The sequence below is a fragment of the Streptococcus infantis genome (genome assembly GCF_047460685.1).
Classification (GTDB): domain Bacteria; phylum Bacillota; class Bacilli; order Lactobacillales; family Streptococcaceae; genus Streptococcus; species Streptococcus infantis_AD.
On record NZ_JASHFS010000016.1, the window covers coordinates 1 to 57,671 of the forward strand.

The 57,671-nt window shown below is 39.0% G+C and carries 50 protein-coding genes, 9 tRNA genes and 2 pseudogenes (1 of these 61 running past the window's edge); 54 read left to right on the forward strand and 7 right to left on the reverse strand.

What is annotated here, in order from left to right:
• Window positions 1–48 precede the first annotated feature (48 nt).
• The 9 genes from QM917_RS08375 (at window position 49) to QM917_RS08415 (ending at window position 837) form a co-directional block, all read left to right on the forward strand.
• Window positions 49–122, forward strand: a tRNA-Pro gene (locus QM917_RS08375).
• Between the two features lie 5 nt (window positions 123–127).
• Window positions 128–201: transfer RNA gene (locus QM917_RS08380), tRNA-Met, on the forward strand.
• Window positions 202–214: 13 nt separating this feature from the next.
• Window positions 215–288: transfer RNA gene (locus QM917_RS08385), tRNA-Ile, on the forward strand.
• A gap of 11 nt (window positions 289–299) precedes the next feature.
• A tRNA-Ser gene (locus tag QM917_RS08390) sits at window positions 300–389 on the forward strand.
• A 10-nt stretch (window positions 390–399) separates the two neighbouring features.
• Window positions 400–473, forward strand: a tRNA-Met gene (locus tag QM917_RS08395).
• A 3-nt stretch (window positions 474–476) separates the two neighbouring features.
• A tRNA-Phe gene (locus tag QM917_RS08400) sits at window positions 477–549 on the forward strand.
• 13 nt (window positions 550–562) lie between these two features.
• A tRNA-Gly gene (locus QM917_RS08405) sits at window positions 563–633 on the forward strand.
• A 36-nt stretch (window positions 634–669) separates the two neighbouring features.
• Window positions 670–743 (forward strand) — tRNA-Ile (locus QM917_RS08410).
• 6 nt (window positions 744–749) lie between these two features.
• Window positions 750–837 (forward strand) — tRNA-Ser (locus QM917_RS08415).
• 201 nt (window positions 838–1,038) lie between these two features.
• On the opposite strand, the pseudogene QM917_RS08420 reads toward QM917_RS08415, so the two are convergent.
• The 5 genes and pseudogenes from QM917_RS08420 to QM917_RS08440 form a co-directional block, all read right to left on the reverse strand.
• A pseudogene (locus tag QM917_RS08420) lies at window positions 1,039–1,533 on the reverse strand (transposase); the annotation flags it as partial.
• Entirely contained in the window at window positions 1,482–1,616 is a 135-nt protein-coding gene (locus tag QM917_RS08425) for a hypothetical protein (protein WP_371608356.1), read from the reverse strand. The gene QM917_RS08425 and the pseudogene QM917_RS08420, both read right to left, overlap by 52 nt.
• A 490-nt stretch (window positions 1,617–2,106) precedes the next feature.
• Window positions 2,107–2,838: a hypothetical protein gene (locus QM917_RS08430; RefSeq protein WP_248035511.1), complete on the reverse strand. Its 732-nt coding sequence runs from the start codon at window positions 2,836–2,838 to the stop codon at window positions 2,107–2,109.
• Between the two features lie 15 nt (window positions 2,839–2,853).
• Window positions 2,854–3,549, reverse strand: coding sequence for an ABC transporter ATP-binding protein (locus QM917_RS08435; RefSeq protein ID WP_414273782.1), 696 nt, complete (start codon window positions 3,547–3,549; stop codon window positions 2,854–2,856).
• A 3-nt stretch (window positions 3,550–3,552) separates the two neighbouring features.
• On the reverse strand, window positions 3,553–3,918 hold the full coding sequence (locus QM917_RS08440; RefSeq protein WP_414270685.1) for a GntR family transcriptional regulator: 366 nt from the start codon (window positions 3,916–3,918) through the stop codon (window positions 3,553–3,555).
• A gap of 139 nt (window positions 3,919–4,057) precedes the next feature.
• Between QM917_RS08440 and nrdR the strand changes: the two genes are divergently transcribed.
• The 12 genes from nrdR (at window position 4,058) to glmS (ending at window position 19,809) form a co-directional block, all read left to right on the forward strand.
• Window positions 4,058–4,531, forward strand: a complete 474-nt coding sequence (nrdR, locus tag QM917_RS08445) for a transcriptional regulator NrdR (RefSeq protein ID WP_049549025.1) — start codon at window positions 4,058–4,060, stop codon at window positions 4,529–4,531.
• Window positions 4,532–5,698: a DnaD domain protein gene (locus tag QM917_RS08450; RefSeq protein WP_414285456.1), complete on the forward strand. Its 1,167-nt coding sequence runs from the start codon at window positions 4,532–4,534 to the stop codon at window positions 5,696–5,698. It begins immediately after the preceding gene.
• On the forward strand, window positions 5,699–6,595 hold the full coding sequence (gene dnaI / locus QM917_RS08455) for a primosomal protein DnaI (RefSeq protein ID WP_371608359.1): 897 nt from the start codon (window positions 5,699–5,701) through the stop codon (window positions 6,593–6,595).
• Window positions 6,592–7,305, forward strand: a complete 714-nt coding sequence (locus QM917_RS08460; RefSeq protein ID WP_371608360.1) for an NADPH-dependent oxidoreductase — start codon at window positions 6,592–6,594, stop codon at window positions 7,303–7,305. Before dnaI ends, QM917_RS08460 begins: the two co-directional genes overlap by 4 nt.
• Before the next feature lie 13 nt (window positions 7,306–7,318).
• The gene (gene der / locus QM917_RS08465; RefSeq protein WP_049508964.1) at window positions 7,319–8,629 is read left to right on the forward strand and encodes a ribosome biogenesis GTPase Der; all 1,311 of its coding nucleotides are present in this window, start codon (window positions 7,319–7,321) and stop codon (window positions 8,627–8,629) included.
• Window positions 8,630–9,272: 643 nt separating this feature from the next.
• Window positions 9,273–11,786: a preprotein translocase subunit SecA gene (secA, locus tag QM917_RS08470; RefSeq protein ID WP_414285457.1), complete on the forward strand. Its 2,514-nt coding sequence runs from the start codon at window positions 9,273–9,275 to the stop codon at window positions 11,784–11,786.
• Window positions 11,787–11,867: 81 nt separating this feature from the next.
• A complete protein-coding gene (locus QM917_RS08475; RefSeq protein ID WP_045762820.1) occupies window positions 11,868–12,899 on the forward strand; it encodes a 3-deoxy-7-phosphoheptulonate synthase in 1,032 nt (343 codons plus the stop codon).
• A 1-nt stretch (window position 12,900) separates the two neighbouring features.
• Entirely contained in the window at window positions 12,901–13,932 is a 1,032-nt protein-coding gene (locus tag QM917_RS08480) for a 3-deoxy-7-phosphoheptulonate synthase (RefSeq protein WP_075231810.1), read from the forward strand.
• A gap of 45 nt (window positions 13,933–13,977) precedes the next feature.
• A complete protein-coding gene (gene acpS / locus QM917_RS08485) occupies window positions 13,978–14,340 on the forward strand; it encodes a holo-ACP synthase (RefSeq protein ID WP_075231820.1) in 363 nt (120 codons plus the stop codon).
• The gene (gene alr / locus QM917_RS08490) at window positions 14,330–15,433 is read left to right on the forward strand and encodes an alanine racemase (protein ID WP_075231809.1); all 1,104 of its coding nucleotides are present in this window, start codon (window positions 14,330–14,332) and stop codon (window positions 15,431–15,433) included. The genes acpS and alr overlap by 11 nt, the downstream gene beginning before the upstream one ends.
• A gap of 24 nt (window positions 15,434–15,457) precedes the next feature.
• A complete protein-coding gene (gene recG / locus QM917_RS08495; protein ID WP_414285458.1) occupies window positions 15,458–17,473 on the forward strand; it encodes an ATP-dependent DNA helicase RecG in 2,016 nt (671 codons plus the stop codon).
• A gap of 527 nt (window positions 17,474–18,000) precedes the next feature.
• On the forward strand, window positions 18,001–19,809 hold the full coding sequence (gene glmS / locus QM917_RS08500) for a glutamine--fructose-6-phosphate transaminase (isomerizing) (RefSeq protein ID WP_414285459.1): 1,809 nt from the start codon (window positions 18,001–18,003) through the stop codon (window positions 19,807–19,809).
• 222 nt (window positions 19,810–20,031) lie between these two features.
• Here glmS and QM917_RS08505 read toward each other — a convergent pair whose 3' ends face one another.
• Window positions 20,032–20,298 carry a hypothetical protein gene (locus tag QM917_RS08505; protein ID WP_414285460.1) on the reverse strand — a complete coding sequence of 89 codons (267 nt, stop codon included), beginning with the start codon at window positions 20,296–20,298 and terminating at the stop codon, window positions 20,032–20,034.
• Between the two features lie 178 nt (window positions 20,299–20,476).
• The gene (locus QM917_RS08510; protein ID WP_414285461.1) at window positions 20,477–21,961 is read right to left on the reverse strand and encodes a DUF1846 domain-containing protein; all 1,485 of its coding nucleotides are present in this window, start codon (window positions 21,959–21,961) and stop codon (window positions 20,477–20,479) included.
• A 152-nt stretch (window positions 21,962–22,113) separates the two neighbouring features.
• Between QM917_RS08510 and QM917_RS08515 the strand changes: the two genes are divergently transcribed.
• The 33 genes and pseudogenes from QM917_RS08515 to ileS all read left to right on the forward strand — a co-directional run.
• On the forward strand, window positions 22,114–23,724 hold the full coding sequence (locus QM917_RS08515) for a glycoside hydrolase family 13 protein (protein WP_414285462.1): 1,611 nt from the start codon (window positions 22,114–22,116) through the stop codon (window positions 23,722–23,724).
• Between the two features lie 168 nt (window positions 23,725–23,892).
• Window positions 23,893–25,860 (forward strand): peptide ABC transporter substrate-binding protein, encoded by a 1,968-nt coding sequence (locus tag QM917_RS08520; RefSeq protein WP_075227262.1) that lies wholly within the window; start codon window positions 23,893–23,895, stop codon window positions 25,858–25,860.
• Window positions 25,861–26,019: 159 nt separating this feature from the next.
• Window positions 26,020–27,978: a peptide ABC transporter substrate-binding protein gene (locus QM917_RS08525; protein ID WP_281335616.1), complete on the forward strand. Its 1,959-nt coding sequence runs from the start codon at window positions 26,020–26,022 to the stop codon at window positions 27,976–27,978.
• A gap of 660 nt (window positions 27,979–28,638) precedes the next feature.
• Window positions 28,639–30,084, forward strand: coding sequence for an LCP family protein (locus QM917_RS08530; protein ID WP_414285463.1), 1,446 nt, complete (start codon window positions 28,639–28,641; stop codon window positions 30,082–30,084).
• Window position 30,085: 1 nt separating this feature from the next.
• A complete protein-coding gene (gene cps4B, locus QM917_RS08535) occupies window positions 30,086–30,817 on the forward strand; it encodes a capsular polysaccharide biosynthesis protein Cps4B (RefSeq protein ID WP_315640746.1) in 732 nt (243 codons plus the stop codon).
• Between the two features lie 8 nt (window positions 30,818–30,825).
• Window positions 30,826–31,518 (forward strand): CspC family polysaccharide chain length determinant protein, encoded by a 693-nt coding sequence (locus QM917_RS08540; protein WP_315640747.1) that lies wholly within the window; start codon window positions 30,826–30,828, stop codon window positions 31,516–31,518.
• Between the two features lie 10 nt (window positions 31,519–31,528).
• The gene (locus QM917_RS08545) at window positions 31,529–32,203 is read left to right on the forward strand and encodes a tyrosine-protein kinase (RefSeq protein WP_075231280.1); all 675 of its coding nucleotides are present in this window, start codon (window positions 31,529–31,531) and stop codon (window positions 32,201–32,203) included.
• A gap of 21 nt (window positions 32,204–32,224) precedes the next feature.
• Complete coding sequence (locus QM917_RS08550; RefSeq protein WP_075231281.1) at window positions 32,225–33,595, forward strand: sugar transferase; 1,371 nt, start codon at window positions 32,225–32,227, stop codon at window positions 33,593–33,595.
• A gap of 37 nt (window positions 33,596–33,632) precedes the next feature.
• Entirely contained in the window at window positions 33,633–34,805 is a 1,173-nt protein-coding gene (gene cps2T / locus QM917_RS08555; protein ID WP_414285464.1) for a beta 1-4 rhamnosyltransferase Cps2T, read from the forward strand.
• Window positions 34,802–36,073, forward strand: a complete 1,272-nt coding sequence (locus QM917_RS08560) for a glycosyltransferase family 4 protein (protein ID WP_414285465.1) — start codon at window positions 34,802–34,804, stop codon at window positions 36,071–36,073. The genes cps2T and QM917_RS08560 overlap by 4 nt, the downstream gene beginning before the upstream one ends.
• A complete protein-coding gene (locus QM917_RS08565) occupies window positions 36,063–36,749 on the forward strand; it encodes an acyltransferase (RefSeq protein WP_033680704.1) in 687 nt (228 codons plus the stop codon). Before QM917_RS08560 ends, QM917_RS08565 begins: the two co-directional genes overlap by 11 nt.
• A 31-nt stretch (window positions 36,750–36,780) precedes the next feature.
• Window positions 36,781–37,827, forward strand: coding sequence for a glycosyltransferase family 2 protein (locus QM917_RS08570; protein WP_033680703.1), 1,047 nt, complete (start codon window positions 36,781–36,783; stop codon window positions 37,825–37,827).
• 5 nt (window positions 37,828–37,832) lie between these two features.
• Entirely contained in the window at window positions 37,833–38,744 is a 912-nt protein-coding gene (locus tag QM917_RS08575; protein ID WP_101785388.1) for a capsular polysaccharide synthesis protein, read from the forward strand.
• Between the two features lie 11 nt (window positions 38,745–38,755).
• Window positions 38,756–40,213, forward strand: a complete 1,458-nt coding sequence (locus QM917_RS08580) for an oligosaccharide flippase family protein (RefSeq protein ID WP_414269607.1) — start codon at window positions 38,756–38,758, stop codon at window positions 40,211–40,213.
• A gap of 2 nt (window positions 40,214–40,215) precedes the next feature.
• Complete coding sequence (locus tag QM917_RS08585; RefSeq protein ID WP_414285466.1) at window positions 40,216–41,481, forward strand: O-antigen ligase family protein; 1,266 nt, start codon at window positions 40,216–40,218, stop codon at window positions 41,479–41,481.
• Window positions 41,482–41,560: 79 nt separating this feature from the next.
• Window positions 41,561–42,709 (forward strand): CDP-glycerol glycerophosphotransferase family protein, encoded by a 1,149-nt coding sequence (locus QM917_RS08590; protein ID WP_414285467.1) that lies wholly within the window; start codon window positions 41,561–41,563, stop codon window positions 42,707–42,709.
• Between the two features lie 54 nt (window positions 42,710–42,763).
• On the forward strand, window positions 42,764–43,156 hold the full coding sequence (gene tagD / locus QM917_RS08595; protein ID WP_075231289.1) for a glycerol-3-phosphate cytidylyltransferase: 393 nt from the start codon (window positions 42,764–42,766) through the stop codon (window positions 43,154–43,156).
• A gap of 102 nt (window positions 43,157–43,258) precedes the next feature.
• Entirely contained in the window at window positions 43,259–43,432 is a 174-nt protein-coding gene (locus tag QM917_RS08600) for a hypothetical protein (protein ID WP_194251832.1), read from the forward strand.
• Window positions 43,433–43,441: 9 nt separating this feature from the next.
• Entirely contained in the window at window positions 43,442–43,990 is a 549-nt protein-coding gene (locus QM917_RS08605; RefSeq protein WP_153225228.1) for a GNAT family N-acetyltransferase, read from the forward strand.
• A 201-nt stretch (window positions 43,991–44,191) separates the two neighbouring features.
• Window positions 44,192–45,061, forward strand: coding sequence for a glucose-1-phosphate thymidylyltransferase RfbA (gene rfbA / locus QM917_RS08610; protein ID WP_075231290.1), 870 nt, complete (start codon window positions 44,192–44,194; stop codon window positions 45,059–45,061).
• The gene (locus QM917_RS08615) at window positions 45,062–45,655 is read left to right on the forward strand and encodes a dTDP-4-dehydrorhamnose 3,5-epimerase family protein (RefSeq protein WP_075231291.1); all 594 of its coding nucleotides are present in this window, start codon (window positions 45,062–45,064) and stop codon (window positions 45,653–45,655) included. It abuts the gene before it with no gap.
• Between the two features lie 11 nt (window positions 45,656–45,666).
• The gene (rfbB, locus tag QM917_RS08620) at window positions 45,667–46,716 is read left to right on the forward strand and encodes a dTDP-glucose 4,6-dehydratase (protein ID WP_414285468.1); all 1,050 of its coding nucleotides are present in this window, start codon (window positions 45,667–45,669) and stop codon (window positions 46,714–46,716) included.
• A gap of 65 nt (window positions 46,717–46,781) precedes the next feature.
• A complete protein-coding gene (gene rfbD / locus QM917_RS08625) occupies window positions 46,782–47,633 on the forward strand; it encodes a dTDP-4-dehydrorhamnose reductase (protein WP_125451052.1) in 852 nt (283 codons plus the stop codon).
• A gap of 59 nt (window positions 47,634–47,692) precedes the next feature.
• Window positions 47,693–47,852: pseudogene (locus QM917_RS08630) on the forward strand (NAD(P)-binding protein); the annotation flags it as partial.
• Between the two features lie 12 nt (window positions 47,853–47,864).
• Entirely contained in the window at window positions 47,865–48,503 is a 639-nt protein-coding gene (locus QM917_RS08635) for a DUF1919 domain-containing protein (RefSeq protein ID WP_414269628.1), read from the forward strand.
• A 604-nt stretch (window positions 48,504–49,107) separates the two neighbouring features.
• Complete coding sequence (ftsA, locus tag QM917_RS08640; RefSeq protein WP_281335631.1) at window positions 49,108–50,481, forward strand: cell division protein FtsA; 1,374 nt, start codon at window positions 49,108–49,110, stop codon at window positions 50,479–50,481.
• A 17-nt stretch (window positions 50,482–50,498) separates the two neighbouring features.
• Complete coding sequence (gene ftsZ / locus QM917_RS08645; RefSeq protein ID WP_414285469.1) at window positions 50,499–51,755, forward strand: cell division protein FtsZ; 1,257 nt, start codon at window positions 50,499–50,501, stop codon at window positions 51,753–51,755.
• Window positions 51,756–51,760: 5 nt separating this feature from the next.
• Window positions 51,761–52,432 (forward strand): YggS family pyridoxal phosphate-dependent enzyme, encoded by a 672-nt coding sequence (locus tag QM917_RS08650; protein ID WP_414285470.1) that lies wholly within the window; start codon window positions 51,761–51,763, stop codon window positions 52,430–52,432.
• 9 nt (window positions 52,433–52,441) lie between these two features.
• Window positions 52,442–52,993 carry a cell division protein SepF gene (locus QM917_RS08655; RefSeq protein ID WP_075231297.1) on the forward strand — a complete coding sequence of 184 codons (552 nt, stop codon included), beginning with the start codon at window positions 52,442–52,444 and terminating at the stop codon, window positions 52,991–52,993.
• Window positions 52,993–53,256 (forward strand): YggT family protein, encoded by a 264-nt coding sequence (locus tag QM917_RS08660; RefSeq protein ID WP_315640763.1) that lies wholly within the window; start codon window positions 52,993–52,995, stop codon window positions 53,254–53,256. Before QM917_RS08655 ends, QM917_RS08660 begins: the two co-directional genes overlap by 1 nt.
• The gene (locus tag QM917_RS08665) at window positions 53,253–54,038 is read left to right on the forward strand and encodes an RNA-binding protein (protein ID WP_315640765.1); all 786 of its coding nucleotides are present in this window, start codon (window positions 53,253–53,255) and stop codon (window positions 54,036–54,038) included. Before QM917_RS08660 ends, QM917_RS08665 begins: the two co-directional genes overlap by 4 nt.
• A 9-nt stretch (window positions 54,039–54,047) precedes the next feature.
• Window positions 54,048–54,806 (forward strand): DivIVA domain-containing protein, encoded by a 759-nt coding sequence (locus QM917_RS08670; protein WP_075231300.1) that lies wholly within the window; start codon window positions 54,048–54,050, stop codon window positions 54,804–54,806.
• 274 nt (window positions 54,807–55,080) lie between these two features.
• Window positions 55,081–57,671, forward strand: partial view of an isoleucine--tRNA ligase gene (ileS, locus tag QM917_RS08675; RefSeq protein WP_414285471.1) — the 5' portion only. It continues 202 nt past the right edge of the window; 2,591 of the gene's 2,793 nt are visible here — the first part of the coding sequence; the start codon lies at window positions 55,081–55,083; the stop codon falls past the right edge of the window.

The following is a 57,671-nucleotide window of genomic DNA, read 5'->3' on the forward strand; positions in this document are numbered from 1 at the left end:
GGCGGTTAGAGGTTCGACTCCTCTAGGGTGCATTTTTTCTATTTAACTCGGGAAGTAGCTCAGCTTGGTAGAGTACTTGGTTTGGGACCAAGGTGTCGCAGGTTCGAATCCTGTCTTCCCGATTGATGGCGGTGTAGCTCAGCTGGCTAGAGCGTCCGGTTCATACCCGGGAGGTCGGGGGTTCGATCCCCTTCGCCGCTATAATGATCTTGTTGGACCTTTAGCTCAGCTGGTTAGAGCTCTCGGCTCATAACCGAGTGGTCGTAGGTTCAAGTCCTACAAGGTCCATTAAATACGATGGAGGATTACCCAAGTCCGGCTGAAGGGAACGGTCTTGAAAACCGTCAGGCGTGTAAAAGCGTGCGTGGGTTCGAATCCCACATCCTCCTTTATTATTAACGCGGGATGGAGCAGCTCGGTAGCTCGTCGGGCTCATAACCCGAAGGTCGTAGGTTCAAATCCTGCTCCCGCAATAAGGCTCGGTAGCTCAGTTGGTAGAGCAATGGATTGAAGCTCCATGTGTCGGCGGTTCGATTCCGTCTCGCGCCATATTTGTTTTTATGCGGGTGTAGTTTAGTGGTAAAACTACAGCCTTCCAAGCTGTTGTCGCGAGTTCGATTCTCGTCACCCGCTTTGAACATATAGTTCATTTACCAAGTTATTTAACTTGGGCGCGTAGCTCAGGTGGTTAGAGCGCACGCCTGATAAGCGTGAGGTCGGTGGTTCGAGTCCACTCGTGCCCATTAATAGGAGAATTACTCAAGAGGCTGAAGAGGACGGTTTGCTAAATCGTTAGGTCGGGTAACTGGCGCAAGGGTTCGAATCCCTTATTCTCCGTAGTTGAAGAGCTTAAAAGCTCTTTTCTACCATTTGTCAAGTATATCAAGGGCCTTAAGTAAAAAAAGAGATAAGACAGTAGCTATTCTGAGGTTACTGTCTTATTTTTACCACTTATTGATCCATAAAAGGGCAGGCTAAAAAACACCTCATCTGGTATTTTTTGAAACAAGGTGTTATAATAATACGGCATAGATGACCTTATCGATTTTGGGTCAAAGAGTAATCGTAAAGTTTGTTATGCGTAATGAGGTAATACATTGTTCGAATGAGACGATGTATAGAGGCAATCGCATGTGGCTTGGTTGAAGCTATTGTCGATTGTCTTTTTCGTTTCTCATAAAAGTCGGCGATATGGCAGGGATTGGTATGACTAGCTGAAGCGATGTTATGAATGCACTTGAACAAGATTTTTCTGGCATAGGGATTACCTCGCTTAGTAATGTGTTCCTTGGCGAGAAAGTTCCCAGATTCATAGTGTCTCAGGTCAATGCCAATAAAAGCGTTGATTTGATTGGTAGACTGAAAGCGACGAATATCTCCCAATTCGCCAATGATAGATGTCGCTGTGGTTTCTGCGATGCCAGGAATTGATCGTAAGATGTCATACTCTGGTAAAGGCTGAGCTAGACCTACCATGTCGTCTAAGACAACCTGTCTGTGCTCAGAAAGACGAAGCAATTCTTGAGCATAGTGTATCCATGAATCTTTTCACCGTTGACTAAAATTGCCACCTCAGAACTTGCCTTACTCACATCAATCCCAAATACTGTACGCATGATATTACCTCTTTTGTCTTGAATAATTCCGTGTTTTAGTGATTTTATTTTCAATACGCGACGTCTAGCGTCCCACATACTTTGATCAAATTCCACCTAAAACAGGTGTCTTGCCAGTTTGTCAAGCGACGTCTAGCGCCAAAGAGCCCTACGACTTTACAAGACACCTCTACTTTAACATAAAGAAAAAGTAGTGAGTACTCTCTCCCGTCGGAGATTTTCTCACTACTAATCTTAGTATGTTTTCTACACAAAAATAGGCTCCATAATATCTATAGGGGATTTACCCACTACAAATATTATAGAGCCGATAATATGCGTTTGATCATAGACAGATCTATTTCATTTTTTACTATAGTTGATTGAAATAAGATATGAACAAAGAGGTTAGGAAAGTCAAATTAATTTTTAAAAATGTTTTAGAATCCATGACGTGCTACTCTAAGTTCAATCCACTATAAAATTAAGTTTTTAACTAGCCTCTGAATGATTACTGAAGATTAACCTTGTTTTTCAAGATGTAGTAGTTTCCGAGATAGAAGACTGCGATAAGGATTAGGTCTTTGAAGATTTCATAAGTAAGCATCATATTGTAATGGGTACCAAAGTTTAAGAAGAGATCACTGAATCCAAGGACAACATGAATGACAATATAGGCTAAAACTGCAAGAGCTGTACGGTATTCATTAAAGAGTTGTCCGATTGAGATTGCCAAGTAGATGCATAGTATGCCTGCTACAGTGCTGAGGATGAATGAAATCAGAGATAAGCTGATACTGTCTAGGTACTGTTGGAACAAGTCTTTAAAAGCAAGGAAATCAACAGAATTAGGCTCAATTATCACAAGAATGATATAAATGCTCAGAACCAATACTGCTGAACTGATCAGAGACCAAATGAAGGCCCCTAAGAGTTTGGCTAGGATAATCTGGTGTTCGGAAACTGGCAAGGTCAAAGTGAGATAACCTTGTCGGTCATAGACACTACCTTTGAAGCGACGGATGATCAAAATCAAGGTTGAAATCCCAAGCGTAATCATCAAGCCACCAAATACGAGTGCAAGAAAAACAAGTAGAATAGGTTGACTTTCTTTGATGGGTAGATTGTTATAGGTCTTTGCTTGAATTCCGATAAGACCAGAAAGTGCTAACACAGCACCATAGAGGGCTAAATACCATTTGTTAACATTTTTAAATTCATAACGAACTAAATTCCAAAACATAATAATCTCCTTTAACTAGGCTTTGAATTCATGACGGAAGAGTTGATCGATAGACTCTCCAGACTCATAGCGAATATCATCAACATTTCCTTGACGGACGACTTTTCCATCCTTGAGGAAGATAATCTCATCCAAGATTGGTTCGATATCTGAAATCAAGTGAGTTGAAATCAAGACAGTTGAAGTTGGAGAGTAGTTGTTAATGATGGTGTTCAAGATATAGTCACGAGCTGCGGGGTCGACACCACCGATTGGTTCATCAAGCACATATAGACGAGCATCACGACTCATGACAAGGATCAACTGAACCTTTTCTTTGTTCCCTTTTGAGAGTTTTTTGAAACGGCTGTTCTCATCGATGCCAAGGTCACGAAGAAGACCTTGAGCACGTTCCAGATTGAAATCTTGGTAGAAGGTCTTGAAATAAGTGAGAGCTTCCTTGACCTTCATCTGCTCGTTGAGGTAGGTCGTATCAGGGAGATAAGAAACAATCGCTTTAGTTGCTGGGCTTGGTTCCATACCATTGATAAGGATACGTCCTTCCTCTGGCTGTAGCAAGCCGTTGATTAGTTTAATCAAGGTTGTTTTTCCAGAACCGTTTGGTCCAAGGAGACCAACGATTTGTCCAGCTGGAATTTCAAGGGAAACATTTGTAAGAGCAGGACTTGCTCCGTAGGATTTTGACACATTTTCAAATGCTAACAAGGTCATAGTTTAAACTCCTTCAATATAATCTCTCAAAACAGTCGGTAGTTCTTCTTTTTCATAGCCGAATTCTACCATGCCTGTTACAAACTGTTGCAGCTGTTCTTCTGACAGTTGCTTACGGGATTGGAGGATCAAGTCCAAATCCTCTGTGACAAAGCGTCCAGATGTTCGCTTGGTATAGACAAAGCCTTCTCTCTCCAAGTCCGCTAGGGCACGCTGGATGGTGTTGGGATTGACCCCTGCCTCGCTTGCTAATTCTCTAACGGTTGGAAGCTGTTGATTGGGCTCGAGTTTATGGGAAATAATCTGCAATTTGATTTTCTCCATAATCTGCAAATAAATGGGTTTATTGTTATCAAATGTCCAAGACATCACGATCTCCTTTCTATTTACCTTTGTGTTAATTCAATAATACAACAAAACAAAAAACTTGTCAAGCCAAAAGGAGAATTATTTTGGGAATCTCTTAAAAAATGGTATAATGAAAAGAAAACGACAAGGAGGGAAAGGCATGCGTTGTCCAAAATGTGGCGCTACAAAATCAAGTGTAATCGATAGTCGCCAGGCTGAAGAAGGAAATACAATCAGAAGAAGACGTGAGTGTGAAGAGTGTCAGCATCGGTTTACAACCTATGAACGCGTAGAAGAGAGAACACTAGTTGTGGTCAAAAAAGATGGTACACGGGAACAATTTTCAAGAGATAAAATCTTTAACGGGATTATTCGTTCAGCCCAGAAACGTCCAGTGTCCAGTGATGAAATTGGCATGGTGGTCAATCGCATCGAACAAAAACTCCGTAGTCGCAATGAAAACGAAATTCAGAGTGAGGATATTGGTTCCTTGGTTATGGAAGAATTGGCAGAGCTCGATGAGATTACTTATGTACGTTTTGCCAGTGTCTACCGTAGCTTTAAGGATGTGAGTGAGCTTGAGAGCCTACTCCAGCAGATTACACAATCCTCTAAAAAGAAAAAGGAAAAATAAATGAAGCCAAATGACCGTTTTTCTTTTGTAAAGAATAATCGGGTGTCGCAAGATACCTCATCAATGGTGCAGTGCTACCTCCCGATTATCGGTCAGGAGGCGCTGAGCCTCTATCTTTATGCTGTGACTTTTTGGGATGATGGTCAAAAGGAGCATCTCTTTGCAGCTATGCTCAACCATCTGAATTTTGGGATGGATACACTTTTAAAGGCTTTTAAAACTCTAACAGCCATGAAATTGGTGACCCTCTATCAGCAGGGGGAGACCTATAACTTGTTACTCCATTCTCCCTTATCAACTCAAGAATTTTTACAACATACAGTTTATCGAACCTTGTTAGAAAAAATGATTGGGGATAGTGCGGTTGCAGTCATGAGACAGGAAAGTGTTGAAGGGGAACCGATCTCGGTGGCCTTGAGTCAAATTTTTCATCAGTTATCCGAGTCTGCGAGTCAAGAAACCTCTAGCAGTCAGCCTACGGCAGATGATTTTGATTTGGAGCATTTCCGTCAGCTCATGGCCCGTGATGGTCTTCGTTTTCAAGATGAGACTTCGGATGTTTTGGCCTTGTTTGCAATAGCAGATGAGCAGAAGTGGACCTGGTTTGAAACTTATCAAGTAGCCAAAGCGACAGCAGTGTCGCAAGTGATTTCTGTCAAACGCATCCGTGAAAAGATAGCGCAAAAGCCTGTGACTTCTGACTTTAGTCCCAAGGAAGCAACCATTATCCGAGAGGCTAAGAAAAAGACAGCCTTGCAATTCCTTGCTGAGATTAAGCAGACTCGCAAGGGAAGTATTACCCAGACTGAACGGGACCTGCTCCAGCAGATGGCGGCCTTGGGCTTGTTGGATGAAGTGATCAATGTTATCTTGCTCCTGACATTTAATAAGGTTGATTCAGCCAATATCAATGAAAAATACGCCATGAAGGTGGCTAATGACTACGCCTATCAAAATATTCGTAGTGCTGAGGAGGCTGTCCTCCGTATTCGTGAACGTGGCCAAAAAGTAAAAACGCAAAAGCAGAATCAGACTGCCCCAGCAAAAACCAATGTGCCTAAATGGAGCAATCCTGAATATAAGAATGAAACGAGCGAAGAAACTCGCTTAGAACTAGAACGTAAGAAAAAAGAAATGTTAGCTCGATTAGAAAAAGGAGGAGACTAGATGGAAAGTGTCGGAGACGTACTCAAGCGTCAACCAAGCCGATTTCAGTATCAGGATTTGGTCCAGCAAATTGTGAAAGACCCTGATGTTGCGGCCTTTATCCAGAAAGAATCTCTCAGTCAGGAGGAGTTGAACCGTAGTATTTCCAAGTTTAACCAATATATCACTGAGAGAGATAAGTTCCTCCGAGGAGATACAGACTATATCGCGCGTGGCTACAAGCCTATCCTAGTCATGAACCATGGCTATGCGGACGTCTCTTATGAAGAGACTCCAGAGCTAATTGCAGCGGAAAAAGAAGCAGCGATTAAAAACCGTCTCAAACTAATCAACCTTCCAGCTAGTCTTAAAAAAGCTAGCTTAGCTCAAGTAGACCTGGATGATTTGGGGCGCTTGCCAGTTTTTGAAAAGCTCCTAGCCTTTGTGGAGCAATATCCAGCTATTCGAAAAGGTCTCTACCTATATGGAGACTTTGGTGTGGGTAAAAGTTTCATGGTGGCTGCCCTAGCCCATGATTTGTCAGAAAAACGTGGTGTTTCATCAACTCTCCTCCACTATCCTAGTTTTGTCATCGATGTCAAAAATGCCATCGGTGATGGCAATGTTAAGACCTTGGTGGACGAGATTAAGCTGGCTGAAGTCTTGATTTTAGATGATATTGGTGCCGAGCAATCAACAGCTTGGGTGCGTGACGAGATCCTGCAGGTCATTCTCCAATATCGCATGCAGGAAGATTTACCGACCTTTTTCACCTCCAACTTCAATTTTGAAGATTTGGAGCTGCATTTCGCTAAAGGGAAAAATGGAAATGACGAAACCTGGGAAGCTAGACGCGTCATGGAACGCATTCGTTATTTAGCAGAGGAAACCAGACTTGAAGGAGAAAATCGCCGATGACAGAAACAATCAAATTAATGAAGGCTCATACTTCAGTGCGTAGATTTAAAGAGCAAGAGATTCCCCAAGCAGAATTGAATGAGATTTTGACAGCTGCCCAAATGGCTTCTTCTTGGAAAAATTTCCAATCCTACTCGGTCATTCTTGTCAGAAGTCAAGAAAAGAAGGACGCCTTATTTGAGCTAGTACCTCAGGAAGCTATTCGCCAGTCTGCAGCCTTTCTTCTCTTTGTTGGTGATCTAAACCGTGCAGAAAAAGGGGCTCGTCTCCATACGGATGTTTTCCAACCTCAAGGGGTGGAAGGACTCCTCATCACTTCAGTAGATGCGGCTTTGGCTGGACAAAATGCCTTGCTTGCGGCAGAAAGCCTAGGCTATGGTGGAGTGATTATCGGTTTGGTGCGTTACAAGTCTGTTGAGTTAGCAGAATTGTTCAAGCTTCCTGACTATACCTATCCAGTCTTTGGGATTGCACTCGGTGTGCCAAACCAACAGCATGATGTAAAACCAAGACTGCCCCTAGAGAATGTTGTCTTTGAGGAAGAATACCAAGAACAGTCAACTGAGGCTATTGAAGCCTATGACCGTGTACAGACTGAATATGCAGGTGCGCGTGCGACTACAACTTGGAGTCAACGTTTGGCAGAGCAATTTGGCAATCCAGAACCAAGCTCGACTCGAGAAAATCTTGAGCAGAAGAAGTTATTGTAGAAAGTGAGAAAACATGGCCTTACCAACTGTTGCCATTGTGGGACGTCCCAATGTTGGGAAATCAACCCTATTTAACCGTATCGCGGGAGAACGCATCTCAATCGTAGAAGATATTGAAGGTGTAACGCGAGATCGTATCTATGCCACAGGTGAGTGGCTCAATCGTTCTTTTAGTATGATTGATACTGGGGGTATCGATGATGTCGATGCGCCTTTCATGGAACAAATCAAGCACCAGGCAGAAATTGCCATGGAAGAAGCAGATGTTATCGTCTTTGTCGTGTCTGGTAAAGAAGGAATTACAGATGCGGACGAATACGTTGCCCGTAAACTTTATAAAACTCATAAACCAGTCATCTTAGCCGTTAACAAGGTTGACAATCCAGAGATGCGAAATGATATCTATGATTTCTATGCTCTTGGATTGGGCGAACCTCTACCAATCTCATCTGTTCACGGTATTGGGACAGGGGATGTGCTGGATGCTATTGTGGAAAACCTCCCACATGAAGTTGAAGAAGAAAATCCAGATGTTATTAAATTCAGCTTGATTGGTCGTCCAAATGTCGGAAAATCTAGCTTGATCAATGCCATTTTGGGAGAAGATCGCGTCATTGCCAGCCCTGTCGCTGGTACCACTCGTGATGCCATTGACACCCATTTTACAGATGCTGACGGCCAAGAGTTTACCATGATTGATACGGCTGGTATGCGTAAGTCAGGTAAAGTCTATGAAAATACTGAGAAATACTCGGTTATGCGTGCTATGCGTGCTATTGACCGTTCAGATGTAGTTTTGATGGTCCTCAATGCCGAAGAAGGTATTCGTGAGTATGACAAGCGTATCGCTGGATTTGCCCACGAAGCTGGTAAAGGGATGATTATCGTGGTCAATAAGTGGGATACGCTTGAAAAAGACAACCATACCATGAAAAACTGGGAGGAAGATATTCGTGAGCAGTTCCAATACCTGCCTTACGCACCGATTATCTTTGTTTCAGCTTTGACCAAGCAACGTCTCCACAAGTTACCTGAGATGATTAAGCAAATCAGCGAGAGTCAAAATACCCGTATTCCATCAGCTGTCTTGAATGATGTGATTATGGATGCTATTGCTATCAACCCAACACCGACAGATAAAGGGAAACGCCTCAAGATTTTCTATGCGACTCAAGTGGCAACCAAACCACCAACCTTTGTTATCTTTGTCAACGAAGAAGAGCTCATGCACTTCTCTTACTTGCGTTTCTTGGAAAATCAAATCCGCAAGGCCTTTGTTTTTGAAGGAACACCAATCCATCTCATCGCAAGAAAACGCAAATAAAAAAGTAGAATCTGGAAGGACATTTCCAGATTTTTTGCTATAATAAAATAAGGAACGCGTTGGAGAGGTAAGGAGATGGAAAAACTATTAAAATTCTTGATTTTGGCACCCTACTTTTACTTTTTTCGTTGGCAAGGGAAGGTACAGCCAGGAAGTAAGTACTTTTCTGTCTTTTACTATTTTTATTGGTTTTATATGCCTCTAGCAGCCTTGTTTAGTCTAGTTTTCACTCTTTTTTCGCTAGTCTTATTTAACTTTATTTTACAAGAACCAAGGGATCTTGCTAGATGGATGATCTGGCTACTTTTAGTCCTTTTATCCTTAGTCAATGACTGGAAAATCTATGCTTGTCTAAAATTTATGAATAAGCTGCGATTGGAAAAGAAAAAATCCAGTCTTCCTTGAAAGAAATAGGCAAACTTGTATCTGATAGAAAATGATGGTCAATTTTTCATGGAAAAACTAGCTAGAAGCATTAATGAAGAAAACTAGCCTCGGAATAGGAATTTTAAGGGAACTAATCACCTTGGTTAGCCCTTTTTTCGTCCTAAGGGAAAACGGAATATTTCTTGAAAAAATTGGGCAAATATGCTACAATAAAAAGAACATTCTAAAATATTCAGAATTTAAAGTAAGGAAAAAAATGGCAAATTTACTAAAAACAATCATCGAAAATGATAAAGGAGAGATTCGTCGTCTGGAAAAGATGGCGGACAAAGTCCTAAAATATGAAGATGAAATGGCTGCGTTAACAGACGAGCAATTGAAAGCAAAAACAGAAGAATTCAAACAACGCTATCAAAATGGTGAGACTCTTGACCAACTTTTGTATGAGGCGTTTGCTGTTGTACGCGAGGGAGCTAAGCGTGTTCTTGGTCTTTTCCCGTATAAGGTTCAGGTTATGGGGGGGATCGTTCTTCACCATGGTGACGTTCCTGAGATGCGTACTGGTGAGGGGAAAACCTTGACAGCGACTATGCCTGTATACCTCAATGCTCTTTCAGGTAAAGGGGTTCACGTAGTTACGGTCAATGAATACCTTTCTGAACGTGATGCGACTGAGATGGGTGAGTTGTACTCATGGCTTGGCTTGTCAGTAGGGATTAACTTGGCGGCCAAATCTCCAATGGAGAAAAAAGAAGCCTATGAGTGTGATATCACTTATTCAACAAACTCAGAGATTGGTTTCGATTATCTTCGTGATAACATGGTCGTTCGTGCTGAAAATATGGTTCAACGTCCACTCAACTACGCCTTGGTCGATGAGGTTGACTCAATCTTGATCGACGAAGCTCGTACTCCTTTGATTGTTTCAGGGGCCAATGCAGTTGAAACAAGCCAACTCTACCATATGGCTGACCATTTTGTGAAGTCTTTGGATAAGGATGACTATATCATTGATATTCAGTCTAAGACGATTGGTCTATCTGATTCTGGTATTGACAAGGCCGAAAGCTACTTCAATCTAAGCAACCTCTACGACATTGAAAATGTTGCTCTGACTCACTTTATCGACAACGCCCTTCGTGCCAACTACATCATGCTTCTTGATATTGACTATGTGGTCAGCGAAGAGCAGGAAATCTTGATTGTCGACCAATTTACAGGTCGTACTATGGAAGGTCGTCGTTATTCTGATGGCTTGCACCAAGCGATTGAGGCTAAGGAAGGTGTGCCAATCCAGGACGAAACTAAGACTTCAGCTTCCATCACCTACCAAAACCTCTTCCGTATGTACAAGAAGTTGTCTGGTATGACAGGTACTGGTAAGACTGAGGAAGAAGAATTCCGCGAAATCTACAATATTCGTGTTATTCCTATCCCAACAAACCGTCCAGTTCAACGTATTGACCATCCAGACGTACTTTATGCTAGTCTTGAAGCTAAATTTAAGGCTGTTGTCGAAGATGTAAAAGCTCGCTACCAAAAAAGTCAACCTGTCTTGGTAGGTACTGTTGCAGTTGAAACTAGTGATTATATTTCTAAAAAATTGGTAGCTGCAGGTGTTCCTCACGAAGTATTGAATGCCAAGAACCACTACAAAGAAGCTCAAATTATCATGAACGCTGGTCAGCGTGGTGCAGTTACAATCGCGACCAACATGGCCGGTCGTGGTACTGATATTAAGCTCGGTGAAGGTGTTCGTGAACTTGGTGGACTTTGTGTCATCGGTACAGAACGTCATGAAAGCCGTCGTATCGATAACCAGCTTCGTGGACGTTCAGGACGTCAAGGGGATCCAGGGGAATCTCAATTCTACCTTTCTCTTGAAGATGATTTGATGAAACGTTTCGGTTCAGAGCGCTTGAAGGGTGTCTTTGAACGTCTCAATATGTCAGACGAAGCAATCAAATCTCGTATGTTGACACGTCAGGTTGAAGCAGCACAAAAACGTGTTGAAGGAAACAACTACGACACACGTAAACAAGTCCTTCAATACGATGATGTCATGCGTGAGCAACGTGAGATTATCTACTCGCAACGTTACGATGTCATCACTGCTGATCGCGACTTGGCTCCTGAGATTCATGCGATGATTAAACGCACTATTAATCGTGTTGTTGATAATCATGCGCGTGCTAAACAGGATGAAAAACTAGAAGCTATCTTGAATTTTGCAAGATACAACTTGCTTCCAGAAGATTCAATTTCACTTTCAGACCTAGAAGGTTTGTCAGACCAAGCAATCAAAGATGAACTTTACCAACGTGCCTTGCAAGTCTACGATAGCCAAGTTGCTAAGCTTCGAGATGAGGAAGCTGTTAAAGAATTCCAAAAAGTCTTGATCCTACGTGTTGTAGACAACAAGTGGACAGACCATATCGATGCTCTTGATCAGTTGCGTAATGCTGTTGGCCTTCGTGGTTATGCACAAAACAACCCTGTCGTTGAGTATCAAGCAGAAGGTTTCCGTATGTTTAATGATATGATTGGTTCCATTGAGTTTGATGTGACTCGTTTGATGATGAAAGCACAAATTCATGAACAAGAGCGTCCACAAGCAGAGCGTCATATCAGTACTACAGCGGCTCGTAATATTGCTGCACAACAGACTGAGCTTCCTGCAGATTTGGATCTTAGCCAAGTTAAGCGTAATGACTTGTGTCCATGTGGTTCTGGTAAGAAATTTAAAAACTGTCATGGTAAACGACATTAAGAATGACTAATTTTCAGGCGGATGCCTAGTGAAAAGTGAATTTTCGCTTGGCGTCCGTTTGCTTTATAAGGAGGATGAATCATGGTATTTACAGCCAAAAGCCCTAAAATTAATATTGAAGAAGTTCGTAGTTTGTCTAAATTAGAAGGACAAGCACTTGCCAATAAACAACAACGCGATCAAGAACTTGAAGCGATTATTCGTGGTGAAGATCAACGCATTTTGTTAGTGATTGGTCCGTGTTCGTCTGACAATGAAGAAGCAGTTCTTGAGTATGCCAAGCGTTTGGCAAAACTGCAAGAAGAAGTAAAAGACCGCGTCTTTATGGTCATGCGTGTCTACACTGCTAAACCACGTACTAATGGTGATGGCTATAAGGGCTTGATTCACCAACCAAATGCCAAAGAAGCACCTAGTCTCATCAATGGGATCAAGGCGGTTCGTCACCTGCATTACCGTGTTATTTCTGAAACAGGAATGACGACAGCAGATGAAATGTTGTACCCAGAAAACCTTCCTTTGGTAGATGACTTGATTTCTTACATGGCAGTTGGAGCTCGTTCGGTTGAAGACCAACAACACCGTTTTGTAGCTAGTGGAGCAGATTTTGCGACAGGTTTTAAAAATCCAACGTCTGGAAATCTCAATGTCATGTTCAACGGTATTTATGCGGCTCAAAACAAACAAAGTTTCCTTTTCCTAGGGAAAGAAGTTGAAACGACTGGAAATCCTCTATCACATGCCATTCTCCGTGGTGCCCTCAATGAATACGGTAAAAATATCCCTAACTACTACTATGATAATTTGATGGATACCATTGCCCAGTATGAAAAGATGGGTCTTGAAAATCCCTTTATCATCATTGATACCAACCATGATAACTCAGGCAAGCAGTATATGGATCAGATTCGCATCGTTCGTCAGACCTTGATTAACCGCGATTGGAATGAAAAGATTAAAAAATATGTACGTGGTTTCATGATTGAGTCTTATCTAGAAGATGGTCGTCAAAATGAACCAGAGGTCTTTGGGAAATCTATCACCGATCCATGTCTAGGATGGGAAAATACTGAGTCTCTTGTTCGCGAAATTTACCAAAGACTAGGAGAATAATATGGCATTTATTGAAAAAGGTCAAGAAATCGACATTGAAGCGATAAAAGCAGAAACACAATTATCTGCAGAGGCTTTGAGTCGTAAGGAAAGTCGTGATCGTGAATTAGCAGAGATCATCTCTGGTAAGGATGAGCGTATCCTACTAGTCATAGGGCCATGTTCTTCTGACAATGAAGAAGCAGTCCTTGAGTATGCTCGTCGTTTAGCAGACTTGCAGAAGAAAGTTGCAGATAAGATTTTCATGGTCATGCGTGTTTACACAGCCAAGCCACGTACCAATGGAGATGGCTACAAAGGTTTGGTTCATCAGCCAGATACTTCTAAAGCACCAAGTTTGATTAATGGTTTGCAGGCTGTTCGTCAGCTTCATTATCGTGTTATTACAGAAACTGGATTGACTACAGCAGATGAAATGCTTTATCCATCCAATCTAGTCTTGGTTGACGACTTGGTGAGCTACCATGCAGTGGGTGCACGTTCAGTAGAAGACCAGGAACACCGTTTTGTAGCTTCAGGGATTGATGCACCAGTGGGTATGAAAAATCCAACCTCTGGAAATCTGTCTGTTATGTTTAATGCCATCTATGCTGCACAAAACAAGCAAACATTTCTTTACCATGGACAAGAAGTAGAAACTTCAGGAAATCCCTTGGCCCACGTTATCCTTCGTGGTGCCATGAATGAATATGGAAAAAATGAACCCAACTTCTACTATGAAACTCTCTTGAATGCAATCAATCGCTATGAGACTATGGGACTTGAAAATCCCTTTATCATCATCGATACCAATCATGACAATTCTGGTAAGCAGTATATGGAACAAATTCGCATTGTTCGCCAAGCCTTGCTGAATCGTGACTGGAATGAAAAGATTAAAAAGACGGTTCGAGGCTTTATGATCGAATCTTACCTAGCAGATGGTCGCCAAAATCAACCAGAGATCTTTGGTTGCTCTATTACAGACCCATGTCTAGGATGGGAAAATACAGTAGCCCTGGTAGAAGAAATCTATACTACCTTAACAAAATAAGTGAAAAGGATGGAGTTGGGGGTATCTCAACTCCTTTTGAGAAAAATGATAGTTGGACACGGAATTGATATCGAAGCATTAGCTTCTATACAAAATGCAGTTGAAAAAAGAGAAGGATTTGCACGGCGTGTCTTGACAGACAAGGAAATGGAGCGTTTTGCCAGTCTCAAAGGTCGTAGACAAATCGAGTATTTGGCTGGGCGTTGGTCAGCTAAAGAAGCCTTCTCCAAGGCTCTAGGGACAGGGATTGGTAAGTTGGGCTTTCAGGATTTGGAAGTTTTGAACAATGAAAGAGGAGCTCCCTACTTCAGCAAATCCCCATTTTCAGGAAAAGTGTGGCTATCGATCAGCCATACCGATCAGTTTGTGACAGCTAGTGTTATTTTGGAGGAGAATCATGAAAACTAGTCCACATAGACCAACCAAGGCCCTCATCGACCTGGGAGCTATCCGCTACAATATCCAACAAATGGGTGCGCACATTCCCAAAGATACCCTCAAATGGGCAGTTGTAAAAGCCAATGCTTACGGACACGGTGCGGTAGCTGTTGCGACGGCTATCCAGGATGATGTTGACGGCTTTTGCGTTTCTAATATCGATGAAGCCCTCGAGCTTCGTCAGGCAGGAATTTCTAAGAAGATTCTTATTTTGGGAGTATCTGAAGTTGAATCTCTTTCATTGGCCAAGGACTTTGATATTACCTTGACAGTGGCAGGATTGGAATGGATTGAGAATCTCCTTGCTACTGATTCAGATTTATCAGGCTTAACCGTTCACCTTAAAATTGATTCAGGTATGGGGCGAATTGGTTTTAGAAGTGCAAGCGAGGCAGCACAAGCCCAAACTTTACTCAAGGAACATGGAGCAAATGTTGAGGGAATCTTTACGCACTTTGCAACTGCTGATGAAGAGTCGGATAGCTACTTTAAGCAACAGTTAGAGTGTTTCAAGACAATACTTGCTGACTTGCAAGAAGTACCAGAACTAGTCCATGCGAGTAACTCTGCGACTACTCTATGGCATGCGGAAACGATTTTTAATGCAGTTCGTATGGGAGATTCTATGTATGGTCTCAATCCAAGCGGACAAGTTTTGGAATTGCCTTATGAACTAAAACCAGCCTTGACCTTAGAAACTGCTATTGTTCATGTTAAAACAGTCCCAGCTGGGGCTTGTATGGGCTATGGAGCGACCTATCAGGCAGACAGTGAGCAAGTCATTGCTACTTTACCAATCGGTTATGCGGATGGTTGGACACGAGATATGCAGAATTTCTCAGTTCTGGTGGATGGACAATTGTGCCCTATCGTAGGGCGGGTATCCATGGACCAAATCACCATTCGCTTGCCTAAGCTGTATCCATTAGGTACCAAGGTAACTTTGATTGGTGCAGACGGTGACAAGGAGATTACTGCAACAGATGTTGCGGTTTACCGTGGAACGATCAATTATGAGGTAGTTTGTCTCCTCAGTGATCGAATTCCGAGAGAATATCATTAAAAGAGAGAAGGAAAGGAGAGGAGCATGAATTTACATCAACCCTTGCATGTCTTGCCTGGAGTGGGACCAAAGTCAGCAGAGAAATATGCCAAACTAGGAATTGAAAACCTGCAAGATCTCTTGCTCTACTTTCCTTTCCGTTATGAAGATTTTAAGACCAAGCAGGTGCTAGAGCTAGAAGACGGTGAAAAGGCTGTCCTATCTGGTCAGGTAGTAACACCAGCTAGTGTTCAGTATTATGGTTTTAAGCGCAATCGCCTACGCTTTAGCCTCAAGCAGGGAGAGGTTGTGTTTGCAGTTAACTTCTTTAACCAACCCTACCTGGCTGACAAGATTGAGCTAGGAGCGACTCTAGCCGTTTTTGGTAAGTGGGATCGCGCCAAGGCTAGTCTCACAGGGATGAAGGTTTTAGCCCAGGTGGAGGATGATCTCCAACCTGTTTATCGATTGGCTCAAGGAATCAGCCAAGCTAGCTTGGTCAAGGTTATCAAGACCGCCTTTGATCAGGGGCTAGATCTTTTGATAGAGGAAAATCTCCCTCAGTCCTTGCTAGATAAATACAAACTCATGTCTCGTTGTCAGGCTGTTCGTGCTATGCATTTTCCTAAGGATTTGGCAGAATACAAGCAGGCCCTCCGTCGAATCAAGTTTGAGGAGCTCTTTTATTTCCAAATGCAATTACAGACCCTCAAGTCTGAAAATAAGGTTGATGGAAGTGGATTGGTCTTGAATTGGTCGCAAGAAAAACTAACTGCGGTTAAAGAGGAATTGCCTTTTGCCTTGACTCAAGCTCAAAAAAAAAGCCTGCAAGAAATCCTATCAGATATGAAGTCGGACCATCACATGAATCGACTCTTACAAGGGGATGTTGGTAGTGGGAAGACAGTGGTTGCGGGTCTAGCGATGTACGCAGCTGTAACGGCTGGTTATCAGGCCGCTCTCATGGTTCCAACAGAGATTCTTGCAGAGCAGCATTTTGAAAGTCTAGAAAGTCTCTTTCCTGATTTGAAACTAGCTCTCCTAACAGGTTCATTAAAAGCTGCAGAAAAACGCACGGTTTTAGAGACCATTGCCAAGGGCGAGGTCGATGTGATTGTCGGAACTCATGCTCTGATTCAAGATGGGGTAGACTATGCTAAACTCGGTTTGATTATCATCGACGAGCAACACCGTTTTGGTGTGGGACAAAGACGTATTTTACGTGAAAAAGGAGAAAATCCAGATGTCCTCATGATGACGGCGACTCCGATTCCACGAACCTTAGCCATCACCGCCTTTGGAGATATGGATGTTTCCATTATTGACCAGATGCCTGCTGGGCGCAAACCAATCGTAACTCGCTGGATCAAGCATGAGCAATTACCACAGGTCCTGACTTGGTTGGAAGGAGAAATTCAAAAAGGTTCTCAAGCCTATGTTATTTCGCCCTTGATTGAAGAATCTGAAGCCCTAGATCTTAAAAATGCTATTGCTTTATCGGAAGAATTGACGGATCATTTTGCAGGAAAAGCAAAAGTTGCTCTCTTACACGGTAAGATGAAGAGTGATGAAAAAGACCAGATTATGCAGGAGTTCAAAGATAGAAAGACTGATATTCTGGTTTCGACAACGGTTATCGAGGTTGGGGTCAATGTGCCAAATGCGACCGTCATGATTATCATGGATGCTGATCGTTTTGGACTCAGTCAACTCCATCAGCTCAGAGGTCGCGTCGGTCGAGGAGACAAGCAGTCCTATGCGGTTCTTGTGGCTAATCCTAAAACGGATTCAGGTAAAGACCGCATGCGTATCATGACAGAAACGACCAATGGTTTTGTCCTTGCGGAGGAAGATTTGAAAATGCGCGGTTCGGGTGAGATTTTTGGAACCAGGCAGTCAGGTTTACCAGAGTTTCAAGTGGCTGATATTATCGAAGATTTTCCGATTCTTGAGGAAGCACGTAAGGTAGCTAGTTATATCAGCTCCCTTCCTAACTGGCAAGAGGATCCAGAGTGGCATGTGGTTGCCCTGAATCTAGAGAAGAAAGAACATTTAGATTAATACTCTTCAAAAATCTCTTCAAACCACGTTAACGTCGCCTTGCCGTATATGTGTTACTGACTTCGTCAGTTCTATCCACAACCTCAAAACGGTGTTTTGAGCAGCCTGCGGCTAGTTTCCTGGTTTGCTCTTTGATTTTCATTGAGTATAAGCTTTCTCTAAGAAAATCTTAAGTTTGCTTTTAGGGTTATTGCCTATACTAGAGTCATCAAAAAGAAACGAGGACTATCACATGACAATGACGATTAAAGTAAATTACCAAAAAACGTTTCAAGAAGTAGTAGAGGCAGACAAGCTTGCTACAAAATAGTATTTAAAAAGGGCGATAAAGCCCTTTTTAAATACTTGCTTTAGGTGAAATATGATAGACTTTTAGTATAAAGAATCAGTAGAATTACGCTATACCAATTTTTACTCTTGACAAGTAAAAGAAACAAGTATATACTGTTTTTGCTGATTCTATAAAAGAAGAATTAGACTATACCAATTTTAAGGGGAAAGCACAGCTAGCCTGTGTCGTATATACTATGTGTGGAATTGTTGGTGTTGTTGGAAACACAAATGCAACTGATATTTTGATTCAAGGACTTGAAAAACTCGAATACCGTGGCTATGATTCGGCTGGAATTTTTGTTCTAGGTGGTGCTGAAAACCATTTGGTAAAAGCAGTTGGTCGTATTGCAGAATTGTCTGCCAAGACAGCTGGGGTTGAGGGAACAACTGGTATCGGACATACTCGTTGGGCTACTCACGGGAAACCAACGGAAGACAATGCTCACCCACACCGCTCTGAGACAGGACGTTTTGTCTTGGTCCACAACGGGGTGATTGAAAACTACCTTGAAATCAAGGAAGACTACCTTGCAGGTCACCACTTCAAGGGACAAACAGATACTGAAATCGCCGTTCACTTGATTGGAAAATTTGTTGAAGAAGACGGCATGTCAGTACTTGAAGCCTTTAAAAAAGCCCTTCATATCATCCGTGGTTCTTATGCCTTTGCCTTGATCGACTCTGAAAATCCAGATGTCATCTATGTGGCGAAGAACAAATCACCTCTCTTGATTGGTCTTGGAGATGGCTACAACATGGTCTGCTCAGATGCTATGGCTATGATTCGTGAAACTAACCAATACATGGAAATCCATGACCAAGAGTTGGTTATCGTGAAAGCTGATAGCGTTGAAGTGCAAGACTATGATGGCAACAGTCGTGAGCGTGCTAGCTACACTGCAGAGCTCGACTTGTCAGATATCGGTAAGGGAACTTATCCTTACTACATGCTTAAAGAAATCGATGAGCAACCAACGGTGATGCGTAAGTTGATCCAAGCTTACACAGATGAGGCTGGTCAAGTAGTGGTAGACCCAGCTATCATCAAGGCTGTTCAAGATGCAGACCGCATCTACATTCTTGCAGCTGGAACATCTTACCATGCAGGATTTGCTTCTAAGAAGATGCTAGAAGAATTGACAGATACGCCAGTTGAACTTGGTATCTCATCTGAGTGGGGGTATGGTATGCCACTTCTCAGCAAGAAACCACTCTTCATCTTTATCAGCCAATCTGGTGAAACAGCTGATAGCCGTCAAGTTTTGGTTAAGGCCAATGAAATGGGAATTCCAAGCTTGACAGTGACAAACGTGCCAGGATCAACTCTGTCACGTGAAGCTAACCATACCATGCTTCTTCATGCAGGTCCTGAAATTGCCGTTGCTTCAACCAAGGCATATACTGCGCAAATCGCAGCTCTCGCCTTCCTTGCAAAAGCAGTCGGTGAAGCAAATGGCAATGAAAAAGCCAAAGCCTTTGACCTGGTTCACGAGTTGTCTATCGTGGCTCAGTCTATCGAATCAACCCTTTCAGAGAAAGAAATGATTGATGCTAAGGTTCGTGAGCTTCTTGAAACAACACGTAATGCCTTTTATATTGGGCGTGGTCAAGATTACTATGTAGCCATGGAAGCTAGTCTCAAACTCAAAGAAATCTCTTACATCCAATGTGAAGGTTTTGCTGCTGGAGAGCTCAAGCACGGAACGATTGCCTTGATTGAAGAAGGAACACCTGTCTTGGCCCTCTTGTCAGACCCAGTTCTTGCAAATCACACTCGAGGAAATATCCAAGAAGTGGCAGCACGTGGAGCTAAGGTCCTCACCATTGCAGAAGAAAATGTTGCCAAAGATACAGACGATATCGTTCTTACGACCGTACACCCTTACCTCTCACCAATCTCAATGGTCGTACCAACACAATTGGTCGCTTACTTTGCAACCCTACATCGTGGACTCGATGTGGACAAACCGCGTAACCTTGCTAAGTCAGTAACGGTAGAATAAACCAAAAAATTAAATCATAAGCAAAAGTGAACTAGATAGTTTTCTGAAAATCAGAATGCTGTCTGGTGCACTTTTTTGTAGACTTAATGAAAATCAATGACTAAACTAGGTCTCTTATGCAGATGATTCCAAGATCGCTTTGAGGTTACAGATAAGAGTGACGCAGTCAGTCTCGTTACACCAATTTGATATTGTAGAGAAAACGGATCAACCTCAGCCAAGCTAGTTCAAGTCAAGATTGAAGAGGATTGATTCATACTCTTCGAAAATCTCTTCAAACCGCGTCAACGTCGCCTTGCCGTAGGTATGGTTACTGACTTCGTCAGTTCTATCCACAACTTCAAAACAGTGCTTTGAGCTGACTTCGTCAGTTCTATCCACAACCTCAAAACAGTGTTTTGAGCTGACTTCGTCAGTTTCATCTACAACCTCAAAGCAGTGCTTTGAGCAACCTGCGGCTAGTTTCCTAGTTTGCTCTTTGATTTTCATTGAGTATCACTCCTTTTAAGAATTCATTAGAAATAAATCTAAAATTAAATGTTATCCCAGTTTCTATTAAAATGAGAATTCTTTTTGAAAGATATGCTTGTGGAAGACTTGCAAGATATAAAAAACTCTTAGAGCTGGATGATAAGGATCCAACTCTAAGAGGAGTGAGTGTCGTATTTTACTTGCGATACAAACGATCGTATTGGTAGTAAGGATCAAAGGTTACGTTGATTCCTAGTTTACGAAGAACATTTTTGTCTTCGTCTGTTAGGATAATCGTAGAGTGAGCTTCGCTTCCTTTGAGATTTCCGAGTTCTTTCATGGCATGATCTGCATCAGGATTCTGCATTGCTGTGATTGCAAGAGCGATGAGGATTTCATTTGAGTGGAGTCGAGGGTTACGGCTACCCAAGTGATTGATTTTCAAACCTTGAATTGGTTTCACCACTTCTGGTTCAATTAATTTTGTTTCAGCATCAATGTTAGCGGACATCTTGATAGCATTGATCAATGCAGCCGCTGTTGGACCAAAGAGTTCTGAGTTCTTACCAGTAACGATTTCACCAGAAGGTAATTCAAGTGCTAGAGCAGGTCCGCCTGTTTCTTCTGCTTTTTGACGTGCGGCAACAGCAACCTTTCGGTCAGCTGGTGTGATACCTAGGTCATTCATGAGAAGCTCAATCTTCTTCACAGCAGTTTCTCCAACCTTCTCAGCTTTGAAGTCAAGAACTGTCTGGTAATAGCGACGGATAATTTCCTGTTTAGATGCTTCAATGGCAGCGTCGTTATCAGTGATTGCAAAACCAACCATATTGACACCCATGTCAGTTGGAGACGCATAAGGAGATTTACCTAAGATACGTTCCAGCATACGCTTAAGGACAGGGAAAATTTCAATGTCGCGGTTGTAGTTGACTGTGGTTTCTCCATAAGTTTGGAGATGGAATGGGTCAATCATGTTGACATCATCAAGGTCTGCTGTAGCAGCTTCATAAGCTAAGTTTACTGGATGATGAAGTGGGAGATTCCAAACTGGGAAGGTTTCAAATTTGGCATAACCAGACTTGATACCATTGATTTGGTCGTGGTACATGTTAGACATACAAGTTGCCAACTTACCTGAACCAGGACCAGGAGCAGTCACGACAATCAAGTTACGGCTAGTTTTGATATAGTCGTTTTTCCCCATACCTTCAGGAGAAATGATGTGATCCATATCTGTCGGATACCCTTTGATTGGGTAGTGGAGATAAGAGTCAATACCATTTTTCTCTAATTGATTACGGAAGGCATCTGCTGCCGGTTGGCCTGCATATTGAGTAATGACAACTGAACCAACAAAGATACCAAGTTCATTGAATTTATCGATCAAACGAAGCACTTCTTGGTCATAAGAAATGCCCAAGTCTCCACGAGCTTTTGAGTGCTCGATATTGCTAGCGTTGATGGCGATCACAACTTCAACCTGCTCCTTCAACTCTTGCAAGAGCTTGATTTTGTTATCTGGTTCATAACCAGGAAGGACACGAGCAGCGTGGAAATCTTCCAACATCTTACCCCCAAACTCTAAATAGAGTTTGCCGTCAAATTGGTTGATGCGCTCCAAGATATGGTCGCGTTGTAGATTCAAATATTGTTCAGAACTAAAAGCTTGTTTTTTCATTTTTTTACCTCTGAGCTCTATTATATAAAAAAAATGGAAGATTAGAAACTAGAGAGTCGCAAAAGTGAGAAAAAAAGATAAAGCAAACGCTTGCATAATTTTGATAAAAGGTCTATGATGGAGTAAAGTCAATTTTAAATAGAGGTAAAAAGATGCAAGAAAAATGGTGGCACAATGCCGTTGTTTATCAGGTTTATCCAAAAAGTTTTAAGGATAGCAATGGAGATGGGATTGGTGATTTGCCTGGGATTACCAGTAAGCTAGACTATCTAGCTAAGTTAGGGATCACAGCGATCTGGCTTTCTCCAGTCTATGATAGCCCCATGGATGACAATGGTTACGATATTGCCAATTATCAAGATATTGCGGCTATCTTTGGAACCATGGAAGATATGGATGTGCTGATTGCTGAGGCTAAAAAACGAGACATTCGAATCATTATGGATTTGGTTGTCAATCATACATCAGATGAGCATGCTTGGTTTATCGAAGCTTGTGAAAATCCTGATAGTCCTGAGCGAGACTACTATATCTGGCGTGATGAACCTAACGAATTGGAGTCAATTTTCAGTGGATCTGCCTGGCAATACGATGAAAAGTCAGGTCAATATTACCTGCACTTTTTCAGCAAGAAGCAACCGGACCTCAACTGGGAAAATGAAGAACTACGCCAAAAAATCTATGAGATGATGAATTTCTGGATTGATAAAGGGATTGGTGGATTCCGTATGGACGTCATTGACATGATTGGGAAGATTCCTGATCAGAAAATTGTCAACAATGGTCCTATGCTTCATCCCTACCTCAAGGAAATGAATCAGGCTACTTTCGGCGACAAAGATCTCTTGACAGTAGGGGAAACTTGGGGAGCGACACCAGAAATCGCAAAACTCTATTCAGATCCAAAAGGACAAGAACTGTCTATGGTCTTCCAGTTTGAACATATCTGTCTTCAGTATCAGGAAGGACAACCTAAGTGGCAGTACCAAAAAGAGCTAAATGTTGGGAAATTAAAAGAGATTTTCAACAAATGGCAGACAGAATTAGGAGTTGAGGATGGCTGGAATTCGCTCTTCTGGAACAATCATGACCTCCCTCGTATCGTCTCAATCTGGGGAAATGACCAAGAATACCGCGAAAAATCTGCCAAAGCCTTTGCCATCTTGCTTCATCTCATGAGAGGGACTCCTTATATCTACCAAGGTGAGGAGATTGGGATGACCAATTATCCCTTTGAAACACTGGACCAAGTAGAAGATATTGAATCCCTCAACTATGCGCGTGAGGCTCTTGAAAAAGGTGTTTCAATGGAAACAATCATGGATAGCATCCGTGTCATTGGACGTGACAATGCGCGTACTCCAATGCAGTGGGATGAGACAAAAAATGCTGGTTTCTCAGACGGACAACCTTGGTTGGCTGTTAATCCAAACTACGAAGCAATCAACGTTCAGGAAGCACTGGAAAACCCAGATTCTATTTTCTATACTTATCAAAAATTGGTAAACATTCGTAAGGAAAATAGCTGGTTGGTGAGAGCTGATTTTGAACTTCTTGATACGGCTGAAAAAGTCTTTGCTTATATCCGTAAGGATGGAGACCGTCGTTTCCTAGTTGTGGCCAATTTGTCCAACCAGCAGCAAGAGTTTGCAGTAGAAGAGTCAGTTAAGTCTATCTTGATTGAAAATACCTCAGTAGAAGCAGTTTTGACTACACAGAACTTGGCTCCATGGGATGCCTTCTGTGTCGAATTAGTTGCTTAAAATTACCATCTCAAGTGTCGCATGGCGCTTGGGATCTTTACTAAAATAAGTGTAGAAAATTCTTTAAAAAATATTTGTTTGAATTTTCTAAAAAATACCCTGTAAACCCTTGCTTTTATAGAAAAATAGGGTATAATGGTGAAAATAGTATTTTAAAGGAGAATACCGATGAAATCGAAAAAGTGGCTCGCAGTAGCAGGGATAACGATGAGTGCAGCTCTTCTTTTGGCAGCTTGTGGCAAGACTGAGAAAAAAGCAGATGCTCCAACAACATTTTCGTATGTATATGCTATTGATCCAACAACATTGGACTATAGCGTTACTAGTAAAAGTTCAACATCAGACGTCATTGCCAACTTGGTCGACGGACTCTTGGAAAATGACAAATATGGGAACTTGATTCCATCGCTTGCTGAAGATTGGTCAGTCTCACAAGACGGCTTGACTTATACTTACAAGCTACGTAAAGGTGTCAAATGGTATACTTCTGAAGGAGAAGAGTACGCTGAAGTCAAGGCCCAAGACTTTGTGACTGGCTTGAAGCATGCTGCAGATGGTAAATCAGATGGCTTAACACTTATCCAAGACTCTATCAAAGGTTTGGCAGAGTATGTTAGCGGTGAGACAAATGACTTCTCGACAGTCGGTGTCAAAGCAGTGGACGATTATACAGTTGAGTATACCTTGAACAAGCCAGAAAGTTTCTGGAATTCTAAGGTGACAACGGCGACCATGCTCCCGGTTAATGAAGAATTCCTTAATTCTCAAGGGAAGGATTACGGAGCAGCAGCTCCTTCAGGTATTCTCTACAACGGTCCATATATTTTGAAGAACTTCACTTCAAAATCCGTGATCGAGTACGAAAAGAACCCAAATTATTGGGACAAAGACAATGTTAAAATTGACCACGTCAAGCTTACCTTCTACGATGGTTCTGACCAAGAATCATTGATTCGTAGCTTTGCGTCAGGCTCATATACGACAGCTCGTCTCTTCCCAACTAGCTCAAGCTTTGATTCAACTAAGAAAGAATACGGCGATAAGATCGTTTATAGTCCGCAAGAAGCGACAAGCTATTACTTTACTTTCAACGTAAATCGTCAGTCTTACAATAAAACAGCTAAGACAGATGATGCCCAAAAAACTTCAACTAAAGAAGCACTTCTCAATAAAAACTTCCGTCAAGCTATCAACTTCGCTCTTGACCGTCATGCTTACTCTGCACAGATGAATGGCGAAGAAGGTGCAGACAAGATTATCCGTACTAGCCTTGTGCCTTATGACTATGTACAGGTCGGTGAAAAGACCTTCGGTGAATTGGCTCAAGAACAACTGGTAACATACGGAGACCAGTGGAAGGATGTAGCTTTGACAGATGGTAAAGATACCCTTTACAATCCAACAAAAGCAAAAGCTGCCTTTGAAAAAGCAAAATCAGAATTGCAAGCTAAAGGTGTAACCTTCCCAATCCATTTGGATATTCCAGTTGAGCAGACAGATGTCATTGCTGTACAACAAACTAACTCTCTCAAACAGTCTGTCGAAGCAGCACTTGGAAGTGAAAATGTTGTCATCGATGTACTTCAAATGACTGACAATGAGAAAATGAGTATCACATCTCAAGCCAAAGTGCCTTCTCAAAAAGACTATGACTTGAACGGAACTGGTTGGGGGCCAGACTATCAAGACCCAGCAACCTACCTCAATATCTTAGATGCTAAGAAGGGTTCTGCCCTTAAACACTTGGGTATCACAAAAGGTAAAGATCCAGAAGTTATGGCTCAAGTTGGACTGGATGAGTACAAGAAACTCTTGGATGATGCAGCGTCAGAAACAAGCGATCTTAACAAACGCTATGAAAAATATGCCAAAGCACAAGCTTGGGTTTCAGATAGCTCACTTCTTATCCCTGTAGCTTCTTCAGGTGGTTCTCCGACAGTTAGTCGTACAGTGCCATTCACAAAAGCTTACTCTCAAGTTGGTATCAAGGGAGATCCATTTGTATTCAAAGGTTTAGAATTGCAAAATGATATTGTAACAGCTAAAGAATACGAAGAAGCTCTCAAGAAATGGCAAAAAGAGAAAATTGAAACAAATGCCAAATACCAAAAAGAACTAGCAAATCACGTTAAATAGTCTTTTGTAATGAATAAAGAAATCCTGTTTTGAAGCAGGATTTCTTTCTTTTTTTCTATTGCCAATGAGAGCACAAACAGTATATAACTTTACTTTTAGGCTAAAATTTGATAAAATAGTTATATGTTATAAAACCTAACATATAAGGAGAAATGAATCATGAGCATGAAAAAACGCTTATTAGGAGCAGGTTTGACGCTTGCTGCTGCGGTCCTATTGACAGCATGTGGCCAGTCAGCATCAGACGGTAAAACATACTCGTCGACCTTTGGTGCAGATCCAACAACCTTCAACTATCTCTTGGACTACGCTGGTGATAACACTGCTATTGTAACCAATTTGGTTGATGGTTTGCTTGAAAATGATAACTACGGAAACCTCATTCCTGCCCTTGCAGAAGATTGGAGTGTTTCTAAGGATGGTTTAACTTATACCTACAAACTTCGCCAAGATGCCAAGTGGTTTACAGCTGACGGTGAGGAATACGCTCCCCTTAAAGCACAAGACTTTGTAACTGGTATCAAGTATGCTGCTGACAACAAGGGACAAGCTTTGGACTTGATTCAGAACTCTATCAAGGGCTTGGATGATTATGTAACAGGTGCAAATACTGACTTCTCAAATGTTGGTGTCAAAGCCTTAGATGACTATACTGTCCAATATACCTTGACACGACCAGAACCATTCTGGAACTCAAAAACAACCAACAGTATCTTATTCCCTGTAAACGAAGAATTCCTTGCTTCTAAAGGTAAAGACTTCGGAACTTTGAAACCTGACAGCATTCTTTATAGCGGACCATATTTGTTAAAAGATTTTACATCTAAGTCTTCTATCGAATATGTGAAAAACCCACATTACTATGACCAAGAAAAAGTAACGATTGAAAAGGTAAAATTGGCCTACTTTGATGGTTCAGACCAAGACTTGACAATTCGTAACTTTGAAAGTGGTGCTTACTCATCTGCAGGTGTTTATCCAAATAGCTCAAACTTCGCTAAGACAAAGGAAAAATACAAGGACAATATCGTTTATAGCTTGCAAGATGCAACATCTTGGTACTATAACTTTAACGTCAACCGTGGTGCTTATAACCATACTGCAAAAACAAGCGATGAACAAAAACAAGCAACTCAAGCTGCAGTTTTGAATAAAAACTTCCGTCAGGCAGTTAACTTCGCCATTGATCGTACAGCCTACTCAGCTCAATCAAATGGTGAAGAAGCAGCTAAGAACACTCTTCGTAACTCGCTTGTACCACCAACTTTCGTACAAGTTGGAGACAAGACTTTTGGTGAAACAGTTGCTTCCAAATTGGTCAACTATGGTACACAATGGTCAAATATGAATCTTGAAGATGCTCAAGACGGTTATTTCAATAAAGATAAAGCACAAGCCAAGTTTGCAGAAGCTAAAAAAGAATTAGAAGCCCAAGGTGTGAGCTTCCCAATTCATTTGGACTTGCCTGTAGACCAGGTAAACAAGACTTTGCTTTCTGGAACAAACTCAATCAAACAATCAATCGAATCAACGCTCGGTTCTGAAAATGTAGTGGTTGATGTTATCCAATTGTCGACAGATGATTATACAAATGCAACAGTTCAAGCACCAACTCCAGCTGATCATGACTATGATTTGAACTTGGATGGATGGTCAGCTGACTACCAAGATCCTTCAACTTACCTCAATCCTTTCAACGCTGAAGATGGATTCTATCTCAAGATTTTAGGACTTGATCCAAGCAAGGATGCTGATAAGATTACAAGTATCGGTTTGGACCAATTTACTCAAAAATTAAAAACAGCAGATGCAGAAAATACAGACGTAGCGAAACGCTATGAAAACTACGCAGATGCACAAGCTTGGTTGATTGATAGTTCCCTTCTAATCCCAGTTGTGTCAAACGGTGGTGGAGCTTCGGTGACACGCGTGACACCATTTACACGTGCTTACTCACTAGTTGGTATCAAAGGAACTGGAAGCAACTACAAGTACATGAGATTGCAGACAGATGTTGTTACAAGCTCTCAATTTGCTGAAGCCAAGGCTAAATGGGAACACGAACGTAAAAATTCTGTCGAGAAGAGTCAAAAAGACTTTGAAAGTCACGTGAAATAAGTTTAAGAAGATAGGTTGGGTAAAAACTCAATTTGAAAATGAAATTGAGTGAAGTTTTCAAGTATAAAATGCATAGTATAAAGTTTTTGAACACTTAATACTATGTGTTTTTTTTATTTTGAAGACTTTTACCCTGCCTTTTGTTTTTTATTATAGTAGATTGAAATAAGGTATGAACAGAAAGGTTAGGAAAGTCAAACTAATTTCTAGAAATATTTTTAGCAGTTGTAGTGCACTGTTCTAGATTCAATCTACTATAATTTCTAAAAATGTTTTAGAATTCGTAGCGTACTATTCTAAGTTCATTTTACTATAACGATAAGTCTTTGCTGCGACAGCGGGTTGTTTTTTTGTTTTCAAGACTCTAAAAGGCTGTTTTTATAAAAATTTGAGTATCTCTAGTTAAATTCTTCTACTTTCTTGGTAATTATTGAAAGTTTTAGAGTGTGAGAGTATGGGATTGAGAACTTGTCAACCGATTTCTATCTCCTGGTATTTTTGTTGGCAGTCTTCTTCCAAAAAAAGATATGAGGCATTTAATGATTGAAATATAGTATTTTTGGTTTTGAGGTGAAATAAAACGGTTGCAATTCAGGTGTTGATAGCATCCGGTGTTAGTTTGTGATATAATAGAAATAAAATAATTAATAGAGGTGTAAGGTGGGGAGACGTTTAAAAGAAAATAAAACGAGCAAGTTTCAGCAAAGTTTCAATATTATTTTGTTGTTTCTATATATAGTGCTTACTTGTTTTTTGCTGTTTTTAATATTCAGATATCATATCTTAGCCGTCAGTTATATCAATCTTCTTCTAGCAGCTATTATGGTGTTCATTGCGCTAGTAGCTTTATTTTTAATATCAAATAGAAAAGCTAAGAAGTTTACTTTAATCATGCTCTTGCTATCTATTGTAGCTAGCTCACTAGCCTTGGTTGGAGTTCATCAGTTCGTTAGTTTGGCCAATCATTTAAATGCAACATCTAACTATTCTAGTTACTCCATCAGTGTTGCAGTTTTGGCGGATAGTGAGATTGGTAATGTGTCCCAACTATCCAGTGTGACAGCTCCGACAAAAACAGATGCGGAGAATATCAAAAAACTGCTCGATGATATTAAGACAAGTCAGAATAAAGACCTAAAGGTTGAGGATAGTTCTTCGTATCTTGCGGCTTATAAGAGTCTCTTAGCTGGAGAGACCAAGGCAATTGTTTTGAATAGTGTCTTTGAAAATCTGATTGAACAAGAGTATCCAGAACACGCCAAAAAAATCAAGAAAATTTATACCAAAGAACTAACAAAAACTGTTGAGGCACCTAAGTCTTCTCAAAACAAGGCTTTTAATATCTATATTAGTGGGATTGACACATACGGACCGATTAGCTCTGTTTCTCGTTCGGATGTCAATATCATCATGACGGTTAATCAAGAAACCAAGAAAATTCTCTTGACAACGACCCCTCGTGATGCTTATGTACCCATAGCTGATGGAGGCAATAACCAAAATGATAAATTGACTCATGCAGGTATTTATGGTGTGGATGCTTCGATTCATACTTTGGAAAATCTTTATGGAATTGATCTAAATTACTATGCACGACTCAATTTCACTTCCTTCTTGAAATTAATTGATCTCTTAGGTGGTGTCGATGTTAATAATGACCAGGAATTCACCTCACTTCATGGCAATTACCATTTTCCTGTTGGCAATGTTCATCTAGACTCTGAGCGGGCCCTAGGCTTTGTACGCGAGCGTTATTCATTAGCAAACGGCGATGGAGACCGTGGGCGCAATCAACAGAAAGTCATTTCTGCAATTGTCCAGAAACTAACTTCGGCAGAAGCATTGAAAAATTTTGATGATATTATGCAAAGTTTACAGGATTCTGTCCAAACTAATATGCCACCTGAAACAATGGTTAGCTTAGTGAACGCCCAACTAGCAAGTGGAGGGAAATATACTGTCATCACTCGAGATCTAAAGGGAACTGGTCGTATGGATCTTCCTTCCTATGCCATGCCTGACAGCAGTCTTTATATGCTAGAGGTGGACCCAAATAGCTTAGAGACACTCAAAACAGAAATTAAAGATATCATGGAAGGAAAATAAGATGATTGATATCCATTCACACATAGTTTTTGATGTAGATGATGGTCCTAAGGATAAGGCAGAAAGTATAGCGCTTCTGAAGGAGGCCTATGCTCAAGGAATCCGTACCATCGTTTCGACTTCCCATCGTCGAAAGGGAATGTTTGAAACACCAGAAGAGGACATATTAAGAAATTTTAAAGTTGTCAAGGAGTTGGCTAAAGAGGTTGCTCCTGATTTAACCATCTTGTATGGAGCAGAGATTTATTACAGCAGTGATGCTTTAAACAAATTAGAGAATCAGCAGATTCCACAACTAAATGGCACCCGTTATGCCTTGATAGAATTCAGCATGAATACCCCTTATCGTGAAATCCATAGCGCATTGACCAATGTTTTGATGTTGGGAATAACCCCTGTTATTGCCCATATAGAACGTTATGATGCTTTGGAAAATAATGAAAAAAGAGTGCGAGACCTCATCAACATGGGATGTTATACACAGGTCAACAGTTCGAGTATCCTTAAAACAAAATTGTTTGGTGATACTTATAAATTCATGAAAAAACGGGCTCGCTATTTCTTAGAGAGGGATTTGGTTCATATAGTTGCTAGTGATATGCACAATCTAGATGGTCGCCCTCCTTATATGAAGGAAGCCTACGAAATAGTGAGTAAAAAGTATGGCCAAGATAAGGCTCGGGAACTCTTTATATTAAATCCCGAAAAAGTCATTAAAGATCAAATTATTTAGGAGTTATAATGAAAGAACAAGATATTATTGAAATTAACGTTATTCAATTGTTAAAAGGACTGTGGAAAAGAAAGTTATTGATTATATTAGTTGCAATTTTGACAGGAGCTGCAGCTTTTGCTTATAGTACTTTTCTTGTTACGCCTCAGTTTTCTAGTACCACGCGTATCTATGTGGTTAATCGTAAGCAAGATGATAAACCAGGATTGACAAATCAAGATTTACAAGCAGGAGCTTACCTGGTTAAGGACTACCGAGAGATCATCCTTTCTCAAGATGTCTTGGAAAAAACAGTTAAAGATCTTGAACTAACTATCAACTCGAAAGCATTGTCACAGAAGGTTCAGGTGACTGTTCCTGCGGATACGCGTATTGTATCCATTTCAGTTATCGACGATAAACCAGATGAAGCAAGTCGAATTGCGAATGCTCTTCGAGAAGTTGCGGCACAAAAGATTATTGCGGTCACCCGTGTTGCGGATGTGACTACGCTAGAAGATGCTCGCCCTGCCACTTCACCTTCCTCACCAAATATTCGTCGTAATACTATAATGGGAGTTGGAGTAGGTGCAGGATTAATGATTTTAGTGGTCTTGTTGCTTGAACTATTCGATGACCGTGTCAAACGTCCAGAAGATATCGAGGATGTTATGAAAATATCACTCCTTGGAGTCATTCCAGATCTTGATAAATTAAAGTAAGGGAGAACTTATGGCGAAGTTAGAATTAACAAAACAAAAACTTGATTCTGCCAAAAAAGCAGAAGAATATTACAATGCTTTACGTACCAATATACAGTTGAGTGGAGATAATTTAAAGGTTATAACGATTTCCTCTGTTGAACCAAGCGAAGGAAAATCGACAACTTCTACAAATATTGCCTTGGCTTTTGCGCGTGCAGGCTACAAGACACTCCTGATTGATGCTGATATCCGAAATTCAGTCATGTCTGGAGTATTCAAATCAAGAGAACGAATCACAGGTTTAACTGATTATCTTGCTGGAACGCAAGACTTATCTCATGGTCTTTGTGAAACAAACATTGATAACTTATTTATGATCCAATCAGGGTCACCTTCTCCAAATCCAACAGCTCTTCTTCAAAGTGCTAATTTTGAATTGATGATTGAAACACTACGGAAATATTTTGATTATATTATTGTTGATACAGCACCAATCGGAGTTGTAATTGATGCAGCAATTATTGTGCAAAAATGCGATGCATCGATTTTGGTTACAGAAGCTGGTGGAACAAAAAGAAGAGATGTTCAAAAAGCTAAGGTTCAGTTAGAACAAACAGGGATCCCATTTTTGGGTGTTGTTTTAAATAAATTTGATGTTAAACGAGAAAAATACGGATCTTACGGTTCTTATGGGAAAAGGTAAAAATAGGATAGGGAGTTCGATATGGAAGGAAGGGGTTTCTACAATGTAACTCTGGCATTCTTGCAGAGTATACTTGTTAGTTTATTAGCTTATGTACTGATTGCAATTTCAGAAACTGACATTGTTTTAAATACAGTATTTGTTCTGTTTTTTCTTCACTTTGTCGCCTTCTATATCAGTGGTTACGGTAAGGATTTTTTAAAACGTGGTCAGTATGTGGAGTTAGTAGAAACAATTAAATATATTATCTTTTATGCTCTGCTGATTAGTTTTTCAAGTTTTTTCTTGAAGGAAAAGTTTGTAATTTCAAGGCGAGGGATGGTATACTTGCTTTCCTTGTATAGTGTTTTGAATTATCTACTCAGTTTCTTTGTGAAGAAATATTGGAGAATCTTCAAACATAATTTGAAGGGAAGTCGTAATATTTTGTTGATTACGGCGATGTCACGTACCGAAAAAGTATTGGATCGATTATTAACAGCTAATGATGTTCAGGGGAAATTGGTTGCGGTAAGCGTTTTAGACATGCCAGAGTTCACCCATGAAAAGGTGGTTGTGGTACCAAAGGAGCAGTTACTGACCTATGCGACACACGAAGTGGTGGATGAAGTCTTTGTCAATCTTCCAAGTGAGGACTATGATATTGGAGCTGTTATTTCTCAGTTTGAAACAATGGGGATTGATGTCACAGTTAACTTAAATGCTTTCGATAAAAGTTTAGGCCGAGATAAACAAATTCATGAAATGGCTGGTTTGAATGTAGTGACATTTTCTACAAATTTTTACAAGCCAAGTCACATAATTGCCAAACGCATCCTCGACATTTGTGGTGCTATTGTTGGGTTGATCCTTTGTGGAATTGCTAGTCTATTTTTAGTTCCCTTGATTCGGAAAGATGGAGGGCCTGCAATCTTTTCACAAACTCGTATCGGAAAAAATGGTCGTCACTTTACCTTTTATAAATTCCGCTCGATGCGAGTCGATGCTGAAGCTATTAAAGAACAGTTGATGGATCAAAATACCATGCAAGGTGGGATGTTTAAGATCAATAACGATCCTCGAGTGACTAAGATTGGACACTTTATCCGAAAAACGAGTTTGGATGAGTTGCCACAATTTTGGAATGTTTTGATTGGAGACATGAGTCTAGTCGGTACGCGTCCGCCGACTGTAGATGAGTACGAAAAGTACACACCTGAACAAAAACGTCGTCTCAGTTTCAAACCTGGTATTACTGGTTTGTGGCAAATTAGTGGTCGAAGTGAAATTACAAACTTCGATGAAGTCGTGAAACTGGATGTGGCTTATATCGATGATTGGACCATCTGGAAAGATTTTGAAATATTGTTAAAAACTGTAAAAGTTGTGTTGATGAGAGATGGAGCGAAATAAGTTTGCGTGCACTCTCTGTCTATAAATTAGGAGTAACATGAAAAAAACTGTCTATATCGTAGGGTCTAAAGGGATTCCGGCTAAATATGGGGGCTTTGAAACCTTTGTTGAAAAATTAACGGCCTTTCAACAAGATAAGGATATCCAATATTATGTGGCTTGTATGCGTGAAAACTCTGCAAAGTCAGGGATTACTGAGGATGTTTTTGAACATAACGGTGCTATCTGTTATAACGTCGATGTACCTAATATTGGTCCAGCGAGAGCTATAGCCTATGATATCGCTGCAATTAACAGAGCGATTGAAATTGCTAAAGAAAATAAGGATGAAGCTCCTATCTTCTATATTTTAGCTTGTCGCATTGGACCTTTTATCCATGGAATCAAGAAAAAAATTCAAGCAATAGGTGGGACTCTTCTGGTTAATCCGGATGGTCATGAGTGGTTGCGTGCTAAGTGGAGTGCTCCAGTTCGTCGTTATTGGAAAATTTCTGAAGGTCTTATGGTCAAACATGCAGATCTTTTAGTGTGTGATAGTAAGAATATTGAAAAGTATATTCAAGAAGATTATAAACAGTACCAACCTAAGACAACCTATATCGCTTATGGGACAGATACAACACGCTCCACATTAAATAGCAGTGATGAAAAAGTGCGTACTTGGTTCAAGGAGAAAAATGTTTCTGAAAACGAGTATTACCTAGTTGTAGGGCGTTTTGTTCCAGAGAATAACTATGAGTCTATGATACGTGGATTTTTAGCATCTAATTCTAAGAAGGACTTTGTCTTAATCACAAATGTAGAACAGAATAAATTTTATAATCAGCTATTAGCAAGTACTGGCTTTGATAAAGATCCACGAGTGAAGTTTGTAGGCACAGTCTACGACCAAGAACTTCTTAAATATATTCGTGAAAACGCCTTTGCTTACTTCCATGGGCATGAGGTTGGTGGAACCAATCCTTCTTTACTAGAGGCTTTGGAGTCAACAAAGTTGAACCTTCTACTCGATGTTGGCTTTAACCGAGAAGTTGGGGAGCAAAGTGCCATCTATTGGAAAAAAGACGAACTATCACAAGTGATTGAGGAAGTTGAACAATTTGATGAAAAGATGATTGATGAGTTAGATAGACAATCAAATCAGAGAATTGCAGATGCTTTCACTTGGGAAAAGATTGTTACAGACTATGAGAATTTATTTAAAATATGAAAATATTACATTATACTTTAGGATTTCAACCCCAGCGAACAGGTGGTTTGGTTAAATATGCTGAGGATTTAATGCTAGAGCAAATTGCTCAAGGTCATCAAGTGACTGTCCTATATCCTGGAAATATTAGGTTGCTTTCAAAAAAAGTAGGAATAAAGAAGGTATCATCAAGAAAGTTTGAGTGTTATGAACTGCTTAATAGCTTACCTCTTGCTTTATTTGGAGGTATATCCAATCCAACTGCTTTCCTGGCATCTTGTGACAAAAATGTTTATCGTACTTTTTTAGAAAAAGTACAACCCGACATTATACATATTCACTCGTTTATGGGATTGCATAAAGAATTCCTCGAAATTGCTAAAAACTTGAATATTAGAGTGGTTTTTACGAGCCATGATTATTATGGATTAGCACCCGTACCTCATTTCTATTTTAATGGGGTGGATTATAGTGATAAAAATACAAACTTAACATGGAATATTATGTCTTCCGATGCTTTAAGTGTGAAAAAACTAAGACTTTTTCAGATTTCATTTTATCCTACTATTCGTAAACTTTTGAAACTATTAGGGAAAAATCCAAAATCTAAAAAGAATTTAGTTATTCGAGATGTTATTGAGGAGCAAGATTTTAGTGAGCTTCGACACTATTATAATGAGATGTTCCATTTGATAGATGGTTATTTGTTTAATAGTAGTTTAGCAAAGAATGTATATGAGCAAAATGAAATTAAACCAACCAAAAGTACAGTATTATCTATAACAAATAGTTCAATTAAACAGCATCAAAGATTGACAACTACAAATGATAAAATTCGAGTCGCTTATATTGGTCCGGATGAAGAATATAAAGGATATTTTGATTTTATTGAGTTTGCTAAAACTTTAGACCTAGAGTTATACGAAGTTGCAACTTATGGTCACTTTCCAAATGAAGAATGTCCTTCATTCATTGAACAAAAAGGATATTTTACCAAGGAAACGATTGATAGTGTCTATGAAAATATTGATATTCTTATTGTTCCAAGTAAGTGGAAGGAGACATTTGGATTGATAACAGTAGAAGCATTATCCTATGGGGTAAATGTTTTTGTGAGTGAAAATGTTGGATCAAAAGACTTACTTCCAGAAACACATGTTTTTAAAAATCAGAATGACTTAGTAGTTAAAGTTATAGAAAATGATATAGAAAATACAAAATTAAAAACTATAGATGAACACTCGAAAGAAGTGATTCAGTATTATGAAAGAGTGATAAATGATAGTTGAGAGCTTAATAAAAAAGATTACTGGAAAAGCAGTAGACATTCACCCTGATGTACCCATGGCGTATATACTACAAAGAGGTATGAACTATGGTTTTGGACTCTTTCGTGGATTTGTACGTGGAATCGGATTTGGTCAAAAGGGGAAGCGTTTATTCATTGGACAAGGAGTTTCTATCTTAGCAAAGCGTAAATTATTTGTTGGGAAAAATGTTCGAATTGGTAAAAAGGTGTCTATAGATGCACTGTCGAAAGAAGGAATCCATTTTGCAGATAATGTGAAGATTGGAGATTATTCTCAAATTATTGGAACAGGATCTATAAAAAATATGGGGATTGGCTTGAAAGTTGGTAAGAACTCATCTTTTTCAGAATATAGTTTATTTGGTTCTGCTGGAGGTATCACAATTGGTGATAATGTTATCGCAGGTCAGAATGTTCGTTTTCATGCTGAAAATCATAATTATAGTGATTTAAATAAACTTATTGTTGAACAAGGTGTATCTCGAAAGGGAATATCAGTAGGACATAATTGTTGGATTGGTGCTGGAGCTGTTTTTTTGGATGGGTCCAGCATTGGTTCAGGTTGTGTTGTTGGAGCGAATGCTGTTGTCACTAAGCAGTTTCCAGATAATGTTATCATAGGTGGAGTACCAGCTAGAATACTGGCCTATAGATAGTGTTTAACTATTTCTGAAAGGAAGAGAATTTATGCCTACATTTAGTGTAGTTGTTCCAGTTTATAATGTAGAGAATTATTTATCTCAATGTTTAAATACTCTTGTAAATCAGTCTTTTAAAGATTTTGAACTTATCTTGGTAAACGATGGTTCTACTGACACATCTGGAAGTCTTTGTGAAGAATGGGGGAAAAAAGATCATCGGATAAAAGTAATACATAAAACCAATGAAGGTCTTGGTTTTGCACGTAACACAGGTATTGAAAATTGTACAGGAGATTATATTGTCTTTGTTGATTCGGATGATTATGTCTCATATGAGATGCTTGAAATTTATGATACATACTTACAACGTTTTAATGCAGACGTGATTTATAGTGAAAATTTTTATCGAGTGGATAATAAAGGAAATATTATAGGACCACTTGATCAGAGCCTAGATTCCATTTTTTATAAAAATGATTCAATTTTCACAGAACTTTTACCAGATGTAATATCTTCACCACCAGAATTTATTGGAGATGGAAAGATAGGTGTTTCAGTGTGGAAAGGGGTATATAAACGTTCTTTGTTTAAGGATAAAGGGCTATTATTTCATTCGGAAAGAGAATTCATTTCAGAAGATGCTATTTTTCAAATTGATTGTTTAAAATTAGCAACATCCGCCCTTGTTATCCCAGATATTTTATACTACTATCGTGAAAACTTTGGTTCTTTAAGTATGAAATATAAAGAAGATCGATTTGAGTTGGATAAAATCTTGTATAACGAGCAATTAAAAAGAGTTAAGGGATTACCTAATCAAGAAATTTTGGAAGAAAGAATCGAGAGAATTTTAATTGCTAATATTCGTTTATGTATTTTTCAGGAATCCTTATATAAAAGTTCTAGAATTCATAAACGCTTGCAAAGAATTAGACAGATTTGTAAGGATCCTATCTCAAAAGCAGTTTTGTATCACTATCCAATCCATCGTTTACCTTTTCCTAAACGTTTGATCTGTGTATTAGCTAAGTATAATATGTCGATGTTGCTTTTAGCTTTAACCTTATTAAAATATCGGAATCGGAGTGTATAGATTTTATGGCGATGAATATAGAAAAATTAAAACTATCTTTAAAAAATGGAACGTTTTTTCCTGTTGTTATTCACGCCTTACGTAACCGTTGGCCCTTGTGGTGGATTCGGAGTAAGGCTATTCGAGAAGTGCAACTTGAAGATAGGGCCTACAGAATACTAAAAAAGAAATACGGTTCTTTAATTTCAAACCCTTTTGATAAATCATACTTATCAGAAAAAGTTCCCAAGCAAATCTGGATTTGCTGGTTTCAAGGTATGGAGAATGCTCCAGATTTGGTGAAATCATGTTATAAGTCTGTTAAAAGAGAATTTCCAGATTATAAAATTACAGTATTAACGGCTCAGACTATTCAACAGTATGTAACAATTCCTGAAGAAATTTTGTATAAGTGGAATAAAGGTATCATAAATAACGCAAATTTTTCAGATGTTTTGCGTGTTGAGATTTTATCTAAATATGGAGGTATTTGGTTAGATGCCACAGTTTATTGCACTGGTAGTACAATTAAGGAATTAATTGAAAAAAATCCATTTTTTATGTATAAGAGTCTATCTTCAATCGAAGAAAATATTTCATCATCAAGCTGGATGATTGCTTCAACAGCAAATCACCCTTTAATACTATCTGTGAAGAAGTTGCTAGTAGAATATTGGTGTAGAGAGAATATTGCAATACATTATTTTGTTTTTCATTTGCTGTTCACGATTGTAGCTGAACATTATTCGGATGTTTGGCAGTCTGTACCCACCTATACGAACGCAGCACCACATATAATGGTTGATGAATTAAATAATGATTTTTCAAAGGAACGTTACCAGCAATTATGTCAAATTTCTGATTTTCATAAATTAAATTATAAAAAAAATTACAATGATAAATCTGAGAGCTTGTACAGTTACTTACTGAATCAGTAGAGGGGAGAATCTTGCCTAGTTTAAAGAAAAACATTGTTTACAATGTCTTATATCAGATCTTAGCTGTAATAGTACCGTTTATTACCTCACCTTACTTAGCGCGTGTGTTAGGTGCAGAGCAAATTGGAGTTTATTCTTTTACCTATTCCGTTGCTTTTTACTTTATGATTCTGTCCATGTTGGGGATTTCTAATTATGGGAATCGGACAATAGCACAGGTACGAACAAGTAGAGAAAATTTGAATCAGGAATTTTCGAATATTTACGCGGTTCAGTTAACGTGTTCACTAGTTATGACCGTCTCATATTTGATTTATGCAACAGTATTTGTGAATAGTTTTCAGATTGTAGCCTATATCCAAGTATTACATGTTTTATCGTATGCAACAGATGTTAGTTGGTTTTTTTATGGTCTTGAAGAGTTTCGTATTACAGTTGCTAGGAATTCATTTGTTAAATTATTGACTTTAATATCTATCTTTACATTTGTAAAAAGCCCTAATGATATCTATTTATATACCTTTATAATGGCAGGGAGTACCCTGCTTGGTCAGTTGATTACATGGCCATTTTTGTTAAAACAAGTAAACTTTGTGCGCCCTAGTCTTGGAAAAATAAAGAAACACATGAAACCTATTATTATTTTATTTTTCCCCGTCTTAGCGGTTAGTATTTTTTCGTTTCTAGATAAAATAATGCTTGGAATGTATAGTAGTTTGAAGGAAACTGCTTTTTATGAGAATTCAGATAAGATCATTAGTATTCCAAAAGCTCTGATTCAAGCCTTTGGAGCTGTAATGTTGCCTCGAACAGTACATTTACTGAGTATAGGTGATGAACAAAAAAGTTTAGAATATGTTGATAAAACGATGTGGATCGTTTTAGTGATTACAATGGGCTGTGCTTTCGGTTTAGCAGGAGTTTCTGCAACCTTTGCTCCTGTTTATTGGGGTGAAGAATTTAGGACAAGTAGCCAAATTATTGCAGGAATGACACCGGCTTTAGTATTTTCGGCTTTTGGAAATGTCATCCGAACTCAGTTTTTAATTCCACGAAGTTTTGACAAGGAATATACGGTATCTTTGCTTTATGGAGCCGTTGTTAATATTTTGATTAATATTATTTTGATTCCGAAGATAGGAGCAATGGGAGCTGTTATCGGAACAATTGTTGCAGAGTTAGTTCTATGTTGCTATCAAACGTGGATCGCTAGAAATTATTTACATATCAGAGAATATCTGATAAATGCTGGGATATTATTTCTTATTGGTTCAGTAATGTATATGGTCTTAATTCTTATTTCAAGTATTTTACCTACATCGCTACTTACACTTATTATTGAAATTATAGTCGGAGCTTTTATTTATATTAGTTTATTGATTTTGTACATCTTTTCTTCAAAAAACAGGGTAATTATTGGTTTACGAACAAATTTTTTAGAACGTACTCATTTATTTAAAAGGAAGTAATAGTGAAATTTAAATTTAACCCAATCGCGATATTGTATATATTGTTAGTGTATTTAGAATTAGCTACAGATAGACAACATCTGTATCCTGTAACATACATGACAAAATATTATATTGGTATTTTGATTATTGTATTATTCATTTTATTATTAGTAAGTCTCGGAAAGGTTATTTTTGTTAATAAAAAATTATTATATCTTGCTAAGATATTAGCTATGCCAACAATTGTTCTCTTCTTTTACTCAGTTTTATTACATCTAATGAATCCAGTTCAATTTAGTGGGTATTTTAGTAGATTGTCAAGTATGACTATTTTTGGCTTATTAGCTATCTTTCAAGCTATGGTTGTTTTTCAATTTTTTGGACAAAAAGTAGTAGATTACACTTTTACAGCAATATCACTTAGTTACTTAACTAGTATCATTGTTGCCTATAGTCAAGGAGGACTTAGTCAATTTATTTTGATGTTAACAGATGATAGTTTCAATGGTTCGGTGCTAGAAATGCATGAGGTAGCACCAATTACAGCTCTCTTTATTCTGTACTATCTGTATCAATATTTTATAAAAGAAAATAGTTTTTCTGCAGTATTTCGTAAGATCTTAATAGCTCTTATTATTCTCTTTTTAAGTCTTAAACGAATCGTATTTTTGAGTGTGTTAATTATCATACCAGTATTTTTAGTAATTTATTGGTATTATAAAAAAGTGAGCAAACTAGGGAAAGAACGAAAAATTTTAAGTTTATTAAATGCCTTTTCCTTAGTATTTATAACAGGAATATTCCTTTATGTTTATAGTATTAAATCTGGTTTTATATATACATTTATCCAAGAACATAATATCAATTCGATGGCTAGAACAGATTTATGGAAGGGAATTGAATCAACCTATAGCTTTACACCTATATTTATGGGGAGAGGGGTAGGTTTTGCATCAAAATGGATGGATAATAATTGGATGACTTTAAATATCAATGGTCTTACAGGGTCAATGGGGATTCATAATGATATTTTGAAGTACTACATTGAGATAGGATTTGTAGGATTATTTATTTATTTTTACACCCTTCTTTATAGAAATGCTAAACGTATATTTGTAAAAATTGGTCATAAGGAATCATTCATATATTTTGTCTTGACAATGTTTCAGATGCTGATATGGTTTACGGATAATATTTCGATTTACCATAATTTTTTATGGATCCTAAATCTACTGCTCTTTTCTTTAACTAGTACGGAAACAGAATTAGAAACTCAGAAACTATAAAATATTTATTTCTTGAATTTACGGTCTTACGCCGTAAATTTGAACCCACTAATGAATAATAGTAATTTATAAAAATAATATGAAATTTTATATAAAAAATTTATTAAAAAAAGTCTTTACATTACCGTTGAATTTATTACCTATTCAGTCTAATAAAATAGTGTTTGATAATTTTGGTGGTAGAGGTTTGGGAGATAATCCCAAGTATATACTTGAAGAACTTGTCTCTCGAGAAAAGGATCTAGATCTTGTATGGATATCAAAAGATAGAGAAATTTCTGTCCCAAAAGGTGTTCGTGTAGTAAAATATGGAAGTTTCCGTTCTTTCTACGAATGGTTAACAGCTAGAGTTTGGGTAGATAATATTCGCTGTTCTGATCGACCTTGGAAGCGTAAAGGACAGATTTATCTTCAAACTTGGCATGGCTCAGATGGGGTAAAGTTAATTGAAAAAAGTGTTGCAGGGAGCCTAAAAAAAACTTATCTTAGAATGGCGAAGTATGATGGAAAGATTACAGACGGTATCGTATCAAGTCGGCACTTTCAAACTTTGGGGATGCAAAATAATTTTTGGCTGACAGAGGATGTGGAGTTTCTTGAATTTGGATTACCTCGAAATGATGATTTTTTTAAAAGTGAAAAAATCAAAACTACAAACATAAAATTTAGAAGTTTATTTGATATTGATTTAGACGAACTGGTGGTTTTGTATATGCCGACGTTCAGAGATGATGGATCGTTGGATGCCTATAATTTAGATTACTCGAAACTAATACATGCTTTTCAAAACAAATTTAGAAAAAATGTAAAAATATTAGTTCGTCTTCATCCAATTGTTGATTCTAGTTTTATAAATTTGCAGGATACAAACTGTATAAATGTGTCAACCTATTCAAATCCTCAGGATTTGATGATGAGTGCAGATGTAATGATTACGGATTATTCGTCATCTTCGATTGATTTTATGTTATTAAATCGTCCAGTATTTCTGTATTTACCAGATTATCAAAGATATGTGAACGATAGACCATTGGATAATAATTTTTATAAATTGCCATTTCCAAGAGCGTATCATAACAATGAGTTGATAGAAATTATTAGAGATTTTGAAAGAAGTAATTATGATGAAAAAGTTCGTCTGTATGAATTAGAGGACGTTCGTTTTGATAGAGGAAAAGCCTCGGTACAGTGTGCTAATTGGATTGAAGAAAAAATAAAAAAACAATAGGGTTATTGATTGAAATAATTATATTTTTTGAATGATAAATAAGGAGACCTTTAGATGAAAAGAGTTATAACATATGGTACATTTGATTTATTGCATTATGGTCATATCAATCTGTTGAAACGTGCTAAACAACTAGGTGATTACTTGATTGTGGTTGTTTCAAGTGATGAGTTTAATTTAAAAGAAAAGAATAAAGTATGTTACTTTAACTATGAACACAGAAAAAATTTAGTAGAAGCTATTCGATATGTAGATCTAGTAATCCCTGAAACTAGTTGGGAACAGAAAAAGTCAGATGTCAAAGAATACCATATTGATACTTTTGTGATGGGTGATGATTGGAAAGGTAAATTTGATTATCTTGAAGAAGAAGGTGTTGAAGTAGTTTATTTGCCTAGAACAAAAGAAATATCAACCACAAAGATAAAAGAAGATTTGTCAGAATGAACTATTATTAAAAAATGCTGATATAAGAAATTGTAGCTTTTGTGTCTAGTTTTTGATAGAATAAAGTAACAACACTTTAACCATCGAAGTGAGGTGAGAATAATGGCAGTAATTTTTAAAGATGTACTTACTGAAGAGAAGACTGATGAAGAAAAACAACATATTTTATCTATTTTAAATGGTGAGTATGACTTATCTGATGATGTGAGTCGTAGATTACGACGACTGAATGAGAAAAGTAAACGTTTGAAAGTGTTTAGTAAGGAGACGCACTAATTACCTGTTTTGGATTCTATTGATGAATTGAAATTAATAAGTACTTCATCATCTATTTTAAATGATGAGGATGTTAGAGCTTTTGATTGTGGATATCAAGAATTGAATGATGTTTTTTTGGATATTTACAACAAATACGATGAAGAATCAGGCCATGTGTTAGCTATTGTAAATCAAAATTTTGAATTACTAGGTTTTATTTCTTGTAGACTAGTATCATTTTCTTTCATCGCTCAGGGTAAAGAGATGGGAATTAGTATAGACTATCTTGGTGTTCACAAGGATTGCCAGAAAAGAGGGATTGGTTCGCTTTTGGTGACCTTTGCACTTCGATTATCTTTAACTATTGACTGTTGGTTACCAATAAAAGGGGTAAGAGTTCATGCTTTAGAGGATGCTGTAGAATTCTATGAAAAACTGGGTTTCATTGATCCTAGAGAGATGGCGATTTATAATGGAAAACCAGTTACTATGTATTTTAGTATTGAAAAACTAAGAAATGGTGAAATTATGCCTCTTACACAGTTATTTGAGACATCGTTAGGAAATGACTTTTAATTGTATATAAACAAAGTAGAATTCACTTATTTCATTTTATACTAAATGTACTATGAAATAAGTGAATTTTTTATGGATAAAGAAGAAATTTTCTGTAATTTTTAGATAATAATTTGAAAAAATGTGATGATTATTTTCCTTTTAGAGCAGTACACAACTAATAGTAATTGACTCTAAAACAACAAAGAAAGGTACCCTACTATGAAAGGTATTATTCTCGCGGGTGGTTCGGGGACACGTTTATATCCGTTGACTCGAGCTGCATCAAAACAACTGATGCCGGTTTATGATAAACCGATGATTTACTACCCACTTTCAACATTGATGTTGGCTGGGATTAGGGATATTTTGATTATCTCAACTCCTCAAGATTTGCCTCGTTTCAAAGAACTTTTGCAAGATGGCTCTGAGTTCGGGATTAAACTTTCTTATGCAGAGCAACCGAGTCCAGATGGTTTGGCACAAGCCTTTATCATTGGGGAAGAGTTTATTGGCGATGATAGTGTTGCTCTGATCTTAGGTGACAATATCTATCATGGTCCTGGCCTTTCGAAGATGCTACAAAAGGCAGCTAGTAAGGAGTCAGGAGCAACTGTGTTTGGCTATCATGTGAAGGATCCAGAACGCTTTGGCGTTGTTGAGTTTGACAAGGATATGAACGCTATTTCTATCGAAGAAAAGCCAGAGCATCCTCGTTCCAATTATGCAGTTACAGGTCTCTATTTCTACGATAATGATGTGGTAGAAATTGCCAAAAATATAAAACCAAGCCCGCGTGGTGAATTGGAAATTACAGATGTCAACAAGGCTTACCTAGATCGTGGAGATTTATCGGTTGAGGTTATGGGACGTGGCTTTGCTTGGTTGGATACTGGCACTCATGAAAGTTTGCTAGAGGCGTCACAGTACATCGAGACAGTTCAACGAATGCAAAATGTTCAGGTGGCGAACTTGGAAGAAATTGCTTACCGTATGGGCTATATCAGTCGCGAAGATGTATTGGCCTTAGCCCAACCACTTAAGAAAAATGAATACGGGCAGTATCTGCTCCGTTTGATTGGAGAAGCATAGATGGCAGATAATTTTTTCGGTAAGACGCTTGCGGCACACAAGGTTGAAGCTATTCCAGGTATGCTGGAGTTTGATATCCCCGTTCATGGAGACAATCGTGGCTGGTTTAAAGAAAATTTCCAAAAGGAAAAAATGCTTCCACTTGGATTTCCAGAATCTTTCTTTGCAGAAGGGAAATTGCAAAACAATGTATCCTTCTCACGCAAAAATGTTCTCCGTGGCCTACATGCAGAGCCTTGGGATAAGTACATCTCTGTAGCAGATGGTGGGAAAGTTCTGGGCTCTTGGGTTGATTTACGTGAGGGCGAAACCTTCGGAAATACCTACCAGACAGTAATTGATGCGAGCAAGGGAATCTTTGTTCCTCGGGGTGTGGCCAATGGTTTTCAAGTCCTATCAGATACAGTTTCTTATAGTTATCTGGTCAATGATTATTGGGCTCTCGAACTCAAACCTAAGTATGCCTTTGTAAACTACGCTGATCCAAGCCTTGGTATTGAATGGGAAAATCTTGCAGAAGCAGAGGTTTCAGAAGCAGATAAAAATCATCCACTACTTAAGGATGTAAAACCTTTGAAAAAAGAAGATTTGTAAAAGGAAAGAATATGACTGAATACAAAAAAATTATCGTGACAGGTGGAGCTGGCTTTATCGGATCCAACTTTGTCCACTATGTTTACAAGAATTTTCCAGATGTTCACGTGACAGTCCTAGACAAGTTGACTTATGCTGGGAACCGCGCTAATATTGAGGAAATTTTAGGTGATCGTGTTGAGTTAGTTGTTGGTGACATTGCTGATGCAGAGTTGGTAGACAAGTTGGCAGCTCAAGCAGATGCTATTGTTCACTATGCCGCTGAGAGTCACAATGATAATTCACTCAATGATCCATCACCATTTATCCATACCAACTTCATCGGAACCTATACTCTTTTGGAAGCAGCTCGTAAATATAATATTCGTTTCCACCATGTGTCTACAGATGAAGTTTATGGAGACCTTCCTCTACGTGAGGATTTGCCAGGTCATGGTGAAGGTCCAGGTGAGAAATTTACCGCTGATACCAAATACAATCCAAGCTCTCCTTACTCATCAACTAAGGCAGCTTCAGACTTGATTGTCAAAGCCTGGGTACGATCATTTGGAGTCAAGGCAACGATTTCTAACTGTTCAAATAACTACGGTCCTTATCAACATATTGAAAAATTTATCCCACGTCAGATTACCAACATTCTAAGTGGAATTAAACCAAAATTGTACGGTGAAGGTAAGAACGTTCGTGACTGGATTCATACCAATGACCACTCTTCAGGAGTTTGGACAATCTTGACAAAAGGGCAAATCGGTGAAACCTACTTGATTGGTGCTGATGGCGAGAAGAACAACAAGGAAGTTTTGGAACTTATCCTTAAGGAAATGGGACAACCTGCCGATGCCTATGATCATGTGACTGACCGTGCAGGACATGACCTTCGTTATGCAATTGACGCAAGCAAGCTCCGTGATGAGTTGGGCTGGAAACCAGAATTCACCAACTTCGAACAAGGTCTCAAAGAAACCATTCAATGGTACAAAGATAACCAAGAGTGGTGGCAGGGAGAAAAAGAAGCTGTTGAAGCCAATTATGCTAAGACTCAGGAGATTATTACATTATAAAAAGCAGGAAATAACTGCTTTTTATTGCTATATTGGAAAGGGTTACATATTAGAAAGGGCTATAGATGATTTTAATTACAGGAGCAAAAGGCCAATTAGGAACTGAACTTCGTTATTTATTGGATGAACGTAATGAAGAATATGTGGCAGTAGATGTGGCTGAGATGGACATTACCAATGCAGAAATGGTTGAGAAGGTTTTTGAAGAGGTGAAACCAACTTTAGTCTACCACTGTGCAGCCTACACCGCTGTTGATGCAGCAGAGGATGAAGGGAAAGAATTGGATTTTGCCATCAATGTGACGGGGACAGAAAATGTCGCAAAAGCATCTGAAAAGCATGGTGCGACTTTAGTTTATATTTCTACTGACTATGTCTTTGACGGTAAGAAACCAGTTGGACAAGAGTGGGAAGTTGATGACCGACCAGATCCACAGACAGAATATGGTCGTACTAAGCGTATGGGAGAAGAATTAGTTGAGAAGCATGTATCTAATTTCTATATTATCCGTACTGCCTGGGTATTTGGAAATTATGGCAAAAACTTCGTTTTTACCATGCAAAATCTTGCGAAAAATCATAAGACTTTAACAGTTGTAAATGATCAGCACGGTCGTCCGACTTGGACTCGTACCTTGGCTGAATTCATGACCTACCTAGCTGAAAACCGTAAGGAATTTGGTTATTATCATTTGTCAAATGATGCTACAGAAGACACAACTTGGTATGATTTTGCAGTTGAAATTTTGAAAGATACAGATGTGGAAATCAAGCCAGTAGATTCCAGTCAATTTCCAGCAAAAGCTAAACGTCCGCTAAACTCAACGATGAGCCTGACTAAAGCTAAAGCTACTGGATTTGTCATTCCAACTTGGCAAGATGCCTTGAAAGAATTTTACAAACAAGAAGTGAGATAAGTAGTAGAATGATTTTCTAGTCTAATAAAAGAGGCAGATAAACTCCAAAGGAGCATAAGATGTACGATTATCTTGTTGTCGGTGCTGGTCTCTTTGGTGCAGTCTTTGCCCATGAAGCAGCCTTAAAAGGCAAAAAGTAAAAGTCATTGAAAAAGGAATCACATCGCGGGTAATATCTATACCCGTGAAGAGGAAGGTATTCAAGTTCATCAGTATGGAGGGAAGAATAGTATGATAAAATATTTTTTAAAAGCATTAGAATTTAATATGATTAAGAAGAAAAGATTAGATTTAAAAAATTCTGACTTCACGGTAATAAGCTCTAACTGTCTTGGAGGTGTAATAAGTCATAAATTAGGGCTTAAATTTATGTCTCCAACAGTGAACTTGTTTATCGAACCCAGCTCATTTGTTAAGTTTTGTAAGAATTTGACTTACTATTTTGAGCAACCACTAGCGGAAAAAGAATGGTCAGGTGATTATCCTATCGCTTTATGTAATGATATAGAGATACATGGTTTACATTATAAAAATTTTTCAGAATTAAAAGATAAATGGAATGAAAGAAAGAGAAGAGTAAATTTGGACAATTTATTTATTTTCATGATAGAGCGGGATGGATGTACATATGAAGATATATTGGAATTTGATAAATTATCCTATAAAAATAAAGTTGTGTTCGTAAGTAAGGAGATGCCAGAAATAAAGTCTGCCATACATATTCCAAAAGCTAATGAAATAATTAATGGTAAAATACAAGTGAAAAGTCTACTAGGATATAGAAATATACTGGTAGGAAAAAGAGATATTGATCTTTTTGATTATATTAAATTTTTTAATGAAGGAATAATACAATTAAATAGAAAATAGGGATATTTTTGAAATAAAATATGAAATTTTGATTAATAAAACTCTAAGCAGGCAGATCCTGCTAACTCATGACAAAATAAGATGAAATCCGTCATTGCTTGCACCCATAAGATTCTTAGAATCATTTACAAACTGCTCTCCATCAAGCAGACTTATCAAACAGAAAAGGCGCTAGGACTGAGGAAACAGTTCTAACACCCAAAATAAAAAAATTCAATTCAATTATAGTATAGAACAAGAAGTGATTTTTTGCGCTTTTTTACTGTTTTTTTCAAATAAAAGGCGGAGGAGGTAAAAACTCAATTTGAAGATAAAATTGAGTAAATCTTTCCGTTATAAAACGCATAGTATCAAGTTTTTTGAACATCTGATATTATGCGTTTTCTTGTTTTAAGGGGGCGTTTGCCCAGCCGTTTTCTTTTTATTTATCTACCGATGAAATCGTCGGATAATTATAAAAATTCAAGAAAAAGCTTGCGTAAATGTTAGAAAATTCGAGCACGAATGTATTTTTTGTGTTATAATATTCTGTGAGTAGTTATGCCTTGGTGTAGCTATTAAAAATAGAAGTGTGAAACTGGTAAGATAGAGAGGACGCAGTGTAATGACTAGGAATGGTTTTTTTACAGGCTTAGATATCGGAACTAGCTCTATTAAAGTGTTGGTTGCAGAGCTTGTAAATGGTGAAGTAAATGTAATTGGCGTAAGTAATGCCAAAAGTAAAGGTGTCAAAGATGGGATTATCGTTGACATCGAAGCAGCAGCGACTGCTATTAAGTCTGCAATTTCTCAAGCAGAAGAAAAAGCAGGAATTTCAATCAAGTCTGTAAACGTTGGTTTGCCAGCTAATTTGCTACAAGTTGAGCCAACTCAAGGTATGATTCCGGTGACATCAGATACAAGAGAAATTACAGATCAAGATGTTGAAAATGTAGTTAAATCAGCTTTGACTAAAAGTATGACTCCAGACCGTGAAGTTATCACCTTTATTCCAGAGGAATTTGTCGTAGATGGATTCCAAGGAATTCGTGATCCTCGCGGGATGATGGGTGTGCGTTTGGAAATGCGCGGTCTCTTGTACACTGGCCCACGTACGATTCTCCATAATCTTCGTAAAACTGTAGAGCGTGTAGGCATTCAAGTTGATAACGTGATTATTTCACCTCTTGCAATGGTTCACTCTGTCTTGAATGAAGGTGAACGTGAGTTTGGTGCGACTGTTATCGACATGGGTGGTGGCCAAACGACGGTTGCCACTATTCGCAACCAAGAACTTCAATATACAAATGTCAACCAAGAGGGTGGCGATTATGTCACAAAAGACATTTCAAAAGTTCTCAAGACTTCTAAGAAAATTGCAGAAGGTCTAAAATTGAACTATGGTGAAGCTTATCCACCACTAGCTAGCAAGGAAACTTTCCAAGTTGAAGTGATCGGTGAAGTTGAACCAGTTGAAGTGACTGAAGAATACTTGGCTGAGATTATTTCGGCAAGACTTAAGCACATTTTTGAGCAAATTAAGCAAGATTTGGAAAGACGTCACCTATTAGACTTGCCAGGAGGTATTGCTTTGATTGGTGGGAATGCCCTCCTTCCAGGTGTCGTTGAATTGGCCCAAGAAGTATTTGGAGTCCGTGTTAAGTTATTCGTACCAAATCAAGTTGGGATTCGCAATCCTGCTTTTGCCCATGTCATTAGCTTGTCAGAATTCGCTGGAAGCCTTACTGAAGTGAATGTTCTAGCTCAGCGAGCAATTCGAGGGGAACATACTTTAAGCCACCAGCCACTTGACTTTAGAAGTTCAGCTCAACCTGTTTCACCTGTTTCTCCACGACCAGTATTTAATACAGTGACAACACCTGAGCCTGAAACAAACCAATCTGTTGAACCAGTAGCTCCTCTTCAATCAGAAGAAAAGAGCAAAGGTAAATTAACAGATCGTTTCCGTAGCTTGATTGGAAGCATGTTTGACGAATAAAATAGAGGAATATAAATATGACATTTTCATTTGATACAGCAGCAGCACAAGGTGCAGTAATTAAAGTAATCGGTGTCGGCGGTGGTGGTGGGAATGCCATCAACCGTATGGTTGACGAAGGCGTTTCTGGCGTTGAATTTATCGCAGCCAACACAGATGTACAAGCTTTGAGCAGTACAAAAGCTGAGACAGTTATCCAGCTCGGCCCTAAATTGACTCGCGGACTTGGTGCAGGAGGTCAACCTGAAGTTGGTCGTAAAGCTGCAGAAGAAAGCGAAGAAGTATTGACAGAAGCGATCAGTGGTGCTGACATGGTCTTCATCACTGCTGGTATGGGTGGTGGTTCTGGTACAGGTGCTGCACCAGTTATCGCTCGTATTGCAAAGAGTCTTGGTGCTTTGACAGTCGGTGTTGTCACTCGTCCATTTGGTTTTGAAGGAAGCAAACGTGGACAATTTGCCATCGAAGGGATTAACGAACTTCGTGAGCATGTTGATACACTCTTGATTATCTCAAACAACAACTTGCTAGAAATCGTTGACAAGAAGACTCCACTTCTTGAAGCATTGAGTGAAGCAGATAACGTTCTTCGTCAAGGTGTGCAAGGGATTACAGATTTGATTACAAATCCTGGTTTGATCAACTTGGACTTTGCAGACGTTAAGACTGTTATGGCCAATAAAGGTAACGCCCTTATGGGAATTGGTATCGGTAGCGGTGAAGAACGTGTTGTAGAAGCTGCTCGCAAAGCAATCTACTCACCACTTCTTGAAACAACTATCGATGGTGCTGAGGATGTTATCGTTAACGTAACTGGTGGTTTGGACTTAACTTTGATTGAAGCTGAAGAAGCATCAGAGATTGTTAACCAAGCAGCTGGGCATGGCGTTAACATCTGGCTTGGAACATCTATTGATGAGACAATGAAAGACGAAATCCGTGTGACGGTTGTTGCGACAGGAGTACGTCAGGATAAAGTTGAGAAAGTTGTAACTCCTCAACCGCGCCAAGCAACACACCGCGAACCTGCTCGAACTAGTCATGCGCAGACTTTTGATCGTAATTTTGATATGGCTGATACAGCAGAAATTCCAACTCCAAGTTATCGCCGTCCAGAAGCTCCAAAGACATCAGCTTTTGGTGACTGGGACTTGAGACGCGATGCCATCGTTCGTCAAGGAGAGCCGGTTGTTTCTCCAGTGGAACGTTTTGAAGTTCCAGCAGCTACGGATGAAGATGAGTTGGAAACACCACCATTCTTTAAAAATCGTTAATGAAGATGAATTTAAAAGAAAATACGAACCTTGTTTTTCAACAGATATCGAATGCAGTTCAGGAAGTTGGTCGTGAAAACGACTCGGTTTCTGTGATTGCGGTGACCAAATATGTAGATGTTGAAACAGCCTCAGCTTTGGTTTCGCAAGGAGTGCAACACATTGGTGAGAACCGTGTTGATAAATTTCTTGACAAGTATCATGCTCTAAGTGATAAGAATCTTACCTGGCATTTGATTGGAACCTTACAGAGACGTAAAGTCAAGGAAGTGATTTCTTATGTGGATTATTTTCATGCTTTAGATTCCTTAAAGCTAGCTCAGGAAATTCAAAAACGAGCAGACCACAAGATTAAGTGCTTTTTGCAAGTAAATATTTCTAAGGAAGAGAGCAAGCACGGTTTTTCGAAAGAAGAATTGTTAGCCCTCTTACCAGAACTTTCAGAATTAGACCAGATTGAGTATGTGGGACTGATGACCATGGCTCCATTTGAAGCAACTAGTCAAGAGTTACTAGAGATATTTAAAGAAACGCAAGAATTGCAAAAAAACATTCAAGAAAAACATCTCCCCAATATGCCGATGACAGAACTAAGTATGGGTATGAGTCGAGACTTCAAAGAAGCGATTCAATGTGGTTCAACTTTCGTTCGAATCGGCACAGCATTTTTTAAGTAGGAAATAACCATGTCACTAAAAAATAAATTTGAAAAGTTTATAGATTATTTCACTGAAGATGGAGAAGAAGTGGCACCAAACGTTGCTGAATTAAAGCCTGAAAAAACGCTAACATCAGTTTCTGCCCCCATGGAAGAACTTCCACAAGCTCAACAACTTCCTCAGCCTTCACAAGTGAATTCAAAGGAAAAAAATATTACGCGCCTTCATGCTCGTCAGCAAGAATTAGCGATGAAGAGTCATCGTAGTACAGAAAAGGTAACCATTGATGTTCGTTATCCTCGTCGCTACGAAGATGCAACGGATATCGTTGATTTACTAGCAGGCAATGAAAGTATTTTAATCGATTTCCAATACATGACTGAAGTACAAGCGCGTCGTTGTCTAGACTATTTAGATGGAGCTCGTCATGTACTTGCTGGTGAATTAAGAAAGGTTGCAAATACCATGTACCTTTTGACACCAGTAGGAGTTGTGGTTAACATCGAAGATATTCGCTTGCCAGAGGGAACTCATGGTGAAGAGTTTGATTTCGATATGAAGAGAAAACGAGTGAGATAATGATATTTCTAGTTCGCTTTATTCAAAACGCTACAGATATCTATTCTATGATACTTGTAGCGTTTGCTCTCTTATCCTGGTTTCCAACTGCCTATGAGACTAGAGCAGGTCGTTTGTTGACTAATTTAGTCAAACCGATTCTTCAACCCCTGAGACGTTTGCCACTAAGTATTGGTGGTTTAGATTTTTCAGTCTGGGTAGCTGTCATCTTGGTTCATCTTGTTGGAAACTATCTCATTCGTTTTCTTTATATACTAGCATGAGAAAAGATATCTATCAGCATTTTTCAGTCGAGGATATACCTTTTATTGATAAAGGTTTGGAGTGGCTCAGGCAGGTTGAGGAGCACTACGCTCCCATCTTAACTCCCTTTATCAACCCTCATCAGGTCTTTATTTTAAAGACATTGGGCAATCATCAAGGAATTAAAGTTTTTTCTAGCAATGATTTTATAGCTAGCGAGTATAGTCGTGTACTACTTGCACCAGATTATTTCATACCGACTTTGACGGATTTTGAAATGGACTTGCTTGAGATTGTTTATTCTAGCAAGTTTGACCAATTGACTCATTCCAAGATTTTAGGAACTGTTCTGAATCGTCTGGGAATCGATCGCAAGTTATTTGGTGATATATTGGTAACAGAAAATAGAGCTCAAATCATTGTGGACCAAAAATTCACTTCTCTCTTTCAAGATGGGATTCAAAAGATTGCTCGATTGCCTGTCAAACTTGAAGTCAAATCCTTTGAAGAATTGGTAGAAGCCGAGAGTGATTATCAGGAAAAGGAAGTTTTAGTTCCGAGTATGCGCTTGGATGCTTTCTTGTCAAATGTTCTGAAATTGTCTCGCTCTCAGACAGCTGAGTTATTAGAAAGAAAATATGTTCAGGTAAATTACCATCTGGTTGAAAAATCTGATTATCAAGTTAAGATTGGTGATTTAGTAAGTGTCAGACGTTTTGGAAGGATTAGTGTTCTGAGAGAAAATGGTCAGACAAAAAGGGATAAGAAGAAATTGACAATACAATTATTATTAAGTAAGTGAGGGGAAAATATGCCAATTACATCGTTAGAGATTAAGGATAAAAGCTTTAGTACTAAGTTTAGAGGTTTTGATCCTGAAGAAGTTGATGAATTTCTCGATATTGTAGTTCGAGACTATGAAACATTGGTTCGAAGTAACCATGATAAAGAGCAACAAATTAGAAATTTAGAAGAGCGTTTGTCTTATTTTGATGAGATGAAAGATTCATTGAGTCAGTCTGTGTTAATTGCTCAAGATACTGCTGAGCGAGTTAAACAAGCAGCTACTGAACGCTCTCATAATATCATTCATCATGCTGAACAGGAATCACAACGTTTGCTTGATGAAGCTAAGTACAAGGCAAATGAAATTTTACGTCAAGCAACTGATAATGCTAAGAAGGTTGCGATTGAGACAGAAGAACTGAAGAATAAGAGTCGCGTCTTCCATCAACGCTTGAAATCTACAATTGAAAGTCAATTGGCAATCGTTGATTCATCTGATTGGGAAGAAATTTTACGTCCAACAGCAACTTATTTACAAACTAGTGATGAAGTCTTTAAAGAGGTGGTTAGAGAGGCTTTGGGGGAAAATATTTCAGCATTTCATGAGGAGGAAGCCAATGATTTGACTCGTCAATTTTCACCTGAAGAGGTTGCTGAGCTCCAAGCACGTATAGAAGCAACTAATCGTGAATTGATGGAAGCACAGGATGAATCAACTTTATCTGACTTATCTTCGTTAGTAAATAATGAAATGAGTTCTGAGTCTAAAGAGGATTCAGAATAACAATTTCTCAATATTTATAATTGTAAAATCTGAGAACAAGATCTAATCAAACATATTTCCAGCGAGTAGGAGATGGTGGAAGTCCTACAATCCCTGTTGATGAGATTATCCTCTCAAGTTATCAAGTCTGAAGTTAGTAGGATTTGACGTTGCCCACGTTACGGGAAAAGAGGGAGAAAGACTAGTTCTTTTTCCGAACAAAGGTGGTACCACGATTTTCGTCCTTTTTAGCGAGTCGTGGTTTTTATTTTGTCTATATAAAAAAGGAGATATCATGAAACTCAAAGAAACTTTAAATCTTGGGAAAACTGACTTCCCAATGCGTGCAGGCCTTCCTACAAAAGAGCCAGTCTGGCAAAAAGAGTGGGAAGAAGCAAAACTCTACCAACGTCGTCAAGAGTTGAATGAAGGGAAACCTCACTTCACTCTTCATGATGGACCTCCGTACGCTAACGGAAATATCCACGTTGGTCATGCTATGAACAAGATTTCAAAAGATATCATTGTTCGTTCTAAGTCTATGTCAGGATTCTACGCGCCATACATCCCAGGTTGGGATACACATGGTCTGCCAATCGAGCAAGTCTTGGCAAAACAAGGTGTCAAACGCAAAGAAATGGACTTGGTTGAATACTTGAAACTTTGCCGTGAATACGCTCTTTCTCAAGTAGATAAACAACGCGAAGACTTCAAACGTTTAGGTGTGTCTGGTGACTGGGAAAATCCATATGTAACTTTGACCCCTGACTATGAAGCAGCGCAAATCCGTGTTTTCGGTGAGATGGCTAACAAGGGCTACATCTACCGTGGTGCCAAGCCAGTTTACTGGTCTTGGTCATCTGAGTCAGCTCTTGCTGAAGCGGAAATTGAATACCATGATTTGCTTTCAACTTCCCTTTACTATGCCAACAAAGTCAAAGATGGCAAAGGTGTCCTAGACACTGATACTTATATCGTTGTTTGGACAACAACTCCATTTACTATCACTGCTTCTCGTGGTTTGACTGTTGGTGCGGATATTGATTACGTTTTGGTTCAACCTACTGGTGAAGCTCGTAAGTTTGTGGTCGCTGCAGAATTATTGACTAGCTTGTCTGAGAAATTTGGCTGGACTGATGTTCAAGTTTTGGCGACTTATCGTGGTCAAGAATTGAACCATATCGTGACAGAACACCCATGGGATACTGCAGTAGATGAACTCGTTATCCTTGGTGACCACGTTACAACTGACTCTGGTACAGGTATCGTCCATACAGCTCCTGGTTTTGGTGAGGACGACTACAATGTTGGTGTGGCTAATGGTCTTGAAGTTGCTGTGACAGTTAACGAACGTGGTATCATGATGGCTAATGCTGGCGCTGAGTTTGAAGGTCAATTCTACGACAAGGTAGTGCCAACTGTCATTGAAAAACTAGGCAACCTCCTTCTTGCTCAAGAAGAAATCTCTCACTCCTACCCATTTGACTGGCGTACGAAAAAACCAATCATCTGGCGTGCAGTTCCACAATGGTTTGCTTCAGTATCAAAATTCCGTCAAGATATTTTAGATGAAATCGAAAAAGTGAAATTCCATTCAGAATGGGGTAAAGTCCGTCTTTACAACATGATCCGTGACCGTGGTGACTGGGTCATCTCTCGTCAACGTGCTTGGGGAGTTCCTCTTCCAATCTTCTACGCAGAAGACGGCACACCAATCATGACAGCTGAAACGATTGAACATGTAGCTCAACTCTTTGAGGAACATGGTTCAATTATCTGGTGGGAACGTGATGCTAAAGCCCTCTTGCCAGAAGGATTTACACATCCAGGTTCACCAAATGGTGAGTTCAAGAAAGAAACAGACATCATGGACGTTTGGTTCGACTCAGGTTCATCATGGAATGGTGTCGTGGTTAACCGTCCAGAACTCAAATACCCAGCCGACCTCTACCTTGAAGGTTCTGACCAATACCGTGGTTGGTTCAACTCTTCTCTTATCACATCTGTGGCTAACCATGGTGTGGCACCATACAAACAAATCTTGTCACAAGGTTTTGCCCTTGATGGTAAAGGTGAGAAGATGTCTAAATCTCTTGGAAATACCATTGCTCCAAGCGATGTTGAGAAACAATTTGGTGCTGAAATCTTGCGTCTCTGGGTAACAAGTGTTGACTCAAGCAACGATGTACGTATCTCTATGGATATCTTGAGCCAAGTTTCTGAAACTTACCGTAAGATCCGTAACACGCTTCGTTTCTTGATTGCCAATACATCTGACTTTAACCCAGCTGAGGATGCAGTAGCTTACGAAGAACTTCGTTCAGTTGATAAGTACATGACCATCCGCTTTAACCAACTTGTTAAGACCATTCGTGACGCTTATGCAAACTTTGAATTCTTGACAATCTATAAAGCCCTAGTGAACTTTATCAACGTTGATTTGTCTGCCTTCTACCTTGATTTTGCCAAAGATGTTGTTTACATCGAAGGTGCCAAATCATTGGAACGCCGTCAAATGCAGACTGTCTTCTATGACATCCTGGTGAAAATCACTAAACTCTTGACACCAATCCTTCCTCACACTGCGGAAGAAATCTGGTCATATCTTGAGTTTGAAGCAGAAGACTTTGTTCAATTGTCAGAATTGCCAGAAGCTCAAACATTTGCTAATCAAGAGGAAATCTTGGACACATGGGCAGCCTTTATGGACTTCCGTGGTCAAGCTCAAAAAGCCTTGGAAGAAGCTCGTAATGCCAAAGTCATCGGTAAATCCCTTGAAGCTCACTTGACTGTTTATCCAAACGAAGTCGTGAAAACTCTTCTTGGAGCTGTTGATAGCAATGTAGCTCAACTTTTGATTGTGTCTGAGTTGACCATCGCAGAAGG

Bases quoted from the DNA above. Each gene is read 5' to 3' on its own strand.
- QM917_RS08425 (WP_371608356.1), bottom strand. From the start codon at position 1,616: ATGCGTACAGTATTTGGGATTGATGTGAGTAAGGCAAGTTCTGAGGTG.
- QM917_RS08430 (WP_248035511.1), bottom strand. From the start codon at position 2,838: ATGTTTTGGAATTTAGTTCGTTATGAATTTAAAAATGTTAACAAATGG.
- QM917_RS08435 (WP_414273782.1), bottom strand. From the start codon at position 3,549: ATGACCTTGTTAGCATTTGAAAATGTGTCAAAATCCTACGGAGCAAGT.
- QM917_RS08440 (WP_414270685.1), bottom strand. From the start codon at position 3,918: ATGTCTTGGACATTTGATAACAATAAACCCATTTATTTGCAGATTATG.
- nrdR (WP_049549025.1), top strand. From the start codon at position 4,058: ATGCGTTGTCCAAAATGTGGCGCTACAAAATCAAGTGTAATCGATAGT.
- QM917_RS08450 (WP_414285456.1), top strand. From the start codon at position 4,532: ATGAAGCCAAATGACCGTTTTTCTTTTGTAAAGAATAATCGGGTGTCG.
- dnaI (WP_371608359.1), top strand. From the start codon at position 5,699: ATGGAAAGTGTCGGAGACGTACTCAAGCGTCAACCAAGCCGATTTCAG.
- QM917_RS08460 (WP_371608360.1), top strand. From the start codon at position 6,592: ATGACAGAAACAATCAAATTAATGAAGGCTCATACTTCAGTGCGTAGA.
- der (WP_049508964.1), top strand. From the start codon at position 7,319: ATGGCCTTACCAACTGTTGCCATTGTGGGACGTCCCAATGTTGGGAAA.
- secA (WP_414285457.1), top strand. From the start codon at position 9,273: ATGGCAAATTTACTAAAAACAATCATCGAAAATGATAAAGGAGAGATT.
- QM917_RS08475 (WP_045762820.1), top strand. From the start codon at position 11,868: ATGGTATTTACAGCCAAAAGCCCTAAAATTAATATTGAAGAAGTTCGT.
- QM917_RS08480 (WP_075231810.1), top strand. From the start codon at position 12,901: ATGGCATTTATTGAAAAAGGTCAAGAAATCGACATTGAAGCGATAAAA.
- acpS (WP_075231820.1), top strand. From the start codon at position 13,978: ATGATAGTTGGACACGGAATTGATATCGAAGCATTAGCTTCTATACAA.
- alr (WP_075231809.1), top strand. From the start codon at position 14,330: ATGAAAACTAGTCCACATAGACCAACCAAGGCCCTCATCGACCTGGGA.
- recG (WP_414285458.1), top strand. From the start codon at position 15,458: ATGAATTTACATCAACCCTTGCATGTCTTGCCTGGAGTGGGACCAAAG.
- glmS (WP_414285459.1), top strand. From the start codon at position 18,001: ATGTGTGGAATTGTTGGTGTTGTTGGAAACACAAATGCAACTGATATT.
- QM917_RS08505 (WP_414285460.1), bottom strand. From the start codon at position 20,298: ATGAAAATCAAAGAGCAAACTAGGAAACTAGCCGCAGGTTGCTCAAAG.
- QM917_RS08510 (WP_414285461.1), bottom strand. From the start codon at position 21,961: ATGAAAAAACAAGCTTTTAGTTCTGAACAATATTTGAATCTACAACGC.
- QM917_RS08515 (WP_414285462.1), top strand. From the start codon at position 22,114: ATGCAAGAAAAATGGTGGCACAATGCCGTTGTTTATCAGGTTTATCCA.
- QM917_RS08520 (WP_075227262.1), top strand. From the start codon at position 23,893: ATGAAATCGAAAAAGTGGCTCGCAGTAGCAGGGATAACGATGAGTGCA.
- QM917_RS08525 (WP_281335616.1), top strand. From the start codon at position 26,020: ATGAGCATGAAAAAACGCTTATTAGGAGCAGGTTTGACGCTTGCTGCT.
- cps4B (WP_315640746.1), top strand. From the start codon at position 30,086: ATGATTGATATCCATTCACACATAGTTTTTGATGTAGATGATGGTCCT.
- QM917_RS08540 (WP_315640747.1), top strand. From the start codon at position 30,826: ATGAAAGAACAAGATATTATTGAAATTAACGTTATTCAATTGTTAAAA.
- QM917_RS08545 (WP_075231280.1), top strand. From the start codon at position 31,529: ATGGCGAAGTTAGAATTAACAAAACAAAAACTTGATTCTGCCAAAAAA.
- QM917_RS08550 (WP_075231281.1), top strand. From the start codon at position 32,225: ATGGAAGGAAGGGGTTTCTACAATGTAACTCTGGCATTCTTGCAGAGT.
- cps2T (WP_414285464.1), top strand. From the start codon at position 33,633: ATGAAAAAAACTGTCTATATCGTAGGGTCTAAAGGGATTCCGGCTAAA.
- QM917_RS08560 (WP_414285465.1), top strand. From the start codon at position 34,802: ATGAAAATATTACATTATACTTTAGGATTTCAACCCCAGCGAACAGGT.
- QM917_RS08565 (WP_033680704.1), top strand. From the start codon at position 36,063: ATGATAGTTGAGAGCTTAATAAAAAAGATTACTGGAAAAGCAGTAGAC.
- QM917_RS08570 (WP_033680703.1), top strand. From the start codon at position 36,781: ATGCCTACATTTAGTGTAGTTGTTCCAGTTTATAATGTAGAGAATTAT.
- QM917_RS08575 (WP_101785388.1), top strand. From the start codon at position 37,833: ATGGCGATGAATATAGAAAAATTAAAACTATCTTTAAAAAATGGAACG.
- QM917_RS08590 (WP_414285467.1), top strand. From the start codon at position 41,561: ATGAAATTTTATATAAAAAATTTATTAAAAAAAGTCTTTACATTACCG.
- tagD (WP_075231289.1), top strand. From the start codon at position 42,764: ATGAAAAGAGTTATAACATATGGTACATTTGATTTATTGCATTATGGT.
- QM917_RS08600 (WP_194251832.1), top strand. From the start codon at position 43,259: ATGGCAGTAATTTTTAAAGATGTACTTACTGAAGAGAAGACTGATGAA.
- rfbA (WP_075231290.1), top strand. From the start codon at position 44,192: ATGAAAGGTATTATTCTCGCGGGTGGTTCGGGGACACGTTTATATCCG.
- QM917_RS08615 (WP_075231291.1), top strand. From the start codon at position 45,062: ATGGCAGATAATTTTTTCGGTAAGACGCTTGCGGCACACAAGGTTGAA.
- rfbB (WP_414285468.1), top strand. From the start codon at position 45,667: ATGACTGAATACAAAAAAATTATCGTGACAGGTGGAGCTGGCTTTATC.
- rfbD (WP_125451052.1), top strand. From the start codon at position 46,782: ATGATTTTAATTACAGGAGCAAAAGGCCAATTAGGAACTGAACTTCGT.
- QM917_RS08635 (WP_414269628.1), top strand. From the start codon at position 47,865: ATGATAAAATATTTTTTAAAAGCATTAGAATTTAATATGATTAAGAAG.
- ftsA (WP_281335631.1), top strand. From the start codon at position 49,108: ATGACTAGGAATGGTTTTTTTACAGGCTTAGATATCGGAACTAGCTCT.
- ftsZ (WP_414285469.1), top strand. From the start codon at position 50,499: ATGACATTTTCATTTGATACAGCAGCAGCACAAGGTGCAGTAATTAAA.
- QM917_RS08650 (WP_414285470.1), top strand. From the start codon at position 51,761: ATGAATTTAAAAGAAAATACGAACCTTGTTTTTCAACAGATATCGAAT.
- QM917_RS08655 (WP_075231297.1), top strand. From the start codon at position 52,442: ATGTCACTAAAAAATAAATTTGAAAAGTTTATAGATTATTTCACTGAA.
- QM917_RS08660 (WP_315640763.1), top strand. From the start codon at position 52,993: ATGATATTTCTAGTTCGCTTTATTCAAAACGCTACAGATATCTATTCT.
- QM917_RS08665 (WP_315640765.1), top strand. From the start codon at position 53,253: ATGAGAAAAGATATCTATCAGCATTTTTCAGTCGAGGATATACCTTTT.
- QM917_RS08670 (WP_075231300.1), top strand. From the start codon at position 54,048: ATGCCAATTACATCGTTAGAGATTAAGGATAAAAGCTTTAGTACTAAG.